Annotated in this window: 46 protein-coding genes and 1 pseudogene (2 of these 47 only partly in view); 37 read left to right on the top strand and 10 right to left on the bottom strand. The window is 45.0% G+C overall.

The features are described from left to right. The 6 genes from purL to purD form a co-directional block, all read left to right on the top strand. A protein-coding gene (gene purL / locus ACVC9U_RS15920; RefSeq protein WP_075755292.1) for a phosphoribosylformylglycinamidine synthase subunit PurL crosses the window boundary here: on the top strand, window positions 1–1,222 show its 3' portion. Its footprint begins 1,007 nt before the window's first position; 1,222 of the gene's 2,229 nt are visible here — the last part of the coding sequence; its start codon lies off the left edge, out of view; the stop codon is at window positions 1,220–1,222. Next, window positions 1,198–2,628 (top strand): amidophosphoribosyltransferase, encoded by a 1,431-nt coding sequence (gene purF / locus ACVC9U_RS15915; RefSeq protein ID WP_441391289.1) that lies wholly within the window; start codon window positions 1,198–1,200, stop codon window positions 2,626–2,628. The genes purL and purF overlap by 25 nt, the downstream gene beginning before the upstream one ends. Window positions 2,629–2,751: 123 nt before the next feature. Next, window positions 2,752–3,792 (top strand): phosphoribosylformylglycinamidine cyclo-ligase, encoded by a 1,041-nt coding sequence (gene purM, locus ACVC9U_RS15910; protein WP_075755294.1) that lies wholly within the window; start codon window positions 2,752–2,754, stop codon window positions 3,790–3,792. Next, window positions 3,789–4,376 (top strand): phosphoribosylglycinamide formyltransferase, encoded by a 588-nt coding sequence (gene purN / locus ACVC9U_RS15905; RefSeq protein WP_441391288.1) that lies wholly within the window; start codon window positions 3,789–3,791, stop codon window positions 4,374–4,376. Before purM ends, purN begins: the two co-directional genes overlap by 4 nt. Next, a complete protein-coding gene (gene purH / locus ACVC9U_RS15900; RefSeq protein ID WP_075755296.1) occupies window positions 4,373–5,911 on the top strand; it encodes a bifunctional phosphoribosylaminoimidazolecarboxamide formyltransferase/IMP cyclohydrolase in 1,539 nt (512 codons plus the stop codon). Before purN ends, purH begins: the two co-directional genes overlap by 4 nt. 13 nt (window positions 5,912–5,924) lie before the next feature. Then, complete coding sequence (gene purD, locus ACVC9U_RS15895; protein ID WP_075755298.1) at window positions 5,925–7,193, top strand: phosphoribosylamine--glycine ligase; 1,269 nt, start codon at window positions 5,925–5,927, stop codon at window positions 7,191–7,193. A 49-nt stretch (window positions 7,194–7,242) separates the two neighbouring features. Here the strand turns inward: purD and ACVC9U_RS15890 are convergent, their stop codons facing one another. Further along, window positions 7,243–7,821: a TetR/AcrR family transcriptional regulator gene (locus ACVC9U_RS15890; protein WP_075755300.1), complete on the bottom strand. Its 579-nt coding sequence runs from the start codon at window positions 7,819–7,821 to the stop codon at window positions 7,243–7,245. Between the two features lie 136 nt (window positions 7,822–7,957). On the opposite strand from ACVC9U_RS15890, the gene ACVC9U_RS15885 reads away from it, so the two are divergent. Next, the gene (locus ACVC9U_RS15885) at window positions 7,958–9,181 is read left to right on the top strand and encodes a cytochrome P450 (RefSeq protein ID WP_075755302.1); all 1,224 of its coding nucleotides are present in this window, start codon (window positions 7,958–7,960) and stop codon (window positions 9,179–9,181) included. A gap of 93 nt (window positions 9,182–9,274) precedes the next feature. Then, window positions 9,275–9,454: a hypothetical protein gene (locus ACVC9U_RS15880; protein ID WP_075755304.1), complete on the top strand. Its 180-nt coding sequence runs from the start codon at window positions 9,275–9,277 to the stop codon at window positions 9,452–9,454. A 20-nt stretch (window positions 9,455–9,474) separates the two neighbouring features. On the opposite strand, the gene ACVC9U_RS15875 is transcribed toward ACVC9U_RS15880, so the two are convergent. Continuing rightward, window positions 9,475–10,905, bottom strand: coding sequence for an IS1182 family transposase (locus ACVC9U_RS15875; RefSeq protein ID WP_016886315.1), 1,431 nt, complete (start codon window positions 10,903–10,905; stop codon window positions 9,475–9,477). A gap of 112 nt (window positions 10,906–11,017) precedes the next feature. Next, window positions 11,018–11,248 (bottom strand): YgaP family membrane protein, encoded by a 231-nt coding sequence (locus ACVC9U_RS15870; RefSeq protein ID WP_020450448.1) that lies wholly within the window; start codon window positions 11,246–11,248, stop codon window positions 11,018–11,020. Window positions 11,249–11,373: 125 nt separating this feature from the next. Here ACVC9U_RS15870 and ACVC9U_RS15865 point away from each other — a divergent pair, with 125 nt between their 5' ends. From ACVC9U_RS15865 to ACVC9U_RS15835, 7 genes are all read left to right on the top strand, one after another. After that, window positions 11,374–13,113 carry an adenine deaminase C-terminal domain-containing protein gene (locus tag ACVC9U_RS15865; protein WP_441391287.1) on the top strand — a complete coding sequence of 580 codons (1,740 nt, stop codon included), beginning with the start codon at window positions 11,374–11,376 and terminating at the stop codon, window positions 13,111–13,113. A 28-nt stretch (window positions 13,114–13,141) separates the two neighbouring features. Next, window positions 13,142–14,128 (top strand): DUF3048 domain-containing protein, encoded by a 987-nt coding sequence (locus ACVC9U_RS15860; RefSeq protein ID WP_441391286.1) that lies wholly within the window; start codon window positions 13,142–13,144, stop codon window positions 14,126–14,128. Between the two features lie 2 nt (window positions 14,129–14,130). Next, a complete protein-coding gene (locus ACVC9U_RS15855) occupies window positions 14,131–14,442 on the top strand; it encodes a YerC/YecD family TrpR-related protein (protein ID WP_075755310.1) in 312 nt (103 codons plus the stop codon). A gap of 149 nt (window positions 14,443–14,591) precedes the next feature. Continuing rightward, the gene (gene pcrB, locus ACVC9U_RS15850; RefSeq protein WP_075755312.1) at window positions 14,592–15,278 is read left to right on the top strand and encodes a heptaprenylglyceryl phosphate synthase; all 687 of its coding nucleotides are present in this window, start codon (window positions 14,592–14,594) and stop codon (window positions 15,276–15,278) included. Between the two features lie 59 nt (window positions 15,279–15,337). Then, on the top strand, window positions 15,338–17,557 hold the full coding sequence (gene pcrA, locus ACVC9U_RS15845) for a DNA helicase PcrA (RefSeq protein WP_145653749.1): 2,220 nt from the start codon (window positions 15,338–15,340) through the stop codon (window positions 17,555–17,557). 34 nt (window positions 17,558–17,591) lie between these two features. After that, window positions 17,592–19,595 (top strand): NAD-dependent DNA ligase LigA, encoded by a 2,004-nt coding sequence (ligA, locus tag ACVC9U_RS15840; protein ID WP_075755316.1) that lies wholly within the window; start codon window positions 17,592–17,594, stop codon window positions 19,593–19,595. Window positions 19,596–19,610: 15 nt separating this feature from the next. Continuing rightward, a complete protein-coding gene (locus tag ACVC9U_RS15835) occupies window positions 19,611–20,801 on the top strand; it encodes a CamS family sex pheromone protein (RefSeq protein WP_075755318.1) in 1,191 nt (396 codons plus the stop codon). A 30-nt stretch (window positions 20,802–20,831) separates the two neighbouring features. Here the strand turns inward: ACVC9U_RS15835 and ACVC9U_RS15830 are convergent, their stop codons facing one another. Continuing rightward, the gene (locus ACVC9U_RS15830; RefSeq protein WP_075755320.1) at window positions 20,832–21,524 is read right to left on the bottom strand and encodes an MgtC/SapB family protein; all 693 of its coding nucleotides are present in this window, start codon (window positions 21,522–21,524) and stop codon (window positions 20,832–20,834) included. A 218-nt stretch (window positions 21,525–21,742) separates the two neighbouring features. Then, window positions 21,743–23,224, bottom strand: coding sequence for a sodium/proline symporter PutP (putP, locus tag ACVC9U_RS15825; protein WP_075755322.1), 1,482 nt, complete (start codon window positions 23,222–23,224; stop codon window positions 21,743–21,745). Window positions 23,225–23,665: 441 nt separating this feature from the next. On the opposite strand from putP, the gene gatC reads away from it, so the two are divergent. The 5 genes from gatC to ACVC9U_RS15800 all read left to right on the top strand — a co-directional run bounded on the left by gatC (window position 23,666) and on the right by ACVC9U_RS15800 (window position 27,632). Beyond that, on the top strand, window positions 23,666–23,956 hold the full coding sequence (gene gatC, locus ACVC9U_RS15820) for an Asp-tRNA(Asn)/Glu-tRNA(Gln) amidotransferase subunit GatC (RefSeq protein ID WP_003179590.1): 291 nt from the start codon (window positions 23,666–23,668) through the stop codon (window positions 23,954–23,956). A gap of 22 nt (window positions 23,957–23,978) precedes the next feature. Beyond that, the gene (gene gatA, locus ACVC9U_RS15815; RefSeq protein ID WP_023855604.1) at window positions 23,979–25,436 is read left to right on the top strand and encodes an Asp-tRNA(Asn)/Glu-tRNA(Gln) amidotransferase subunit GatA; all 1,458 of its coding nucleotides are present in this window, start codon (window positions 23,979–23,981) and stop codon (window positions 25,434–25,436) included. 13 nt (window positions 25,437–25,449) lie between these two features. Beyond that, window positions 25,450–26,880, top strand: coding sequence for an Asp-tRNA(Asn)/Glu-tRNA(Gln) amidotransferase subunit GatB (gatB, locus tag ACVC9U_RS15810; protein WP_145653761.1), 1,431 nt, complete (start codon window positions 25,450–25,452; stop codon window positions 26,878–26,880). 171 nt (window positions 26,881–27,051) lie between these two features. Beyond that, window positions 27,052–27,354: a DUF2089 family protein gene (locus ACVC9U_RS15805; RefSeq protein ID WP_003179601.1), complete on the top strand. Its 303-nt coding sequence runs from the start codon at window positions 27,052–27,054 to the stop codon at window positions 27,352–27,354. Next, window positions 27,351–27,632, top strand: a complete 282-nt coding sequence (locus tag ACVC9U_RS15800; protein WP_075755326.1) for a hypothetical protein — start codon at window positions 27,351–27,353, stop codon at window positions 27,630–27,632. The genes ACVC9U_RS15805 and ACVC9U_RS15800 overlap by 4 nt, the downstream gene beginning before the upstream one ends. A 72-nt stretch (window positions 27,633–27,704) precedes the next feature. Here the strand turns inward: ACVC9U_RS15800 and ACVC9U_RS15795 are convergent, their stop codons facing one another. Both ACVC9U_RS15795 and ACVC9U_RS15790 read right to left on the bottom strand, forming a co-directional pair. Continuing rightward, a complete protein-coding gene (locus ACVC9U_RS15795) occupies window positions 27,705–28,787 on the bottom strand; it encodes a glycoside hydrolase family 26 protein (protein WP_075755328.1) in 1,083 nt (360 codons plus the stop codon). Window positions 28,788–28,910: 123 nt separating this feature from the next. Next, complete coding sequence (locus tag ACVC9U_RS15790) at window positions 28,911–29,759, bottom strand: TetR/AcrR family transcriptional regulator (RefSeq protein ID WP_075755330.1); 849 nt, start codon at window positions 29,757–29,759, stop codon at window positions 28,911–28,913. Between the two features lie 146 nt (window positions 29,760–29,905). Between ACVC9U_RS15790 and ACVC9U_RS15785 the strand changes: the two genes are divergently transcribed. Beyond that, window positions 29,906–33,064: an efflux RND transporter permease subunit gene (locus ACVC9U_RS15785; protein ID WP_441391285.1), complete on the top strand. Its 3,159-nt coding sequence runs from the start codon at window positions 29,906–29,908 to the stop codon at window positions 33,062–33,064. A 131-nt stretch (window positions 33,065–33,195) separates the two neighbouring features. Further along, entirely contained in the window at window positions 33,196–33,396 is a 201-nt protein-coding gene (locus ACVC9U_RS15780) for a hypothetical protein (RefSeq protein WP_441391284.1), read from the top strand. A 97-nt stretch (window positions 33,397–33,493) separates the two neighbouring features. On the opposite strand, the gene ACVC9U_RS15775 is transcribed toward ACVC9U_RS15780, so the two are convergent. Continuing rightward, window positions 33,494–34,036: a GNAT family N-acetyltransferase gene (locus tag ACVC9U_RS15775; protein WP_075755336.1), complete on the bottom strand. Its 543-nt coding sequence runs from the start codon at window positions 34,034–34,036 to the stop codon at window positions 33,494–33,496. Between the two features lie 16 nt (window positions 34,037–34,052). Next, window positions 34,053–35,003 (bottom strand): nucleoside hydrolase, encoded by a 951-nt coding sequence (locus tag ACVC9U_RS15770; RefSeq protein ID WP_075755338.1) that lies wholly within the window; start codon window positions 35,001–35,003, stop codon window positions 34,053–34,055. Window positions 35,004–35,202: 199 nt separating this feature from the next. Between ACVC9U_RS15770 and ACVC9U_RS15765 the strand changes: the two genes are divergently transcribed. The 7 genes from ACVC9U_RS15765 to ACVC9U_RS15735 all read left to right on the top strand — a co-directional run bounded on the left by ACVC9U_RS15765 (window position 35,203) and on the right by ACVC9U_RS15735 (window position 47,907). Next, a complete protein-coding gene (locus ACVC9U_RS15765) occupies window positions 35,203–36,117 on the top strand; it encodes a diacylglycerol kinase (RefSeq protein ID WP_075755340.1) in 915 nt (304 codons plus the stop codon). Between the two features lie 48 nt (window positions 36,118–36,165). After that, complete coding sequence (gene rlmD / locus ACVC9U_RS15760) at window positions 36,166–37,545, top strand: 23S rRNA (uracil(1939)-C(5))-methyltransferase RlmD (protein WP_441391283.1); 1,380 nt, start codon at window positions 36,166–36,168, stop codon at window positions 37,543–37,545. Window positions 37,546–38,330: 785 nt separating this feature from the next. Continuing rightward, window positions 38,331–40,730 carry a DISARM system-associated protein DrmE gene (gene drmE / locus ACVC9U_RS15755; RefSeq protein WP_256700788.1) on the top strand — a complete coding sequence of 800 codons (2,400 nt, stop codon included), beginning with the start codon at window positions 38,331–38,333 and terminating at the stop codon, window positions 40,728–40,730. A 4-nt stretch (window positions 40,731–40,734) separates the two neighbouring features. After that, entirely contained in the window at window positions 40,735–44,094 is a 3,360-nt protein-coding gene (gene drmA, locus ACVC9U_RS15750) for a DISARM system helicase DrmA (protein ID WP_020450479.1), read from the top strand. Continuing rightward, the gene (gene drmB / locus ACVC9U_RS15745) at window positions 44,066–45,835 is read left to right on the top strand and encodes a DISARM anti-phage system protein DrmB (RefSeq protein WP_073411831.1); all 1,770 of its coding nucleotides are present in this window, start codon (window positions 44,066–44,068) and stop codon (window positions 45,833–45,835) included. The genes drmA and drmB overlap by 29 nt, the downstream gene beginning before the upstream one ends. After that, entirely contained in the window at window positions 45,836–46,558 is a 723-nt protein-coding gene (gene drmC / locus ACVC9U_RS15740; protein ID WP_075755346.1) for a DISARM anti-phage system protein DrmC, read from the top strand. A gap of 11 nt (window positions 46,559–46,569) precedes the next feature. After that, window positions 46,570–47,907: a DNA cytosine methyltransferase gene (locus ACVC9U_RS15735; RefSeq protein ID WP_075755348.1), complete on the top strand. Its 1,338-nt coding sequence runs from the start codon at window positions 46,570–46,572 to the stop codon at window positions 47,905–47,907. A gap of 634 nt (window positions 47,908–48,541) precedes the next feature. Here the strand turns inward: ACVC9U_RS15735 and ACVC9U_RS15730 are convergent. Then, window positions 48,542–48,757 (bottom strand): hypothetical protein, encoded by a 216-nt coding sequence (locus ACVC9U_RS15730; protein WP_075755350.1) that lies wholly within the window; start codon window positions 48,755–48,757, stop codon window positions 48,542–48,544. A gap of 409 nt (window positions 48,758–49,166) precedes the next feature. Here ACVC9U_RS15730 and ACVC9U_RS15725 point away from each other — a divergent pair. The 8 genes and pseudogenes from ACVC9U_RS15725 to ACVC9U_RS15690 all read left to right on the top strand — a co-directional run. Then, window positions 49,167–49,793: pseudogene (locus ACVC9U_RS15725) on the top strand (class I SAM-dependent methyltransferase). Window positions 49,794–50,278: 485 nt separating this feature from the next. Beyond that, window positions 50,279–52,144 (top strand): beta-glucoside-specific PTS transporter subunit IIABC, encoded by a 1,866-nt coding sequence (locus tag ACVC9U_RS15720; RefSeq protein ID WP_075755352.1) that lies wholly within the window; start codon window positions 50,279–50,281, stop codon window positions 52,142–52,144. Between the two features lie 5 nt (window positions 52,145–52,149). After that, entirely contained in the window at window positions 52,150–53,616 is a 1,467-nt protein-coding gene (locus ACVC9U_RS15715) for a glycoside hydrolase family 1 protein (RefSeq protein ID WP_441391282.1), read from the top strand. A 29-nt stretch (window positions 53,617–53,645) separates the two neighbouring features. Continuing rightward, entirely contained in the window at window positions 53,646–54,494 is an 849-nt protein-coding gene (locus ACVC9U_RS15710) for a PRD domain-containing protein (protein WP_075755354.1), read from the top strand. 274 nt (window positions 54,495–54,768) lie between these two features. Then, complete coding sequence (locus ACVC9U_RS15705) at window positions 54,769–55,881, top strand: Rap family tetratricopeptide repeat protein (RefSeq protein WP_441391281.1); 1,113 nt, start codon at window positions 54,769–54,771, stop codon at window positions 55,879–55,881. Beyond that, window positions 55,878–56,000: a PhrK family phosphatase-inhibitory pheromone gene (locus tag ACVC9U_RS15700; RefSeq protein WP_011197633.1), complete on the top strand. Its 123-nt coding sequence runs from the start codon at window positions 55,878–55,880 to the stop codon at window positions 55,998–56,000. The genes ACVC9U_RS15705 and ACVC9U_RS15700 overlap by 4 nt, the downstream gene beginning before the upstream one ends. A gap of 164 nt (window positions 56,001–56,164) precedes the next feature. Then, window positions 56,165–56,923 carry a methyltransferase domain-containing protein gene (locus ACVC9U_RS15695; protein ID WP_075755358.1) on the top strand — a complete coding sequence of 253 codons (759 nt, stop codon included), beginning with the start codon at window positions 56,165–56,167 and terminating at the stop codon, window positions 56,921–56,923. Window positions 56,924–57,320: 397 nt separating this feature from the next. Continuing rightward, window positions 57,321–57,671 carry the 5' portion of a YebC/PmpR family DNA-binding transcriptional regulator gene (locus ACVC9U_RS15690; protein WP_075755362.1) on the top strand. Its footprint extends 369 nt past the window's final position, so 351 of the gene's 720 nt are visible here — the first part of the coding sequence; the start codon lies at window positions 57,321–57,323; its stop codon lies off the right edge, out of view.

Raw genomic sequence — 57,671 nt, 5'->3', positions numbered from 1 at the left:
TATTTTTGACAAGTATGATCTTGAAGCTGTGGCTGTCGGTCATGTGACAGACGACAAGATGCTGCGCCTTTTCCACAACGGGGAAATGGTTGCTGATCTTCCGGTTGATGCGCTTGCAGAGGAAGCGCCGGTTTACCATAAGCCGTCAAAAGTTCCGGCTTATTATAAAGAGTTCCTTGAAACAGACGTCCCTGCGCCAAAAGTCGAAGATGCGAAAGAAACGCTTCTCGAACTCCTAAAGCAGCCGACTATTGCGAGCAAAGAATGGGTGTATGACCAATATGACTACATGGTCAGGACGAACACGGTTGTCGCACCGGGCTCTGACGCAGCCGTTCTGCGGATTCGCGGCACGAAAAAGGCGCTCGCCATGACAACGGACTGCAATGCCCGCTACTTGTACCTCGATCCGGAAAAAGGCGGGAAAATCGCTGTCGCGGAAGCGGCCCGCAATATCGTCTGCTCCGGAGCGGAACCGCTTGCCGTTACGGATAACCTCAACTTTGGAAATCCGGAGAAGCCGGAGATTTTCTGGCAGATCGAAAAAGCGGCAGACGGGATCAGCGAGGCGTGCAACGTGCTCAGCACACCGGTCATCGGCGGAAACGTTTCTCTTTACAACGAATCAAACGGAAGCGCGATTTACCCGACGCCTGTCATCGGAATGGTCGGACTGATCGAAGATACGGACCATATTACGACCCAGCATTTTAAAGCAGCGGGCGATTTGATTTATGTCATCGGCGAAACATTCCCTGAGTTCGCCGGAAGCGAGCTGCAAAAACTGTCCGAAGGAAAGATTTACGGCAAAGCGCCTGCCATTGACTTGGAAGTCGAACAAGCGCGTCAAAAAGCGCTTCTGAAAGCGATCCGCACCGGGCTCGTTCAGTCCGCGCATGACGTCTCAGAAGGCGGCATCGGCGTGGCGCTGGCGGAAAGCGTCATATCTTCTCAAGGACTCGGCGCCAATGTGACGCTTGCAGGCGAACCTGCATTGTTATTCAGCGAAACACAATCACGGTTTATCGTCTCTGTGAAAAAAGAGCATCAAGAAGCGTTCGAAAAGCTTGTCAAAGACGCCGATCTCATCGGCGAAGTAACGTCAGACAGCGCGCTGGCTGTTCAAAGCCAGGAAGGACAACAATGGATTCATGCGCAGACAGAAGAGCTCGAAAGCGCATGGAAAGGAGCTATCCCATGCTTGCTGAAATCAAAGGCTTAAATGAAGAATGCGGCGTATTTGGGATTTGGGGGCATGAAGAAGCACCGCAAATTACGTACTACGGCCTTCACAGCCTTCAGCACAGAGGCCAGGAGGGCGCCGGCATCGTGGCGACAGACCGCGAAAAAATGTCCGCCCACAAAGGCCAGGGGCTGATTACCGAAGTTTTTCAAAACGGCGAGCTCAAAAAGGTGAAAGGAAAGGGAGCGATCGGCCATGTCCGCTATGCAACGGCGGGCGGCGGCGGCTTCGAAAACGTCCAGCCGTTCCTTTTCCATTCGCAAAACAACGGCAGCCTTGCGCTTGCGCACAACGGAAACTTAGTAAACGCCAGTCAGCTGAAACAGCAGCTTGAAAACCAGGGCAGCATTTTTCAAACGTCTTCTGATACGGAAGTGCTCGCCCACTTAATTAAAAGAAGCGGCCACTTCGAGTTGAAAGATCAGATTAAAAATGCTCTTTCCATGCTGAAAGGCGCTTATGCTTTCCTGATCATGACGGAAAAGGAAATGATCGTAGCGCTTGATCCGAACGGACTCAGACCGCTGTCTGTTGCAATGCTCGGGGACGCGTATGTCGTCGCTTCTGAAACGTGTGCGTTTGATGTGGTCGGCGCGACATATTTGCGAGATGTAGAACCGGGCGAGATGCTGATCATCAATGATGAAGGCATGAAGTCAGAGCGGTTCTCCATCAACATCAACCGCTCGATCTGCAGCATGGAGTACATTTATTTCTCAAGACCTGACAGCAATATTAACGGCATTAACGTTCACAGCGCGAGAAAGAATCTCGGCAAAAAGCTTGCTGAAGAATCAGGCATTGAAGCAGATGTGGTGACAGGGGTTCCGGATTCAAGCATTTCAGCGGCGATCGGCTATGCCGAAGCGACGGGAATTCCTTACGAACTCGGACTGATCAAAAACCGCTATGTCGGCAGAACGTTCATTCAGCCGTCACAGTCGCTCAGGGAGCAGGGCGTGAGAATGAAGCTGTCAGCCGTCCGCGGGGTCGTTGAAGGCAAGCGCGTCGTCATGGTGGACGATTCTATCGTAAGAGGGACGACGAGCCGCAGGATTGTGACGATGCTGCGCGAAGCCGGAGCGACGGAAGTGCACGTCAGAATCAGTTCCCCGCCCATTGCCCATCCGTGCTTTTACGGAATTGACACATCAACGCATGAAGAACTGATCGCGTCCTCCCATTCAGTGGAAGAAATCCGTCAGGAAATCGGCGCCGATACATTGTCATTCTTGAGCATTGAAGGACTCCTTTCCGGGATCGGAAGACAGTATGAAGACGAAAACTGCGGGCAGTGCATGGCCTGCTTTACAGGAAAATACCCGACCGAGATTTATCAGGATACTGTTCTTCCTCACGTGAAAGAAATCGTTTTGACAAAATAAACCGGCCGGCGCGATTGAAGCGCCTGGCCTGCTGAAATGAATAAAGGGCAGCAGAGGCAATGCGGCTGCTCTTTTGATTTTGAATATCACGAATGGACAAGCGCGGAATAAGGAGTGATTGTGTTGTCTGAAAGCTATAAAAACGCCGGGGTTGATATTGAAGCCGGATATGAAGCCGTAAAACGAATGAAAAAACATGTGGAAAGAACGAAGCGAATCGGCGCAATGGGCGGTCTTGGCGGATTTGGCGGCATGTTTGACCTGTCAGAACTGCCGTACAAACAGCCGGTTCTGATTTCGGGAACGGACGGTGTCGGCACAAAGCTGAAGCTCGCTTTTGCGATGGACAAGCATGACACGATCGGCATCGATGCCGTCGCTATGTGTGTCAACGATGTGCTCGCTCAAGGAGCGGAGCCGCTGTTCTTTCTCGATTACCTTGCGGTCGGAAAAGCCGATCCCGTCAAAATTGAAGAGATTGTAAAAGGCGTTGCAGAAGGCTGTGTACAGTCAGGATCAGCGCTTGTCGGCGGAGAAACGGCGGAAATGCCGGGTCTTTATACAGAGGATGAATACGATATTGCCGGGTTTTCAGTCGGAGCTGCTGAAAAAGATGGCATCGTCACGGGCGAAAACATCGGCGAAGGGCACCTTTTAATCGGACTTTCTTCAAGCGGACTTCACAGCAACGGCTTCTCTCTCGTTCGAAAAGTTCTTCTTGAAGATGCCGGTCTGAACCTTGATGAGACGTATACACCTTTTGAACGGCCTCTTGGCGAAGAGCTTTTAGTGCCGACGAAAATTTATGTCAAGCCTGTCCTTGAAGCGGTGAAATCAGGCAAAATCGCCGGCATGGCGCACGTGACCGGCGGCGGTTTTATCGAAAACCTGCCGCGCATGATGCCTGATGGCCTCGGTGTTGAAATCGACATCGGCTCCTGGCCCGTCCCTCCTGTCTTTTCGTTCATTCAGGAGAAAGGCGGCCTGAAGTCCGAGGAAATGTTCAATGTTTTCAATATGGGAATCGGGTTTGTCCTTGCGGTGAAAGAAGAGGATATGACAGACGTGATTCAAACGCTCGAAAACAACGGTGAAAAAGCTTATCTCATCGGCAGAGTGAAAGCCGGAAGCGGCGTTGAGTTTGGCGGTGCCGGCCTTTCATGAGAAAACTCGCGGTATTTGCATCAGGAAGCGGAACGAATTTTGAAGCGATCGCAAGAAGAATGAGAGAAGAGAACTGGGATGCCGAAATCGTCCTTGTCGTCTGTGACAAGCCCGATGCGAAAGTGCTTGAAAGAGTGGAAAAAGCCGGAATCCCGTCGTTCGCATTCCAGCCGAAATCGTTCGAAAATAAAGCGGCTTTTGAACAGGTGATCGTTGAACAGCTCCGCCTCCACGGAGCGGAATGGATTGTCCTGGCGGGGTATATGAGACTGATCGGCGATACGCTTCTTTCGGCTTACCGAAATAAAATCATCAACATCCATCCGTCGCTCCTGCCGGCGTTCCCCGGCATCGACGCGATCGGACAAGCGTACAGAGCAGGCGTGAAAGTCGCGGGCATCACAGTTCACTATGTAGACGAAGGCATGGACACCGGTCCGATTATCGCCCAGCGCGCCGTTGAGCTTGAAAAAAGCGAAACACTCGCGTCTCTTGAAGAAAAGATCCACAAATTGGAGCATGAGCTTTATCCCGAAGTAATCAAAGATCTTCTTGAACTAAATGGCAGAGGTGAAAAGGAATGACGATCAAACGCGCATTAATCAGCGTATCTGATAAAACGAACATTGTCCCTTTTGTAAAAGAATTGACAGAACTTGGTGTTGAAGTGATTTCAACGGGCGGCACAAGCAAACTTCTTCAGGAAAACGGCGTTGACGTTATCGGCATTTCTGAAGTGACAGGCTTTCCCGAAATCATGGACGGCCGTCTGAAAACCCTTCATCCGAATATTCACGGCGGGCTTCTTGCCGTCCGCGGCAACGAAAAACACATGGCGCAGCTCAATGAACAGGGAATCCAGCCGATCGACCTTGTCGTTGTTAATTTATATCCGTTTAAAGAAACGGTTTCTAAAGAAGACGTCACATTCGAAGAAGCGATTGAGAATATCGACATCGGCGGTCCAGGCATGCTTCGCGCAGCAGCGAAAAACCACCAGGACGTGGCGGTCATCGTCGATCCCCGCGACTACAGCCCTGTACTGAACGACTTGAAAGAAAACGGCAGCGTCTCTCTTGAGAAAAAACGCGAGCTGGCAGCGAAGGTGTTCCGCCACACGGCAGCATATGACGCGTTGATCGCTGACTATTTAACAAACGTAACCGGTGAAAAAGAGCCTGAACAGTTCACCGTCACTTTTGAGAAAAAGCAATCGCTTCGCTACGGCGAAAATCCGCATCAGGAAGCAGTCTTTTATCAAAGTGCGCTCCCTGTCAAAGGGTCAATCGCTTCAGCTGAACAGCTGCACGGAAAAGAGCTCTCCTACAACAACATCAAAGACGCGGATGCAGCACTTCAAATCGTCCGCGAGTTCACCGAGCCGGCTGCGGTTGCTGTCAAGCATATGAACCCTTGCGGCGTCGGGACGGGCAACACGATCGAAGAGGCGTTTAACAAAGCATACGCCGCTGACGAAACGTCGATTTTCGGCGGCATCATCGCCTTGAACCGCGAAGTGGATAAAGCGACGGCTGAAACGCTTCACAACATCTTTTTGGAAATCATTATCGCGCCAGCATTCAGCCAAGAAGCGCTTGATATTTTAACATCCAAGAAAAACCTTCGCCTCTTGACCCTTGATGTCAATCAGCCTGTGAAAAACGAAAAGCAGCTGACATCTGTTCAAGGCGGGCTCTTGATTCAGGATCTGGATATGCACGGCTTTGACGACGCCGACATCACAATTCCGACGAAAAGGGAGCCGACCGAACAAGAATGGGCTGACCTGAAGCTCGCTTGGAAAGTCGTGAAGCATGTCAAATCGAATGCGATTGTCCTGGCAAAAGACGATATGACGATCGGCGTCGGCGCCGGGCAAATGAACCGCGTCGGCTCCGCGAAAATCGCAATTGAGCAAGCCGGCGGGAAAGCGAAAGGAAGCGCGCTCGGATCAGATGCCTTCTTCCCGATGCCTGATACGGTCGAAGAAGCGGCTAAAGCCGGTGTGACGGCGATCATTCAGCCGGGCGGATCGGTTCGTGATGAAGATTCGATTCAAAAAGCGGATGAATACGGGATCGCGATGGTGTTCACCGGAATCCGCCATTTCAAACATTAAGGGAGTGACCAGCGTGAACGTATTGATTATCGGCAGAGGCGGCAGGGAGCACACGCTCGCCTGGAAAGCGGCGCAAAGCCCCCTTGTCGGCACTGTATATGCGGCGCCCGGCAATGACGGAATGGCCGGAACCGCCGTACTCGTTGATCTAGATGAAGGCAATCACGAAGGGCTTCTCGCTTTCGCAAAGGAAAACAATATCGGACTGACGATTGTCGGTCCCGAGGTCCCTTTAATCGAAGGGCTTGTTGATGCATTTGAAGAAGCGGGTCTTCCGGTGTTCGGTCCGTCGAAAAAAGCAGCGGTGATTGAAGGAAGCAAGCAGTTTGCCAAAGATCTGATGAAAAAATATCAGATTCCGACAGCAGAGTACGAAACGTTTACATCTTTTGAAAACGCAAAGGCGTATGTTGAGGAAAAAGGCGCTCCGATCGTCATCAAAGCCGACGGGCTTGCCGCCGGAAAAGGCGTCACAGTCGCGATGACAGAGGAAGATGCAGTTCAGTGTCTGCATGACTTTTTAGAAGATGAAAAGTTCGGCGATGCAAGCGCCTCTGTCGTAATCGAGGAATTTTTGAGCGGTGAAGAATTTTCGCTGATGGCTTTTGTCAAAGGGGAAAAAGTGTATCCGCTTGTGATCGCGCAAGATCACAAGCGGGCGTTTGACGGAGACAAAGGCCCGAATACAGGGGGAATGGGCGCATATTCCCCGGTGCCGCAGATTTCGGATGCGGTCGTCGAAGACGCCGTTAAAACGATTTTGGAGCCGGCGGCCGAAGCGATGATTAAAGAAGGCCGTTCGTTTACGGGAGTCTTGTATGCCGGCCTCATGCTGACCGAAAAAGGAACAAAAGTGATCGAATTCAACGCGAGATTCGGAGATCCGGAAACCCAAGTCGTCCTGCCGCGTCTTGAATCAGACCTTGTACAGGTCTTGCTTGACCTCCTCGCGGACAAAGAAGTGGAACTGAAGTGGAAGGATACGGCGGCAGTCACCGTTGTTCTTGCATCTGACGGCTATCCGGAAAGCTATGAAAAAGGCGCGCCGATCGGCATGCTTGAGCCTGATATGGAACAGACCGTCGTCTTTCACGCAGGCACGAAAAAAAGCGGTGATCAGTTTGTGACGAACGGCGGCCGCGTCGCCAATGTCACGGCGTTTGCCGAGACGTTTGAAGCGGCCAGGGAAGCAGCCTATCAAGCGGTGGAACGAGTAAGAAAACCGGGGCTGTTTTACCGGACGGATATCGGCGCGCGTGCGCTCAAGGCAGCGCAGAAATAACCGGTGAAGAGACAGAGCGGGAGCACCCGTTTTGTCTCTTTTTTTGCCGTCAATTTTTTTGGATCATCTTGATCAACGATTCAGCCATCAATTCGGGCGGATAAGGCATGTCGTTTTCAAGCCACCATGCGGCTGTGCCCGCAAAGGCGGAAATCACAAATCGCCGCTGGATATCAAGTGGCACTGAACGGTTAGTATCAGCAGCTGCCGTTTTTTTGATTCCCGTCAAAAAGCTGTCATTCCAAAAATCATTGAGCAGCTCCTTAATGTTCAGCTCATATCTTCTGTTTATGATAATCGCAAAATCATCGCAGTTCTGTTGTAAATGCTGATAAAAGCGCAGCACATACCAGTACGCTTCAGGCTTTTCCCCGCTGCAATCTAAATCAAGCGGCGAAAAAATATCCTCTTTCATCGCTTCAAACATGTCTCCCATATTTTGATGAAGCAAATCGTATTTATCTTGATAATGCTGATAAAATGTCGTTCGATTCAAGTTTGCCCGTTGCGTAATATCCTGTACAGAGATTTTTCCCCATTCTTTTTCAGCAAGCAGTTCAAACAAGGCTTTTTTTAAATTTGTTTTCGATTTTGTGATCCGCTTGTCCCCGCGGTAGCTGTCAGCCACTTCAGCCGCCTCCTCAAACACTTTTTCGACACTTCTCTTCCACTTGTTGGTTGAATGATCCGGTGGAATCTTTTAATTTTAAACTAACATATTGAACTTCATGAATCAGCTGACAAGAACCGAAGGAGTGAAGCGAATGAGTCAAACAAAACAGCAGAACCCCATTCAGAAAGCGCTGCTTAACGGAAAGAACAAACAAGATCCATACGATCCGTTTCCATGGTATGAAAAAATGCGTACCGAATCACCGATTCACTATGATGAAGACAGCAAAGTGTGGAGCGTGTTCCGCTATGACGATGTCAAAAGAGTGATCAGTGACAAAGACTTTTTTTCAAATCAATTCCATCAGCTTGGAGCTAGCAATACGTTTACGAAAACGTTGATCAGCATGGATCCGCCGAAACACACGAGAATCAGATCGATCGTCAACAAGGCTTTTACTCCGCGTGTCATGAAAGAGTGGGAGCCGCGCATTCGCGAACTGACGAATGAACTGCTCGCTCAAATCCGCGGCAAGGAAGAGATCGACCTTGTACAGGATTTTTCATATCCGTTGCCCGTCATCGTCATTTCGGAATTGCTCGGCGTTCCTTCAATGTACAAGCATCATTTCAAAGAATGGTCCGACGTGTTGGTCAGCCTGCCGAAGAGCGATCGGCAAAAAGATGTGAACAAGTGGAAAAACATCAGAGATCAAGGCGAAGAAGAGCTGACCGCGTTTTTTGAAAAGATGATCGAAGAGAAAAGACAAAACCTCGGCAATGACTTGATTTCGCTCTTGATCAAAGCTGAACAAGAAGGGGACAAGCTTTCCCCTGATGAATTGGTTCCGTTTTGCAACCTGCTCTTGATGGCGGGGAATGAAACGACGACGAATTTGATTTCAAATGCGGTCTACAGCATTCTCGAAACACCGGGTGCGTATGACGAGCTTGCCAGGCATCCTGAACTGATTCCGCAGGCTGTCGAGGAAGCTGTCCGTTTCCGGGCGCCCGCGCCGATGATCGTGCGCTTCGTTAAACAGGATACCGAGATCAGAGGAGTGAGTTTGAAAAAAGGAGAAGGTGTCGTCGCTTTCCTTGCTTCTGCCAACCGTGATGAAGCGAAATTTGAGAGGGCGCACGAATTTGATATTCACCGCCATCCGAACCCGCATATCGGATTTGGCCACGGCATCCATTTCTGCTTAGGCGCTCCGCTCGCGAGGCTGGAAGCGGCGATAGCCCTTGAGGCGCTTCTGAAGCAGTATTCCTCGATGGAAAAGCTTGCGATCGCGCCGATGGCCGACAGCAGCATGTACGGCTTGAAACAATTCCATCTGCGGGTGAAGTCAGCAGGGGAAACAGCGCCTAACTAATTAAAGGAGCACCCGAAAAGGTGCTTTTTTGTTATCAATAGAAAAATCGTACAACCGATTTTATTTAGACAGTGATAGGAAAGGAGATAGCATATGAGTCATGTAACCTGCAAAAGGTGCAAAAAACAAATATCAAAAGACGAGACGTTTTATTACGTGGACAAGCCCGTCGGACTATCAGGATTCGCCCATGTCAAAAGGTTTTTGGAAAGCAATGGTTTGATTTTATGTGAAGGCTGTATAAGAGAGCATTTGCAAAAACATTCAATATAAAAAGCACCTAAAAGGTGCTTTCAGACCGTTGACAAAACAGGTCGGATTTTAAAAATCCGACCTGTTTTTGTCCATTTTATTCTATTATTTCGATCAGAAGGCTGGCGGTTAGGACCTTTCCAGGTCCAATTCGCCAGCTTTTTCAGATTCATGGCAGCGAAAACAAGCATCGCCTGCATGGACAATTTTTTCTTTCCCCGTAAGGTTGTCCAGCGCAAGCCATGCTTATGTTTTAAATCGGCAAAAACTCGTTCGATCGTCTCTTTACGTTTGGCATAGATTTGTTTATTCTCTTCCGTATGCCGAAGATGATCAGCTTCGTCTAAATGATCCTGCCAGATATGTCTGTGAATCATCTTTCGATGATCTCTACTTTCTGTACACGTATGTAGTAATGGACATTGTTTACATCGATTTGGATCTGAAGCATACTCTCGATAACCTTGCCGATTGGTTGTGCGATAGGAGAGAATATGGTCTTGCGGGCAGATATAGACATCATAAAATTCATCGTAAACATACTCGTGTTTTCTCATGAATCCTTTTTTGGTTTGCGGACGCGTGTAAGGCATAACAGGGCGAACGTTTTCTTCATGAAGAAATTTTGCGATAACCGGTGTTTTGTATCCGGCATCAACTGCGACCGTATGAGGCTTGGCGACGCGCTCTTTCACTTGTTGAAACAGGGTCGTGAACACTTGGCTGTCATGAATATTGGCAGGCTCAACAACCGTCCCCAGCACAAATCCGTTCCGGTCACAAGCTGTATGAAAACCATAAGCAAAAAGGCGTTCCCGTTCACCCTTTACAAAATAGCCGCTCTCAGGATCTGTTGTACTTTCTTTTATTTCTCGTTCTTCTGAGCATTGCCTGGGCTTTAAGGGCTTTTTGCCGTTGGCTTCGCGATCGGCATTAATTTCTTGATCTAACTGTTCCTGATAAGCTCTTGTTTCTTTTCTTACGATCTTTTTCACAAACTTTTTCTTATTGGCATTCGCTTTGACATGTGTGCTGTCGATGAAGGCAACCGAAGGATCGACGAGGCCGAGATCCATGGCCTGACGTAAAATCCTATAGAAGATTGTTTCAAATAGGTCTGTGTCATGAAAGCGACGTTCATAGTTTTTACTGAAGGTTGAAAAGTGAGGGATTTTTTCAGAGAATCCATATCCAATAAACCAGCGATAGGCTACATCAGTTTCGATTCGCTTAATGGTTTCGCGCATGGAGCGATGACCAAACACGTATTGAATGAGCACCATTTTAATCAGTACAACAGGATCAATACTTGGACGCCCTTTTGAAGAATAAAGAGGGGCAACTTTTTGATAAATAAATGAAAAATCAATGGCTTCTTCCATCTTCCTGACCAAATGGTCTTCAGGTACAAGCTCACTTAAGGCAACGACTTCAAGCTGTTCACGCTGATCTTTAGAGTGTTTGGTCAACATGGTAAAACCTCCAAAAATTAGATTCCACACACATTTTAACAAAAAAAGCTTGTCGATCAAGCCACTTTTTTGTGACTTTGTCGACAAGCTGAAAGCACCTAAAAGGTGCTTTTTACGATTGTTCGCCAGCCTCTCCCTGCTGCTTCATATAAGTTTGGCAAACATACGTCATGGGACAAAATCGCAAGATGCCGGAAGCGGCCTTCATCGCCCCCATAAACATGCAGAACAGAGTCATTCTGCACCACGGTTTTCTCGTAAATTTTGCCGCTGCCGCCGACAGGATCGTCAGTCCGCAGGCAATGCGAAAAACGGCGTCAAACAGTCCGATGTTTTGCTTCATGCTTCATTCCTCCTATTTAAATAATTAAATAAAGTGTTTTTTCGAAAAATTGTAACGGATTGGTAATGCGTGACGATAGTAAATGTGTTAACATAGGATCATTACATGTAAAGGAGAGTATGTGAATGTCCGAACGCACCTTAATTTGGAAAAACAAACACATCAGATCGCAAGTTGATGTTGTAAGTTCAAGGCTGCAGCCAACGCTCCTTTTACGAAATGCATCTGTACTGAACCCGTATGTAAAGCAATGGATTCTGGCAAACGTATGGATTCATCATGACAGAATCGTTTACGTCGGCCGTGACTTGCCGAAGACGGCTGTTAAAACTACAATAGATTGTGAAGGAAAATACATTGTACCCGGGTATATTGAGCCGCATGTCCATCCTTTTCAAATTTATAATCCCCAAACTTTGGCTGAATATGTGTCACAGTTTGGAACGACGACATTCGTAAATGACAACTTGTTTCTGCTTTTGCATTGCGGAAAAAAGAAAGCGTTTTCTATATTGGAAGAACTGAAAAAACAGCCTGTCCACTACTATTGGTGGTCAAGGTATGACTTGCAGACTGAAGTGTTGAATGAAGATCAAATTTTATCGATCGATTACCGAAAACGTTGGGGAGAACACCCGGACGTCATCCAGGGAGGAGAAATGACAGGCTGGCCGCGCCTCTTGGACGGCGATGATCTGCTCCTTCATTGCATGCAGTGCACGAAAAGAAGGAGAAAGCGGATCGAGGGCCATTTTCCGGGTGCATCGGAAAAAACGCTGACGAAGATGAAGCTTTTCGGCGCTGACGCAGATCATGAAGCCATGACTGGAAAGGAAGTGCTGAAGCGGCTTGAACTTGGATACCACGTCGGCTTGAGGCAGTCTTCCATCCGCCCTGATTTGCGAAAGATTTTGCGCGAGCTGCACGAAGGCGGCTTTCACCATTATGACCATATGTTTTATACAACGGACGGTGCAACGCCGAACTTTTATAAAGAAGGCATGACAAACAAGCTGATTGAAATTGCCATCGAAGAGGGCGTGCCGCTGATCGACGCCTATAATATGGCTTCGTTTAATATCGCTAAGTATTACCATATGGAGGACATCCTCGGCGTGGTGGCACCGGGCAGATACGCGACGCTCAACATTTTGAAGAGCCCTGCTGAACCGAATCCGGAGACAGTTTTGGCAAAAGGGCGGCTGATCAAATCAGGCGGCGCAAATATGAATGCGTTTTCAGTTCCGGATTGGCAAAAAGGGGGTCTTGTCCCTCTGAACCTTTCATATGATCTAACGATGGATGACTTGCAGTTTTCCATGCCGCTCGGCTTAAAAATGAGGAATTCCGTCATTATGGAGCCTTATACGATTGAAATTGACAACTCTGTCAACCAGCTTTCTTTTGACCATGATGAAAGCTATCTCTCGCTGTTCGACAAATATGGAAAATGGCGTGTCAATACGATGCTGAAAGGCTTTGCAACCCGCGTCCAAGGGTTCGTCAGCTCCTATTCGACAACGGGAGATATGATCGTGGTCGGCAAAAACAAGGAAGACATGCTTTTGGCCTTTAAGCGGATGAAAGAAATCGGGGGAGGTATCGTATTAGCGGAAAACGGAAAAATTCTTCACGAAATTCCTCTCCATTTAAGCGGCGGCGCATCAAATGAGACGTATGAAAAGGTGCTTGAAAGGGAAAAGACGTTAAAAGAGCTTCTGTTTGAAAGAGGCTATACGTTTGACGACCCGATCTACACCCTGCTCTTTTTGCAAAGCACTCATCTGCCTTATATCAGGGTGACGCCGAAAGGGATCTTTGATGTGATGAAAAAAACTGTACTCTTTCCATCGATAATGCGTTAAAATATAAAAGAGCGGGAGCTAATCTATGGTGAATCGATATGTAAGAGTACTGCTATGTTTTGCTTCTCTTTTACTGCTTGCATCGTGCCAGTCGCAGGAACAGCAGGAAAAGGAAAAGAACATTAATCCGCTGACAGGATTGAAGGCGGACGGAGATATTCGGCAGCGGCCCATTGCCGTTGTGGTGAACAATCATTCAAAAGCACGGCCGCAGTCGGGATTAAGCAAGGCTGACATTGTCATTGAAGCTCTCAGTGAAGGACCGATCACACGATTGTTGGCGATCTATCAAAGCGACATGCCTGAAGCGGTTGGCCCAGTCCGCAGCGCCCGGGAGTATTTCATTGATTTGGCTCTCGGTTTTGACAGCCTTTTGGTGCATCACGGCTGGAGTCCGGGTGCAAAAAGCCGCCTGTTGAACGGCGACGCCGATCATATCAATGGAATGGATTACGACGGCAGCCTGTTTTGGAGGGCCGATTTTCGGGAAGCGCCGCATAATTCGTACACGTCATATAAAAACGTAAAGCAAGCAGCAGATAACAAAGGATATGCCATCGAAACCCGCACAGAACCGCTCACTTTTAAAGCAAGCCCTGACAAACCTTCGGATGCGCTTTATTCTATACGGTTAGATTACGGAACAAAATCCGTTACAAACCGTGTCGAATATGGTTATGATAAAAAGGTTGAAGGCTATGTGAGAAAGTCAGACGGTGTTTTGACAACAGACCTTGAAACAGAAGAACCGGTTGTTCTTCAAAACATTCTAATAGCGGAAGCCGAACATCATATGAAAGATGCGTACGGGAGAAGGGATATTGACCTTCGTTCAGGCGGAAAAGGACTCCTTCTGCAAAACGGGGAAGTCCATCGGATCAGCTGGAAGAACGAAAACGGCCGGATCATACCGAAGACGGACGGCAAGACCGTTCCGTTCGTGCCGGGAAAAACGTGGATCAATATCGTTCCCGATCTCAGCAAGGTTTCTATTAGCAAAGGAGAAGGTGTGTAAAGATGCAGATCGATAAATTGCGCGGGAGAGAGCTGGACCAGCTTTTTCAATCCATACTATCACTAAAAGATCTCGAAGAATGCTATCGTTTTTTCGATGATTTATGCACAATAAATGAAATTCAATCATTGGCTCAGCGGCTCGAAGTAGCCAGAATGCTGCGCGACGGCAACACGTATCACAAAATTGAGACGGAAACCGGAGCGAGCACCGCGACCATTTCCAGGGTGAAGCGCTGCCTGAACTACGGAAATGACGCTTACATCATGACGCTGGACCGCGTCAAAGCAAATCAATCTGAATCATCTTCATGATGTCATGAAACCGCCTGGCTCAGGGCACTGAGCACCGGCGGTTTTTTTGTGCCTTCTGCCCGTTTATCGTGATTCGTTATCCGTTTTTCGAATGGGGCTGAATTTGTTATAATATTTAAATGGTAAGAACGAATGGAGGAGCTTTTTTCATGTACGATATTACCGAGTGGAAGCATGTCTTTAAACTCGATCCGAATAAAGATATTACGGATGATCAGCTTGAACAGCTGTGCGAATCCGGAACAGACGCGGTTTTGATCGGCGGAAGCGACCATGTCACAGAAGATGACGTCCTTCGGCTGATGTCAAAGGTGCGCCGCTTTTTAGTGCCGTGCGTCCTGGAAGTGTCGACGATTGACGCGATCGTCCCGGGGTTTGACCTCTATTTTATTCCGACTGTGCTCAACAGCAGGGATACCGACTGGATTGCCGGCTTACATAAAAAGGCGATGAAAGAATACGGTGAACTGATGTCGCCTGATGAGATTGTTGTTGAAGGATACTGTATTTTGAATCAGGACTGCAAGGCAGCCGCTTTGACAAACGCAGATACCGAGCAGGACATTGAGGATATTAAAGCATACGCCCGCGTGGCTGAACATCTTTTCCGCCTTCCGGTCTTTTATCTTGAATACAGCGGTATGCTGGGTGATTCGGAAACCGTTAAGGAAACAAAAGCGGTGCTTCAGGAAACGACGCTGTTTTACGGCGGCGGAATCAAAGATGCGGAGACGGCGGTTAAAATGGCTGAACACGCCGATGTGATCGTCGTCGGAAATGCGATTTATGAGAACTTCGAAGAAGCGCTAAAAACGGTACAGGCCGTAAAAGGATGAGCACAACGAACCGGATTGGTTTATAATAGAACATATGTTTGAATAGGCGGTGAACGGAATTGAATTACATTAGCGACCAATTATTAAGCGGATTAAACAAGATGCAGCAGGAAGCGGTCAAAACGACGGACGGCCCGCTTTTGATCATGGCCGGAGCAGGAAGCGGAAAGACGCGGGTATTGACGCACCGCATTGCGTATTTAATGGCGGAGAAGCGCGTTGCCCCGTGGAACATTTTGGCGATTACATTTACGAACAAAGCGGCCAGAGAAATGAAAGAACGTGTGGAAAAAATTCTCGGACCGGGAGCGGACGACATCTGGATTTCGACGTTCCACAGCATGTGTGTGAGAATTTTGCGGAGAGACATCGACAGAATCGGCATCAACCGGAATTTCTCGATTCTTGATACGTCAGATCAGCTTTCCGTCATTAAAGGAATCTTGAAGGAAAGAAACATCGATCCGAAAAAATTCGACCCCAGAAGCATACTCGGATCGATCAGCAGTGCGAAAAACGAATTGATCGACCCGGAAGAGTACGAGAAAACCGCCGGCGGTTTTTTTGAACAAGTCGTCAGCGATGTCTACAAAGATTATCAGAAAAAACTTCGGAAAAACCAGTCACTCGATTTTGACGATCTGATCATGACGACGATCATCCTGTTTGACCGGGTGCCGGAAGTGCTAGAATACTACCAGCGGAAATTCCAATACATTCATGTCGATGAGTATCAGGATACGAACAGGGCGCAGTATTTGCTCGTCAAAAAAATGGCGCAGCGCTTCGAAAACATCTGCGTCGTCGGGGACTCCGACCAGTCGATCTACAGATGGCGCGGAGCGGACATTGCCAACATTCTGTCGTTTGAAAAAGACTATCCGAATGCAAGCGTCATTCTGCTCGAACAAAACTACAGGTCGACAAAGCGGATATTGAACGCGGCCAATGAAGTGATTCAGAACAACTCCAACAGAAAGCCGAAAAACCTCTGGACCGAAAATGACGAAGGAGCGAAAATCTCCTACTTCAGAGGCGACAACGAATTTGGCGAAGGCCAATTTGTCGCGGGCAAAATCAGGGAGCTTGTCGGCTCGGGAAAACGATCCTTCTCTGATATTGCGATTTTGTACCGGACGAACGCTCAATCGCGGGTCATTGAGGAAACGCTGATGAAAGCGAACATCAACTACAACATCGTCGGCGGCACGAAGTTCTATGACAGAAAAGAGATCAAGGATATCCTTGCGTATTTGCGCCTCGTCGCAAACCCTGACGACGATATCAGCTTTGCGCGGATCGTAAACGTGCCGAAGCGCGGCGTCGGTGCGACTTCAGTCGATAAAATCGCGGCTTATGCCGATATGAACGGAATGTCTTTATTTGAAGCGCTCGGACAGGTTGACTTTATCGGCCTCAGCGCAAGAGCGGCGAACGCGCTTGACGAGTTCAGACAGACGATCGAAAACCTGACGAATATGCAGGAATACTTATCCGTCACAGAGCTTACGGAAGAAATCCTTGAAAAAACCGAATACCGCGAAATGCTGAAAGCGGAAAAATCCTTGGAAGCGCAGAGCCGTCTTGAAAATATCGACGAGTTTCTCTCCGTAACGAAAAACTTTGAACAGCAAAGCGAAGATAAATCGCTCGTCGCCTTTTTGACGGATTTGGCGCTTATCGCCGATATCGATCAGCTTGATCAGAAGGAAGAAGAGACCGGAAGTCAAGACGCGGTCATCTTAATGACGCTTCATGCCGCAAAAGGACTCGAATTCCCGGTTGTGTTCCTAATGGGGCTTGAAGAAGGGGTATTCCCGCACAGCCGCTCTCTGATGGAGGAAGCGGAGATGGAAGAAGAGCGGAGGCTCGCATATGTCGGCATCACGAGGGCTGAGGAAGAACTTTATTTAACTAACGCGCGGATGCGGACATTGTTCGGGAGAACGAATATGAACCCGGAATCAAGGTTCATTGCGGAAATACCGGAAGAATTATTGGACAATCTAAACGAGAAGAAAAAAGATCTGAAAACGCCGTTTGGAAGAAAGCCGGAGCGGAGAGGCCCGGTTACCCGGCCGGCTGCATCGTACAGCAAAACCGGCGGCGACGGTGTCAATTGGGCAGTCGGCGACAAAGCCTCCCATAAAAAGTGGGGCGTCGGAACTGTTGTCAGCGTCAAAGGATCCGGCGAATCGACTGAGCTTGACATCGCCTTCCCGAGCCCGACCGGAGTGAAGCGTCTTCTCGCGGCCTTTGCGCCTATTGAAAAGCAATAAATGGCAAAAGACCTGAAATGAAAGGACGAAACCAATGGAAAAAGAAGCAGCTAAACGCCGTGTGGAACAACTGCATGCATTGATTAACAAATACAACTACGAATATCACACCCTTGACGACCCAAGCGTGCCTGATTCCGAATATGACAAGCTGATGAAGGAGCTCATTGCTCTTGAAGAAGAGCACCCCGACCTGAAAACGCCGGACTCTCCTTCTCAGCGCGTCGGCGGAGCCGTTTTGGACGCCTTTCAAAAAGTGCAGCATAAAACGCCGATGCTGAGCCTCGGCAACGCGTTTAATGAAGAAGATCTGCGCGACTTTGACCGCCGCGTACGCCAGGCGGTCGGAGATGTTGAGTACAACGTCGAATTTAAAATAGACGGTCTTGCTGTTTCACTGCGCTATGAAAACGGCGTATTTGTCAGAGGTGCGACGAGAGGCGACGGTACGACGGGCGAGGATATTACGGAAAATTTGAAAACCATCAGAAACATTCCCCTCCGAATGAAGCGCGATCTTTCAATTGAAGTGCGCGGCGAGGCATTTATGCCGAAGCGCTCCTTTGAACTGCTGAACAAAGCGCGGCTCGAACGTGATGAAGAGCCGTTCGCCAACCCGCGGAACGCCGCTGCCGGCTCATTAAGGCAGCTCGATCCGAAAATCGCCGCGAAACGAAATCTCGACATCTTCGTCTACAGTATAGCGGAGCTTGACGAAATGGGCGTTGAAACGCAAAGCCAGGGACTCGATTTCCTCGACGAACTCGGCTTTAAAACCAATCATGAAAGAAAAAAATGCAGCACGATCGAAGAAGTCATTGAGATCGTCGAAGAGCTCAAGACAAAACGCGCCGACCTCCCGTATGAAATCGACGGGATCGTCATTAAAGTCAACTCCCTTGATCAGCAGGAAGAGCTCGGCTTTACGGCAAAAAGCCCGCGCTGGGCGATCGCCTACAAGTTTCCTGCCGAAGAGGTGGTCACAACGCTTTTGGACATTGAATTAAGCGTCGGCCGGACGGGCGCAGTAACCCCGACTGCGATTCTCGAACCTGTAAAAGTGGCGGGAACGACCGTCCAAAGAGCCTCTCTCCACAACGAAGATTTGATTAAAGAGAAGGATATCAGACTGCTGGACAAAGTCGTCATTAAAAAAGCGGGAGATATCATTCCTGAGGTCGTCAACGTCCTCGTCGAACAACGGACGGGCGAAGAAAAAGAATTCAACATGCCAAAGGAATGCCCGGAATGCGGAAGCGAGCTTGTCAGAATTGAAGGAGAAGTCGCGCTTCGCTGCATCAATCCGGAGTGCCCGGCTCAGATCAGGGAAGGCCTGATCCATTTCGTTTCCCGGAACGCGATGAATATAGACGGTCTTGGCGAGCGCGTCATCACCCAGCTGTTCCGTGAAGACCTCGTCCACAATGTCGCCGATCTGTATAAGCTGACGCGCGAGCAGCTGATCAATCTCGAGCGGATGGGGGAAAAATCGACCGACAATTTATTGAAGTCGATTGAAAAATCGAAGGAGAATTCATTGGAACGGCTTCTTTTCGGACTCGGCATCCGCTTCATCGGCGCCAAAGCGGCCAAGACACTGGCGCTGCATTTTGAAACGCTCGACAGGCTCAAAAAAGCGACAAAAGAAGAATTGGTCGAAGTCGATGAAATCGGCGAGAAAATGGCGGACGCCCTCGTCACTTATTTTGAAAAAGAAGAGATTCTGAAGCTGTTGGACGAGCTCGAAGAACTCGGGGTGAACACAGTTTATAAAGGCCCGAAAAAAGCGGCCGCTGAAGCGAGCGACTCGTATTTTGCGGGGAAAACGATCGTCCTGACCGGGAAGCTCAACGAATTGTCGCGGAACGACGCGAAAGCGGAAATCGAAGCGCTCGGCGGAAAAATCACAGGCAGTGTAAGCAAAAAAACCGATCTCGTCATTGCCGGCGAAGCGGCAGGCAGCAAACTGGCGAAAGCTGAAGAGCTGAACATCGAAGTATGGGATGAAGCAAGACTGATCAGTGAGCTAAAGAAATAAGAGGAGTGTTTTCTATTGAAAAAGATATTATGTTTGGCGGCTGCTGCGGGTATGCTCATGCTCTCAGCCTGTGCGCCGAATTTTGGGGGAGAAGAAGAGCAGGAGATGGTGCAGAAAACGGATAAGTCGAAAGAAAAAGCCATCATTCCGAAATATAACATCTCCGATTCTTATTATAAAATGGTTCTTCCTTTCAAGGCGGGGAAGGCCCGAGGCTTGACGACCGAACGTCTGAATACGCGGCTGGATATCGATGAATTTGAGACAGGCATGATGCGCCTTGCGCAAGATTCATTTTCTACTGACGATTACCTTTTTCAAGAAGGACAATACTTGGATGAGGATACAGTTACGAGCTGGCTCGCCCGCAAAAAAACGGGGGAAGACCTGAAAAAAGCCGAGAAAGACGATAAAAACTTCAAAAACCTCGGACTGAACCCCGCCCTTTCCGGAAGCGGATCAACAGAGAAGCAAAACGAAGAAAGCCCGGTATACCTCGCCCATATGCTTGAGCACGACTACCTCGTCCGCAAAGACAAGGATACGATTGAGCTCGGCGGCGTCGTGATCGGCCTTGCGCTGAACTCTGTCTACTACTACCGCGAAAATGTCGGCGACCCGCAAAAAGAAGTGACCATCAGCGACAAAAAGCTGAGGCAGGAAGGCGAAAAAATCGCCGAGGAAGTGGCGAAACGGATCAGAAACATGGATGATTTGAAAAACATTCCGCTGACCATCATGCTCTACAAGCAGGCGCCTAAGTCATCGATCGTCCCTGGAAACTTTATCGCCAAAACCGAGGTGAAAGCAGGGACAAGCGAGCTCGGCGGCTGGGATAAAATCAATGAAGAGTACACGTTCTTCCCTTCAACAGAAGGTTCGGAGAAACATCCGGATGACGCGGAGCTCTTCAAACGCTTTAAAAACAAAGTCGACACGTATTTTCCAAACTACACAGGGGTTGTCGGCACGGCTCTCTATAAAGACGACCAAATGCAGGACATGAAAATCAACATCCCGATGCAGTTTTACGGCAAAAGCGAAGTCATCGCCTTTACCCAGTTCTTGACCGGTGAAGTGATGGATTACTACGGCAAAAGCGGACTGAACGTTGAGATCAACATTACTTCGTCAGCCGGGCAGGAAGCCGTTATCCTGAAAAAGCCGGGAGACAAGGAACCGACCGTCCATATTTATGATTCATAAAAAGAAGCAGCCAAAGGGCTGCTTCTTTTTTTAAAGCGTGTCGCATTTTACGCCGACGACGCCGTCGATCGCTTTGATATCGTAATAGACATCGGTGACATACCGTTTCTTATGAACCATGATTTTCGTTTCCATGATCGGAAATTCATTATCGCGCATATCATCGATCCGGACGGAATGAATCCGGATTTTTTTCGCTTTCATTTCTTTGATGATATCCGTCAGTTTATCCTTGTCATTCAGGGACATGCGGACGCGGATTTCTTTTTCCTGCAAGCGGTTCGGACCGATTTTGCCGACGATCCACGGCAAAAACTCGACGCTGATTAAAATGAAAATGAGACTGACAAATGCTTCTTTATAAAAGCCCGCTCCGATGGCGACGCCGAGGCCGGCTGCTCCCCAGATCATCGCTGAAGTGGTCAGGCCGGAAATGACGTCGTTGCTTTTGCGTAAAATCACGCCCGCTCCGATGAAGCCGATCCCTGATATGATTTGTGCGGGAAGCCGCAAAGGGTCCATCATGATTCTGTTCGACCTTGGAAAATGGTATGCCGCATCAATGCTGATCATTGTCAGAACACAGGAACTGATCGCAATCACAATGCACGTTTTTAAGCCGAGCGGCTTGTTTTTCAGCTCCCTTTCGAGACCGATGACCATTCCGATTAATGTTGCGATGCCTAGCTTCAACAGCGTTTCTGTTTCAATATGCCAATCCATGCCCATGATCTCCTTTCCGACAATATCTTATATGATTGATATGATTTTCTCACAGACGCTATGGATCGACAACTGTTTTTGAAGGGTGTGTCCAGGAACCATTCATCTGCAAGAAGCCCTATACTCTTACCATTATATTGCCGGCGTGGCATCAAAAGAATTCAGTCTGAGCAAAAAAGCCGCCGGATGTCACCCGGCGGCTTTCATTGCCTGATCATTTAAGAATGTTCTTCCTCATGCGTCTGTTCCATTTCTTCAAACATATCTCTTGCTTCTTTTGCCGGCTTGTTCGTGATCATGCTGACAGCGTAAACGACAATCAAGCTCAGGAAGAAACCAGGGATCATTTCATAGATTCCCGTCTTCTCCTGCAGACCGGTCAGAATGCAAATCAGCACGGTCACGGCTCCTGTGATCATACCGGCCAATGCGCCCCACTGGTTCATCCGCTTCCAGTACAAGCTGAGAAGGATGGCGGGTCCGAATGCGGAACCAAACCCGGCCCACGCATAGCCGACCAAATCAAGGATCGTGTTGTTCGGTGTCAGAGACAGAAGGATCGCGATGACGGCGACAAGCAGAACGCTCAGACGTCCGACAAGAACGAGCTCTTTATCCGAAGCATCGCGGCGGAAAAAAGTCCGGTAAAAGTCTTCCGTCATGGCGCTTGATGTGACAAGCAGCTGGGAAGACACCGTACTCATAATCGCCGCGAGCAAAGCGGAAAGCAAAAATCCGGTAATCAGCGGATGGAATAATACCTTTGAGAACACGATAAAAATCGTTTCCGGATCTTTAAGCGCTGTACCCGTCTCATGGACATACGCCACACCGATCAGTCCGACAAGCAGTGCGCCGATTACGGAGATGATCATCCAGCCCATTGCGATGCGGCGCGCAGGCTTCAGCTCTTTTACGGATGAAATCGCCATAAAGCGGACGATAATATGCGGCTGACCGAAATAGCCCAGTCCCCAGGCGAGAAATGAAATAATGCTAATGACGGTCGTTCCTTTGAAGAAATCGAGCAAGCTTGGATTGATTTCTTCGATCACATTGAAAGTCGGCGTAATTCCGCCTAATTGAGTAAAGGCAACGATCGGCACGAGCACTAAAGCGATAAACATAATCAAACCTTGCACAAAGTCAGTGAGACTGACGGCCAAAAACCCTCCGAACAGCGTATAAGCAATCACGACTGCTGCCGTTAAGAAAAGACCGATTTTATAATCGAGGCCGAACGCCGTTTCAAACAGTCTTCCTCCGGACACCATACCCGCCGACGTGTACAGTGTGAAAAACACCATGATGACGATGGCTGATGCAAGGCGCAAGATTCTCGTCGTATCATTAAACCGATTTTCGAAAAAATCCGGAATTGTAATCGCATCGTTTGCTACTTCTGTATATGTGCGCAGCCGGGGAGCGACAACCAAGTAGTTCACATAAGCTCCGATTGTTAAACCGACGGCAAGCCAGGCGCTCGAAAGTCCTGTCACATACATGGCTCCGGGCAGTCCCATCAGCATCCAGCCGCTCATGTCCGACGCGCCGGCCGATAAAGCCGTAACAGCAGGCCCAAGACCTCTGCCGCCGAGCATGTAGTCGTTCAAATTGGATGTCTTTCTGTAGGAATACCAGCCGATTAAGAGCATCGCGGCAAAATAAATCCCTAACGAAATAAATATTTCAACACTCACGTTTCATATCTCTCCTCTTTAAAAATAATGTGGCATCACCTCTTTAAAATTTTCGACAATACTGACTTGCGGTACGAAGAAAATTGCAGGGCCCCCTCTTTAAAAAATCAAGTATTGGAATTAAGGCGCTGCCGATTAGATCGTACTTAGTTACCTAACCTATCAAACTATTCCCCATCAATCAACCGTGAAAAACATCCGATTTTATTGAAAAAGGGCGTGATGGTTCTGATAAGCGTCGTAATGAAAACGCTTACAAATATTATAAAAAGTAAAAATATTCTGAATATTAGTACGTGCTATTTTACTGAATTTTTCATGTGCGATAAAATAAAAGCCGCCAAATGGGGCGAAGATCGCGGTTTTGTTGATTTAGAAGGCTAAAATTTGATATGATCAGTATTATGACTAAGCGAGAATAACCTTGGAGGTGTTTTTAGTATGTCGCGTATTTCTATAGAAGAAGTAAAGCATGTCGCCCATCTTGCCAGACTGGCGATTACGGACGAGGAAGCGGCGATGTTTACCGAACAGCTTGACAGCATTATTTCATTTGCAGAAGAGCTGAACGAAGTCGATACAGAGAATGTTAAACCAACAACGCACGTATTGCAAATGAAGAATATCATGAGGGAAGATGTCCCTGATAAAGGACTTCCGGTTGAAGACGTCGTCAAAAACGCGCCTGATCATAAAGACGGCTACATCCGCGTGCCGTCAATCTTGGACTGAATAAAGGAGGGAGCGAGAGAACATGTCACTGTTTGACCATAAAATATCTGAATTAAAACGTCTCATACATAATAAAGAGATCAGCATATCAGATTTAGTCGATGAATCTTACAAACGGATTCACGAAGTTGACGGAAAGGTACAAGCCTTTTTGCAGCTTGATGAAGAAAAAGCCCGCGCATACGCTAAAGAATTGGACGAAGCGCTTGATACCCGTGATGAGCACGGCCTTCTTTTCGGGATGCCGATCGGCATTAAGGACAATATCGTAACAAAGGATCTGCGGACAACGTGCGCAAGCAAAATTCTCGAAAACTTTGATCCGATCTATGATGCAACCGTTGTTGAGCGTCTTCACGAAGCTGAAGCGGTCACCATCGGAAAGCTGAACATGGATGAATTCGCGATGGGCTCTTCCACGGAGAACTCAGGCTTTAAAAAGACAAAAAACCCGTGGAACCTCGAAACTGTTCCGGGCGGATCAAGCGGAGGCTCAGCGGCTGCGGTTGCGGCCGGGGAAGTGCCGTTTTCACTTGGATCTGACACGGGCGGATCGATTCGCCAGCCGGCATCTTTCTGCGGCGTCGTCGGCTTAAAGCCTACATACGGACGCGTTTCCAGATACGGCCTTGTCGCATTTGCTTCTTCATTGGATCAAATCGGCCCGATCACAAGATCTGTCGAAGACAACGCTTACCTTCTGCAGGCGATTTCAGGCGTCGACAAAATGGATTCGACGAGCGCCAATGTGGACGTTCCCGACTATTTGTCAGCGTTAACCGGCGACATTAAAGGACTTAAAATTGCCGTGCCGAAAGAATACCTCGGCGAAGGAGTGGGAGAAGAAGCGAGAAATTCCGTCCTTGAAGCGCTGAAAGTGCTTGAAAGCCTTGGCGCGACATGGGAAGAGGTATCGCTTCCGCACAGCAAATACGCGCTGGCGACTTACTACCTGCTTTCTTCATCTGAAGCGTCGGCAAACCTGGCGCGCTTCGATGGCATCCGCTACGGCTACCGCACGGACAATGCCGACAACCTGATCGACCTGTACAAACAGACGCGTTCCGAAGGATTCGGAAACGAAGTGAAGCGCCGCATCATGCTCGGTACGTTCGCGCTCAGCTCAGGCTATTACGACGCATACTATAAAAAAGCGCAAAAAGTCAGAACGCTGATCAAAAAGGACTTTGAAGACGTATTTGCAAACTATGACGTCATCATCGGACCGACAACGCCGACGCCGGCATTTAAAATCGGCGAAAAAACGAGCGATCCGCTGACCATGTACGCCAATGACATTCTGACGATTCCTGTCAACCTTGCGGGCGTACCGGGAATCAGCGTACCGTGCGGATTGGCGAACGGCTTGCCGCTCGGCCTGCAAATCATCGGCAAACACTTTGACGAAAGCACAGTATACCGCGTCGCTCATGCATTCGAACAGGCGACAGACCACCATAAAGCAAAACCTGAACTGTAAGGGGTGAAAAAACATGAACTTTGAAACGGTAATCGGACTTGAAGTCCACGTGGAGCTCAAAACAAAATCGAAAATTTTCTCCAGTTCTCCAACGCCATTCGGCGCGGCGGCCAACACGCAGACAAGCGTTATCGATTTAGGCTATCCGGGTGTACTGCCTGTGTTGAACAAAGAAGCCGTCAATTTCGCGATGAAAGCCGCGATGGCGCTCAACTGTGAAATTGCGACAGAAACGAAATTCGACCGGAAAAACTATTTCTACCCCGACAACCCGAAAGCTTATCAAATTTCACAATTTGATAAACCGATCGGCGAAAACGGCTGGATCGAAATCGAAGTCGGCGGAAAAACGAAGCGCATCGGCATCACCCGCCTTCATTTGGAAGAGGATGCGGGAAAACTGACGCATACAGGCGACGGCTACTCCCTTGTCGACTATAACCGCCAGGGAACACCGCTCGTTGAAATCGTCTCCGAGCCCGATATCAGAACGCCTGAAGAAGCTTACGCCTACCTTGAAAAACTGAAATCGATCATTCAGTATACAGGCGTTTCCGACTGTAAGATGGAAGAGGGCTCGCTCCGCTGCGACGCCAACATCTCGCTCCGTCCGATCGGACAAGAGGAGTTCGGCACAAAGACAGAGCTGAAAAACCTGAACTCATTCGCCTTTGTTCAAAAAGGCCTTGAGCACGAAGAAAAACGCCAGGCGCAAGTTCTTTTGTCAGGCGGTGTCATTCAGCAGGAGACGCGCCGCTATGATGAAGCATCCAAAACGACGATTTTGATGAGGGTCAAAGAGGGATCTGACGACTACCGCTACTTCCCTGAGCCTGATCTTGTCGAGCTTTACATTGACGATGAGTGGAAACAGCGCGTGAAAGACAGCATTCCTGAGCTTCCGGACGAGCGCCGCAAGCGCTACATCGAAGAGCTTGGCCTTCCTGCCTATGACGCGAAAGTGCTCACTTTGACAAAAGAAATGTCCGACTTCTTCGAAGCGGCCGTCGAAAAAGGCGCAGACGCGAAGCTGGCGTCGAACTGGCTGATGGGTGAAGTGTCGGCTTACTTGAACGCCCAGCAAAAAGAGCTTGCGGATGTCGCGCTAACGCCTGAAGGCCTTGCCGGATTGGTCAAGCTGATCGAAAAAGGCACGATTTCATCGAAAATCGCGAAAAAGGTCTTCAAAGAATTGATCGAAAAAGGCGGAGACGCAGAAAAAATCGTCAAAGAAAAAGGCCTTGTGCAAATCTCTGACGAAGCGACGCTCAGAAAGCTTGTCACAGAAGCGCTCGACAACAATCCGCAATCGATCGAAGACTTCAAAAACGGAAAAGACCGTGCGATCGGCTTCCTTGTCGGCCAAATCATGAAAGCCTCAAAAGGACAAGCGAACCCGCCGATGGTCAACAAGCTTCTTCTTGAAGAGATTAATAAACGATAAAAACAGATTTATGCTACTTAAATGGAGGTCCTCATATTGGGGACCTTTTTTATTTGTGCAAAGATACAAATGAATAATAAATAAAATTAAATTTTATTTGAATTTTATTTATAAATATATTATCATTAATTTGAATTTTGTTTTTAAATTTGTTGATAAGAGGGGCTGTCTATGGAAAGAAAAGATGTACCCGAGTGGATATTAGCTTTAGAAGAAGAGGACGTAGAATTTATTAAAAACTTTATGCTGAAATCTGGTTCGTTAAAAGAAATTGCAAAGAGTTATCAAGTATCTTATCCAACAGTCAGGGTTAGATTGGATCGATTAATACAAAAAATTCAACTCATTGATGAGTTGGAAAATGAGACTTTTGTTAACTTTATTAAACAGTTAGCTATTGATGATCAGATAAGTCTGGAAAATGCAAAGTTAATCATTGAGAAATATAAAAAAGAACGGGGCGTTCATAAATGAATACTATATATATACTACTGATCGGATTTACAATACTAGGAATTCAATATTTTTTATCTACCAGGAATCGTACTTTTTGGGGAGCTATACTGCCAACAGCTTATATCATTTTTCTCGTTGCATTATCCATTCATGAAGGAAAATCTTTCGCATCATTCTATCTTCCTCTTATTGGCGGACTAGCTTTATTGCTAGGGGAATGGATTAAAGGCAGAGAAGCTTTGAAAAAAAAGCAGGAAAGAGAAATGAGAGTAATGAAAGCCATGGATATTAAATAACAGGATCAGCCTCAAAAGGACAGAACAAGCTGCTTAAAAAACCTTGGAGAATAACTCTCCAAGGTTTTTTCATTATTCCACGACAGGCGTCAAAGAACCGCCGTCCCATATGTCTCCCTTATTCAGCGTCCATGGATGAAGATAGAGGGTGTCCGCTCCCTTATTCACAGCAGGGCTCCACTCATCGTTCCACGCTAGGAAGTACGTCGTTTTCGGGTATTTTTCTTTGATTGCATGGATAAACCGCGCGTAATCCAGGCCGCCGTTTGTCGTTTGCGGTCCGACCTCTGTAAAGGCAAACGGCTTGTTCAGCGATGTGAGCTGATCGTAGCCATCAATGGCGTACGGGTCATCAAAATAAGCGTCAAGCCCGACAATGTCCACATATGATGCCCCCGGATAAAAGTCTGTTTTAAAGTCTCTGTTGGCGTCAGGCGCATACACCCACAACAGATGATCCAAGCCTCTTGTCTTTGTCATATAGTCATAGATTTTCATATAGAGCTGTTTGTACAAGGAGATTCTCGCGCTGTCTTTTTGATTATATTGCGTCAGCCCCCACCAGAACCATTCGCCGTTCATTTCGTGAAGGGGTCTGAATAGAACGGGCACACCTTCATTTTCAAGCTCCTGGAGGCCATCTGCGATTTTGCTCAGCATCGCCTCAAGCCGTTTTCCTTCGGGCGTGGAAGAATCTAAAATTCTCTCATACTGGCTGTTTGAAATCTGAGTTTTATAATGACCCGAAGTAAACGCGGGGTTTGCGAGGTGCAGACTGATTTGCGGAATGCCTCCGCTTTTCCAGTATGCGATCAAATCACGGTTGCAGCTGTAGTTAATCGTATCGGCGATCTCTTCCGGCTCCAGCCATCCTCTTGCATAATCGCAGCCGTATATGGCTGGCAGCTGTCCTGTTGCCTGATTGATCCGGTCGGCTTCAGCCGTTGAAAATGTGTCGAGGCTGTATCCTCCGAATGCCCCGGACATTACTCGGTTTTCTGTCCGATTGGGCAGGTGGGCAAGCCAGTTCATCACCGCTTTCGTCGTCGGTTGGGCATTCGGGTTCACCGGAGAAACGGTGTGTGCGTAGCTCGGCTGCGAAACGGCAAAAGCAAGGAGCAGCGCGAAGATAAAGCAAACGATGTTTTTTTTCACTAAGGTAAAACCCCCTAAAAATCTAGATTGTCTTAAGCGATCTTATTATACATGCTGCTTCCAAAATATTCATGGTCAGATCGTCGTATTGTAAGGAAATAAAAAAACAGCCATAAGGCTGTTTTATGAATGAAGGAAACGGGTGACCATTCCATATAGATGCTGAACATTGTCCTGATGCTCCAAGTTTGTCAGCATGCCCTGGAGCACGGGTGTGCGGGGCGAATCTTTTCTCAGCTCTTCCTCGATCACATCCAGTGTAATGAGAATGTCTTCCGGCAGGGCCGGCTGACGTTTGGCATCTTCAAGCTCCCGCAAAATCGTATGTTTATCGGCCGTATTGCCGGCGTTCCGGTAATAGCTGTACGTGCGGCCGGCCAGGATCGGCCGCTCCCCGTTTTGAACCATGCCATCAATCATGTCATCGATTCTTCTCATAATAAAATCCGCAAGTTCGTAAAAATCGATGTCCAGTTCATTAAAGATAAACAAATTTTGATAAGACTGCACGATGCCTTGAACGATCACGGACAAGTCTGACAGATAAGGCTTCACAATGTCACCGTAGGCGGCTGACAGCGCGTTTTGATACGTCTCGTGGAATTTTTGGCTGACATTTTTAAAATATTCTTCAATCTTGCTGTTTTCCGGGATGCTGTGTTCGCTGATCATCACGAGAATAAAGTCGCGGTGCTCCTTGCTCTCACTGAATTGATAAGCAATCTGTTCCTTGAATGTTTCCTTCGGAGGAAAATTCTTTTGCTGAATGATCTTCATATTTTCCATGGTTCGATCGATATAATACTTAATGATCGCAAGCAAAAGCGCTTCTTTCGACTTGAAATGCAGGTAGAAAGCTCCTTTTGAAATGTTGCATTCATTGGCGATGTCCTGAATCGTTGTGGAAGCAAACCCGTTTTTCGCGAACAGGTGCAGGCCTGCTTTAATGATTTTTTCTTCTTTTTCTGTCATGAATGTACCCCTTTAACACTTCTTTAAAATTGAATAAATTTTAACATATATAAGTTGACGCTGTTTACTTTTGAAGTTTATTATTGTATAGAATGACCAGTCAGTCAATCTGTATTCTGAAAATGATATACACAATGGAGGTCGTAATGAATTCTATCATTAATTTTGTACTAAAGAACAAGTTCGCTGTGTGGCTGATGACGATTATTGTTACGGTTGCCGGCATTTATGCGGGTTTAAATATGAAGCAGGAATCGATTCCTGATGTGAACATGCCTTATTTGACCATCAGCACGACATACCCCGGAGCCACTCCGAGCCAGGTAGCTGATGAAGTCACAAAGCCTGTTGAACAAGCCGTGCAAAACCTGGACGGCGTCAGCGTTGTGACATCCACATCGTATGAAAATGCATCATCGGTGATGATTGAATACGATTATGAAAAGGATATGGACAAAGCGAAGACGGAAGCCGCTGAAGCATTGGCGAATCTCGTTCTGCCGGACAATGCGAAAGAGCCGAGCATTTCGCGCTACAGCATGAATTCTTTCCCGATCCTCGCGCTCAGCGTGTCCAGTGATAAAGATGATCTTCAAAACTTGACGAAAAAAGTGGAAGACAGCCTCCTGACGAAGCTTGAAGGCCTTGAAGGCGTAGCCTCCGTTCAGCTTTCCGGACAGCAGGTTGAAGAAGTCGAATTTTCATTTAAAAAAGACAAGTTGAAGCAATACGGGCTTGACGAGGATACAGTCAAGCAAGTGATTCAAGGTTCTGATGTGACGACTCCGCTTGGGTTGTACACATTCGGCAAAGAAGAAAAATCGGTCGTCGTCAGCGGCGATATCGAAACAATTAAAGACTTGAAAAATATGAGAATTCCAGCGGCGTCTGCCGGAGGCGCAAGCGCGCAAGCCGGAGCGCAAAGTGCGCAAGCGGCCCAGGGAGCGCAGGCTCAAGCCGGAGCACAGAGCGCCGGACAAGCTCAGCAAAGCGCGGGAATCCCGACGGTTAAGCTATCTGACATCGCAACGATTAAAGATGTCAAAAAAGCCGAATCCATTTCACGCACCAATGGTAAAGACAGCATCGGCATCAGCGTCATTAAAGCAAACGACGCCAATACCGTCGAGGTAGCCGACAATGTAAAAGCTGAACTCGAACAATTCAAAAAAGACCACAAAGGCTTCAAATACAGCTCGACATACGATCAAGCCGAACCGATCACCGAGTCGGTCGAGACGATGCTGAGCAAAGCGATTTTCGGAGCGATCTTTGCGGTTGTGATCATTCTCTTATTCCTTAGGGATATTAAATCAACATTAATCTCGGTCATTTCGATTCCATTGTCATTGTTAATCGCACTGCTCGTCCTAAACCAGCTTGATATCACGCTGAATATCATGACGCTCGGCGCCATGACGGTCGCCATCGGACGGGTTGTCGACGACTCGATCGTCGTCATCGAAAACATTTACCGCCGCATGAGGCTGAAAGATGAGCCGCTGCGCGGAAAAGCGCTCGTGCGCGAAGCGACAAAGGAAATGTTCATGCCGATCATGTCATCAACGATCGTGACGATCGCGGTATTCCTGCCGCTCGCACTCGTCGGCGATCAAATCGGCGAATTGTTCCTGCCGTTTGCCTTAACAATTGTATTCGCGCTTGCCGCATCCCTGCTGATCGCAATCACGCTTGTCCCGATGCTTGCGCACACCCTCTTTAAAAAGTCGTTGACAGGTGCGCCGGTGAAGGCGAAAGAACACAAGCCTGGGGTACTGGCCAACTTCTACAAAAAAGTGTTGAATTGGTCGCTCAGCCATAAATGGATCACTTCGATCATCGCGGTTCTGATGCTGGTCGGAAGCTTGTTCCTCGTGCCGTTAATCGGAGCGAGCTACTTGCCTGCTACAAAAGATAAAATGGTGCAGATCACGTATACCCCTGAACCGGGAGAAACGAAAAAAGAAGCGGAAAAGGAAGCGCAAAAAGCTGAAAAAGTCCTATTGGACCGCAAACACGTCGATACGGTTCAATATACGTTAGGAGCGGGAAATCCGCTGATGGGCGGAAGCTCAAACGGCGCGTTGTTCTATATCAAATATGAGGAAGACACGCCTGACTTTGATAAAGAAAAGGACAACGTCCTAAAAGACATTCAGAAGCAATCCAAACGCGGAGAATGGAAAACCCAGGATTTCAGCTCGTCAGGCAATAACAATGAGTTAACGTATTATGTGTACGGAGATTCAGAAAAAGAGATTAAAGGCACTGTAAAAGAGATCGAAAAGATTATGAAAGACCAAAAAGACCTGAAGAACGTAAGCTCAGGCCTGTCCAGCACATATGACGAATTTACTTTTGTCGCTGACCAGGAGAAATTGAGCAAACTCGGGTTAACGGCATCACAGATTTCTCAGGCGCTCATGAAAGAAACATCGCAGGCGCCGCTTACAACCGTGAAAAAAGACGGAAAAGATCTTGATGTCACGATTAAAACAGAAGAAGAAACTTATAAGAGTGTCAAAGATTTAGAAAACAAGAAAATCACAACTCCGACCGGCCAGGAAGTAAAAATCGGCGATGTCGCGAAAGTGAAAGAAGGCACGACATCTGACACGATTTCAAAACGCGACGGCAAAATCTATGCCGATGTCACGGCGGAAGTCACATCTGACAACGTCACGGCCGTATCAGTCGACGTACAGAAAAACATCGACAAGATCGAACTGCCTGACAACGTCACAATCGATACCGGCGGCGTATCCGCTGATATCGAAGATTCCTTTACAAAACTCGGACTCGCAATGCTTGCGGCGGTTGCGATCGTCTACCTCGTGCTTGTGATTACATTCGGCGGAGCACTGGCGCCATTTGCGATCCTGTTCTCGCTGCCGTTTACGATTATCGGCGCCTTGGTCGGACTATACGTATCAGGAGAAACGATCAGCCTGAACGCAATGATCGGAATGCTGATGCTGATCGGAATCGTCGTCACAAACGCGATTGTCTTAATCGACCGCGTCATCCATAAGGAAGCGGAAGGGCTCTCAACGAGAGAAGCGCTCCTTGAAGCCGGCTCTACAAGGCTCCGTCCGATCCTGATGACGGCCATCGCCACAATCGGCGCCCTGATTCCATTGGCGCTCGGATTTGAAGGCGGCAGCCAGGTCATTTCAAAAGGACTCGGCGTCACTGTTATCGGCGGTTTGATCAGTTCAACGCTCCTTACCCTTCTGATCGTACCGATCGTATACGAAGTACTGGCGAAATTCCGCCGGAAAAAACCGGGTATGGAAGAAGAGTAAGTCGATAAAACATAAACCCCTTGGAATGGTCCTTCCCAAGGGGTTTTTTCTTTGATGAGACGATCGGCGGTGTTTAACAAAAATATCCTGTGTTATGCTTTGTCAAAGGTAACGTGATGAGGAGGCAGTGAATGGAATCGAAAGGAAACAGCGAACCAAGCACCAAAATTGTAAAGTGGCTCACCTGGATCATACCGATCGTGTTGATCGGAGTCATATTTCTCTTAAAAAATATGAGAAACCCTGTGACTGATGTTTTATTTTATATTGTATGCGCAGGTGTTATCATCTTAGTGATTTTCAGCATCATAAAAGAGACAAAAAGCAGATGAAGGCTTATTTTGTACTTGTCGATGAAGGTTGAATGATCTTCATCGACAAGCTTTTTTAATGCTGCTGATTTCGTTCTCCAGCCCCGCAAAAAAGCGGTTAATCATGCGGATTGATCACAGCCAGCAGCTGATGATCTTCCCATTTTCCGTTGATCTTGACGTTTTTCCGGGCGATACCTTCTTTGTGAAAACCCGCCTTCTCCAGCACCCGGATCGAGGCAAGATTACGGGGCATGACGCCGGCTTCGATGCGATGGAGCTTGAGATCGTGAAAGGCGAACTCGACCATTAGCTTGACGGCTTCTGTCGTGTAGCCTTTGCCGTTGTGCTTCTGATCCAAAAAATAGCCGATGAAGGCGCTTTGCAGGGAACCGCGCAGCACCTGGAAAAGGTTAATCGTTCCGATCAGCGCATCGTTTGCAGAATCAAAGATGCCAAAATAGTAATCTTCATCGTTCTGCATATTTTCATATAATCTTTGAAGCCTCTTCTTTTGTCCTTCGATTGTATAAAACGCTTCGTTCCGCTCCATTGAAAACTGTTCAAAAAACGGGCGGTTTGCGTTCTGCAATTCAAGGCATGCCTCGGCGTCTTCAGCCGTGAGCGGCCTGATGTAAATGTTTGTCCCTTTTTTGATCATGGAAAGTCTCCTTTTATCAAGATGGAATGCGGTCGGCTTTTTTCATCAACTCTTCAAAATACGCAAAAAACTGCTCCCTGTCGACTTGATCGACGACTTTGACCATTCTGCCGCGAGGATGCTCTTCTGTCGTTCCTTGGCGCGGGCTTTCCGTATGGACAACAGCCTTGACGGTGCGCGAGCGTGTCATATCGACGGCGCCGAGCGTTAGCGTCGTCAGCACATCCCAAAGGTAGTATGTCGAATTTGTCTCGTTATGGATAAGCGGCGGACACATCGCATAGCACTGGCCGATAAAATCGATCCCGACATGCTTTCTGAGGCTCGCCCAATGGGAGCGGATATCGTTTGTCAATGGCACCTGGTTCGTGCTTTCAAGCGCGACCATTTCGATCTGAATATCGCGTTCAAACACCGTCTTGACGCTGTAAGGGTCCCAAAAGGCGTTCCATTCCGCCGTCCCGTCGTGCTCAGGCTCTTCCACATTCCCTTTCTCAAGGAAGGTGCCGCCCATCCAGACAAGCTTTGCAATGTGCTTGATGATCGCCGGTTCTTCCTCAAGCGCCCTTGCCAAGTCTGTCAGCGGGCCAGTGAACAGCAGTGTCACCGGTTCCGGGCTCTGTTTGACGCATTCAATCAGATGAAGGTGGGCGGGCAGGTCTGACACAGGGGTCCGGACTTCGCCTTTTTCATTTAAAAGCGGCAGAGCGTCGACATAAAAAGCGTGCATGCGCCACTCCTTCGGGAACGGATGCACCCCTCTTGAATCGGATGCCGCCATCTCGACCTGGTACGAACCGAAGCGGTCAATGATTTTTCGACTGGCACTGAGAGCCGGCTCCAAATAGCAATCCGCCGGTATGACGGATGTTCCGATCAATTTGATGTCTTCCATCTGCAACAGCAGAAACAAAGAGACGAGATCATCGACGCCTCCGTCATGGTTAAAATAAACGGGCTTTTTCACAGCAACATCTCCTTTTTTCTTAATATTGATTATTTTACATCAATTAGATCCCGAAGTCTTTTTTACCATGAATTAGGGTATTTTATCTAAAATTAAACAAATAATAAAACCCATTTTGTTGCGATTTTTTCAACAACTAGTATAATTAAAGGTTGTTGGTAAAGAAATGATACGGATACTCTAATAGGATGATGAAAACATGAAACGTGCACGAATCATATACAATCCGACTTCCGGACGCGAAATCTTCAAAAAAAACCTTGCCCAAGTTCTGCAGAAATTCGAGCAGGCAGGCTATGAAACGTCATGCCATGCGACAACAGGGGAAGGGGATGCCGTACAGGCCGCCAGACACGCCGCTGAGCGGGAATTTGACTTAATTGTTGCGGCCGGAGGAGACGGCACATTAAATGAAATCATCAACGGACTGGCGCCGTTGGAACACCGCCCCAAGCTCGGAGTCATTCCGGTCGGAACGACGAATGACTTTGCGAGAGCGCTCGGCATTCCGCGCGAGGATATTTTAAAGGCGGCTGACACAATAATAGAGGGAGAAGCCCGTCCGATTGACATCGGCCGCGTCAACGGCCAATATTTCATTAATATTGCCGGCGGCGGACGCCTCACCGAACTGACATATGACGTACCAAGCAAATTGAAGACGATGCTCGGCCACCTTGCCTATTATTTAAAAGGAATGGAAATGCTCCTTCCTTCGCTGAGGCCGACCGAGGTTGAAATCGAATACGACGGCAAGCTGTTTGAAGGAGAAGTGATGCTGTTTCTCGTCATGCTGACGAACTCCGTCGGCGGCTTTGAGAAGCTCGCCCCCGACTCAAGCTTGAATGACGGCATGTTTGACCTCGTCATTTTAAAACGGGCAAACCTCGCCGAATTCATCAGACTTGTCGGACTTGCCCTCCGCGGCGAACATATCAATGACGAGCATATCATCTACACGAAAGCGAACCGTGTCAAAGTGACGGTCAAAGACAAAATGCTCCTGAACCTTGACGGCGAATACGGCGGCGAACTGCCGGGCGAATTCGAAAACCTCTACCGCCATATCGATGTCGTCATGTCAAAAGAAAAAGCGAGAAAATTGGATGATTGAACTTGGTCTAAAGAGCTGGCCAAGTTTTTCTTATAGCAGGTGAAAAAGATGAAACAAAAAGCCCCCGTTCAAAAAAATGAATATTACAATGTCGTATTTGAAGATTTAACACACGAAGGAGCCGGCGTCGCCAAAGTCGACGGCTTCCCGATTTTCGTGCCGAACGCGCTGCCTGACGAAAAGGCGCAGATCAAAGTGACCCGGGTCAAAAAAGGCTTCGCCTTCGGCCGCCTCATCGATTTGAAAGAAGAAAGCCGCTTTCGTACGGACGCGCCGTGCCCGATCTACAAGCAGTGCGGCGGCTGCCAGCTGCAGCACATCAATTACGAAGGCCAGCTTCTTTATAAGCAGAAGCAAGTCAAAGGCGTGCTCGAGCGAATCGGCAAGCTCGATTTAAGCCGGATCACTGTCCACCAGACCCTCGGCATGGAAAACCCGTGGAACTACCGAAACAAAGCGCAGGTCCCTGTCGGCGAAAGAGAAGGCGGTCTGATCGCAGGCTTCTACCAGCAGCGCAGCCATGAAATCATCGATATGAACGAATGCCTGATCCAGCAGTCGGAAAACGACCGCGTCGTTCAAGCGATTAAAGAGATTTGCGGCAAATACGGCATTAAAGCGTACAACGAAGAACGCCACAAAGGCTGGCTCAGACACATCATGGTCAGATACGGCGCCGTCACAGGCGAAATGATGGTCGTCTTCATCACAAGGACAAACGACTTCCCGCACAAAGCGAAAATCGTCGAGGAGATCACAGCGGCATTCCCGCACGTCAAATCGATCGTCCAAAACATCAACCCGAAAAAAACAAACGTCATCTTCGGCGACGAAACGCACGTCATCTGGGGAGAAGAATACATTTACGACACCATCGGCGGCATCAAATTCGCTATCTCAGCCAGATCCTTTTACCAAGTCAACCCCGAGCAAACGAAAGTGCTTTACGACAAAGCGCTTGAATACGCGGAATTGAATGGCGAAGAAACCGTCATCGACGCCTACTGCGGCATCGGCACGATCTCGCTATTTCTGGCGAAGCAGGCGAAAAAAGTATACGGCGTCGAAATTGTGCCGGAAGCGATTGACGACGCGAAACGGAATGCTGAGTTGAACGGCATTGAGAACGCTGAGTTTGAAGTTGGCGAAGCTGAGGTCGTGATTCCGAAGTGGTATGAGGAAGGCATTAAGGCTGATACGCTTGTGGTTGACCCGCCGCGCAAAGGCTGTGACGAGGCGTTGCTGCGGACAATTATTGAAATGAAGCCGAAGCGTGTAGTGTATGTGTCATGCAACCCGGGAACCCTGGCGCGCGATTTGCGGGTGCTGGAGGATGGCGGGTATGCGACGCTTGAAGTGCAGCCTGTTGATATGTTTCCGCATACGAGCCATGTGGAGTGTTGTGCGTTGATAAAATTAATTAAATAATTAGCAGAAGAGTCCGGGAATCGATAAAAAATTCTCGGACTTCCGTTTGTTTTTATTTCAATTCTTTCTATGTAAGTAAGCGGTGTAAAATATCAGGTGTTAGTTCTTAGAAATTAACGTATTCGTCAAGCTGTTGTTTTAGTTCAAGTAATGCTAATTGATCTTATTTAGTTTCAAGAGCTGTTTTCATTAAAAAAACGCTCAACTTTCATATGAATATCCTCCAAATTCATAAAGAGGTCTAGACCTAATTTTGAATAATTTCCTGTAATCTCAGTTGATTTTTAGTAGTAATTATAAAAATAATCTGAAAATCCGACTATATTTTACTTGGTTGTGAAGAGTATTCACATTAAACGGTGTGACGATACCAACTTTATAGTTCACAAAAGTAAATCCTCCAATTTTCTCTATTATTCTTAAAAATCCCTTATATAGATAAAAATTTTTCTGGGGTACTAGGTTTTTATAGTGCCTTTGGCTAATGGCCTTTTGTGCCCCCCCAAGAAAATAACAGGTGGTAGCCGGTGACCAGCAGTTGCGTGAGGAAAACCAGAGTACCTCAGCGAGGCGGACTGAAATTGTTATAGATAGCTAAAATAACTTTATAGTGGGGAGAAATCTCAGTTAAAAAACGCTACAAGGAAATTGGCACAATTGGTCTGTTCTTCTAATATACATATAGAAGTACTCTAATTCTGTTGGTATAATAGTATTATGAAATTTAAGTTTTTTGTAATTTGTATGGTGAATCCAACGATTTTACAAATGAGAGAAGGAGATAGATGTTGTATAGCACATCAGACAAGTCTTTAGTACATTGTAGTGTACCTCAGCAGATATTTTATCGAGCCGAAGAGTGTATGGGTGATGAAATTGTTGGGTCCCTGTTGTGCAAGGAAAACATATTGCTCTGTACACCGAGAAAGTACATATTTCCACATCTAGTATTGAGAGCGCTTAATATGGATGAAACAATGGGGTTTCAGAAAAGAGAGAATCCATCTAAAAGGGCGGAAATCTTGGTGGTAACCAATCGCTTAGAGATGCTGGCCTTCTTGGAGACTTGCCGTGTGAATGCGGAGAGGCTCTTTCAAATATGCAGTAATATTCATCAATATATTGGGTATTGCAATATGGGGGATACCTACTTTGCTCGAGTGTATTGGAGGCATATTCTTTACCATTACTACGAAGGCAAGTTACCCCAAGATGTTCCCTTGCACTACATATATCCTGTTGCATCAGGCTACCGCAAGTTTAATGCGCTTTCAAGGGGGAACAGAAATATATTGGGGAGGAAGGATAGTCAAAATCCCACAATTTATGTTACGGAGAATTTGGACATGCTCAATGAGCAGGAACATAGTTTTGATTATATTTTTGTGGATTGTTCTTACATTAAAAAGGGCTTATCGAACTTACCTAAGAGCACTTTGTTGTTCTTTGACAACCTTTTAGATGACCGCATCCCATATCTACAGAAAAGTGCTGTTAAGAATTATATAGTTGATGGGGATTGTATCCAGAATATTGATGAAAACGAAATACAGCAACCTATGATTAATATAGAAGAATTGCTACATAAAGTGAGCATTCATTCGCTGGATGTAGAGTATGTTAAAAGTAGTTTTGAGCAGGAAATTGAGCGACTAATCCACCTATTGGATAAATTAAGAAAGGGGAAATTTTCAAGATATGATACGAATGTTGCGGCAAAGCTGGTGTATATTTTAATCCGACTTCCTATCGGTGCTGGACTTTACGATTTAATTGCATCAATGCAGCCATATTGGGACACTGTTCTCGGATTACTCCAAGAATTAAAGGATAGCGAAAGTCGTTATGAAAATGATTCTTTTGAGGAAATGGTGTCATTATTTGAGGATATTTTGTACAAACATTCTCTTGACCGTTCTAACCCTAAGGGGGATGAATTGAAGGCATTCATTCTAAACGAAGTAAAGCAAGGCAAGAGTGTTTGTGTGGTCTCCAATAGTCGAAAGAACCAACTTGCTCTAAAAGAGTTCATCTCGTTGGCAATGGGAATGACAATAGAGGAATTGGCTGAATACGATTTGCAATTCTTTGTGTCTAAAGATATTTGGGCCCAAGATATTACTGTACATTGTGATTCTCTTGTCATGTACTCTGCAATAAATTTTAGAGATTTACAGTCATTGTTGAAAATTTCTTATAAGAGAGCCAAATTATATTTGTACAGTTCAGAAATTAACTTAATTACTCAAAAATTGAAAACGATATTGGAAGCGAAAAATTATGCATTAAGGCATTTTGTTCAGAACTCAACTCAACAGGATAGCACTAACTTTTATAGGTATCTCTATAATCGATTCAACAAGTTTGCTCGTCAGAAAGTCATTGGTTTAAATAGTGCTGCTGCTGATTTGTTAGAGAAGAGTACAACAGTGTCCCCTGCTGTTTACCGTGGGGAGAAGGATTATAAAGGTACAGATGCTGTTAAAGCAACTTTGGTTCATTTTACAGATGGAAGTGTATCCTTCTTTACAAAGAACAGTGCAGTTTATGTGCTAGATAACAAGAATAAACGAGTTACACATAAACATTTTCACGAAATAGGATTAAAAGACACTATTCTTTTTGTCGATAACGATGCTAGGAAAGATTTGTATAGGATATTCATTCAATCTGTTGACGCGAAGGACACTAGTAAACAAGCATATCTGTCTATTAAAAAGTGGAGAGAATTATATGAAGAAAAGTTTATGGAAAAACGGATGGACGATGATAGGCTTTTCCGATTGATGCGAACTGCAGGTTGGAATAAAACCACAAAATCCGTTCTGCGAAACTGGAGGACGGGATATAGCTATGGCCCTCGGGACAGGGAGGACATTATGGTATTGGGTGAGGTACTTGGAATAAATACTTTTGTGGAAGATGTCCAAACCTACTATAATGCAATGTCGAAAATTAGGGTGGAGCGACGCAAAGCTTCTAGAATTTTAAATAAATTGATTTATTCCTCAAAACAAGTTCTTGGTAATGAGGACTCAGCTATATTGGCCAGATACAATCTTACTTTAGAGCAGTTAAATGAATCGTTAGTTACCAAAAGCATTAAGGAAATTGTTTCAGACAGGATGTATTACATAAAACCTGCGGAAGTTGGCCTTTTATACAATGTAGATGCCAAGGAGTGACAGTATGAGTAAAGCAGAACGTGAAATGTACAAGAAAGTTCGCCGTATTATGGTTAGTGATTTAAAAAGGGATTTAATTGGACCAGCACATGACGAGTCTGATGTGATTTATGAAGCACCATCCCAGGCATATATTACGGGAATTTTATATCCTCTCGAATCCGAGGTAGAAACAGAAAAATCTTTAGAAGATGTTCAATTTGCTGACGTGTACGATGAACCTGAGTCGGGAATGGAAGAAGATGTGGAACAACAAAGAAATTCTGAACTTGAACAAGAAGCTGAAGAAGAGAAGATTACACCGAATAAGAAATTCAAGCATCAAAACTCTCTGGGAATAAGGTGCTATGTGCGAGAAACAACTGATCATATACGTGCATCAATCGCATGGGGGCGATACACATCATCTAAGAAATTTGATTCCGAAAGGAAAAGAGAAGTTATTTTATGGACACGTCAAATTGAGTGTTTTGAGGAGTATATTTCCTTGTCCTCATTCGATCAGAATATTGATATCCCTATTACACAGGAAGTATCACTTGTTGTTAGCAAAAAAAAGCTTTCAGGTACAGATGTATTCCTTGTTTCAGTTTTCCTTGTAAATAAACGAGTTGATAAAAATAGCAATAATGCCATGTTCCAGTGTGAGCTTACTCTAACTCATGAAGAAGGTAAAGGTATTTTCCTATGTGAAAACGAAGCAAGGAAGGATAAAAATGACTTTAGTGAGTTCCTATATCGGAATAAGCCTGTGTTTGCAAAAGGGTTTGGCTGTGCTGTTACCTGGAAAGCAGAGAGCAGCAACTACGCAAGTGAATTAAAGTCAGCCTTTATCCCAGAACATGAAGTCGAGAGTATGAGCACAGACTTACCGTACGATGAAAATTATGGTGAACTCCCTAAAGGTTATTTTTCCATTAAGCAATTTGCAGAGGCTGATGACCAACGTGAGACTATAGACAAGCTGAATAACCTAGCGAATAGGTATGAGAGCTGGATCAACAAGTTGCCTGTTGATAAGGTAGCAAATAAAGAAGCAACTGAGCGAGTTATTAAAGATTGTCAAGCAACTCTAACACGTATCAGAAGAGGCATTCAGCTGTTAGCGAACGAAGAGAATAATAAGGCATTTGTTGCTTTCAAATTTATGAATACAGTCATGCATACACAGGATGCCATGAAAAGATATTCTAGGAATAATAAGACCACCACACTCGAGACAGAGATACGCAAGGAAAATCTTGAATGGCGGCCTTTTCAGTTGGCGTTTATTTTGCTCAACTTAGAAGGGTTAGTAGATTTAAAATCAAAAGATCGTAAAATTGTAGACCTTCTTTGGTTCCCAACAGGTGGAGGAAAGACAGAGGCATACCTAGGCATTTGTGCTTTCCTATTGGGATATAGACGACTATTTGCTTCTACTAGCAGCGCCTATGAGCGTGATGGCGGTGTGACGATTCTTCTAAGATACACTCTCCGCCTTTTAACTACTCAGCAACGTGATAGATTAATGCGTATGATAAGCGCATGTGAGTATACACGTCAAAAAACCAATGCCTTTGGACAGTCAGAGTTTTCGGTTGGCTTCTGGGTAGGGGCACAAGTGACGGTAAATAAGCTAGATGACCTTACTGAGAACGAGTACTACCTTGACAGGGACAAGGTGCTGAAGGAATATGAAAAGATTGAAAAGCAAGTAATTGAATGCCCTTGCTGTGGGACAAAGGGCTTAGAGTATAAGTTTTTGCCAAGTAGAGACACCAAGACAAAAAAGACCGGAATTAAAATCTTTTGCACAAATGAGTCATGCTTCTTTTCAAAAACACATATCCCAGTCTACTTGGTGGACGAAGAGATTTATCGTAAATTGCCTACTGTGGTTATATCTACAGTTGATAAGTTTGCGCGGCTACCTTGGGATGAAAAGACCGCAGCTTTATTCGGAAAAGTAAATAGGTTTTGTGAACGGTGTGGCTATATTGCTGAGGGGGAAAAGCATGAAAAATCTCATCGAAACCCTAAGGCTAGTGTTCACGATGTTAAACCATTTTATCCACCAGAACTTATAATTCAGGATGAGTTACATCTCATAACTGGGCCACTAGGAACTGTGTACGGCGGGTACGAAACGGTTATTGAAGAGCTAAGTACAGCTCATGAGGGCGAAGATTATCTCAAGCCTAAGTACATTGCTGCGACTGCTACAATTAAGAATGCTGAGGTGCAAGTCGAAAAGGTGTTCGGAAGGAAACTCACACAGCAATTCCCGCCTCCTGGATTGAAGGTAGAGGATTCTTTTTTTGCGCGAGAAAGAAACTTAGATGAGTTTCCCTTCAGGCTTTATGCAGGTGTTTGTGTATCTGGTCACTCAATGAAGACAGTCCTATTACGGATATATGCGGTGCTACTTCAAACAACAGAGCACCTTTTGGAAGATGAAGAACTTTCAAAATATATTGATCCGTATAGAACCCTTGTTGGTTATTTCAACAGTATCAGGGAACTAGGTGGTGCAGTGCGTTTGTTAGAGGATGACATAAAAAAGAGAATTCAAACCCTGCAGAAGAAGTATAAGTACAGTAAGCAGAGATACATCAGCCGTAAGCCAGAACTCACCTCCCGTGTGCCATCAAGTAGAATTCCTAAGGTATTGGAGCAGTTGGAAAAGGAGATAGGCAACGAGGAACTAGATGTGGTTTTGGCTACTAATATGATTTCTGTTGGGATGGACGTTGACCGTTTAGGACTTATGGTAATTACAGGTCAACCAAAGCAAACTTCTGAGTATATACAATCATCTAGCCGTGTGGGTCGTAGTAAGCCAGGACTCGTAATTACTGTGTACAACCCTTACCGGCCTCGTGATATGTCACATTATCAGAATTTCAAGGGTTATCACCAGCGATTATACCATTTTGTAGAGGGAACTACAGCAACTCCATATGCTTCTAGGGCTAGGGACCGCTTTTTGCACGCTATTGCAGTTGCTTTGCTGAGGTTGAGCTATCCAGAGTTGGCAAAGAACTTGGATGCAAAGAATATAAAGGATATGGACTTGAACTATCTCAAGGATGTAGTTAAAAAGCGTGTATCCACTGTGGAATATCGAAATGTCTCGGATACTATGGAGCATTTGCAACATTTCCTAGACGAGTGGATCAGTCGGGCCGTATCGGAAGACAATTTGCAGTATTACTTCAATCCTAAGACAAGAAGCGCAAGAATAGGAAACCAAAGTCGTTTACTAGCACGTTTTTCTGAGGAGAAAAAACATGGCGGAAAGCCAACTCTCGATTCAATGAGGCAAGTAGAGGGTACATCTTCGTTGTATATCTATGAAGGGTGGAATAGCAGTGAAGAATGAAGTAGGGGAAGTCCGACCAGGGCAATTAATTACAACATACGGTCCAGGAGCAATTATGGATTCTGTAAATGACTCACTTGTGATTTTGGACATAAAGTATTGGACTAATCATAATAATAAGAAGATATTTGATAAAAATTTGATGAAGTTCCTAAAAAAGGACTATTTCAGGAAAATCCCATCTACGAAACACAAGGATTTGCCAGCAATTCCATTTCCAAACTACCATGTGTGTAGCAATGTAAAATGCTCACGTCTCTTTGACCTTAGAGATAATTTTGTAATGAGCGACTATCTTAAAGGTGGTCCCAAGTGTCCTGATTGCTCACGAAAGTCGTATCCTGCCCGTTTCGTGGTCTCGTGTCAAGAGAATCATTTAGATGATTTTCCTTGGAGATGGTGGGCGCATGGTAAGCAGGATACGGAATGTAAAGGAAAACTGCGTTTATGGAGTACAGGTAATACATCTAGTTTGGATTCTCTGTATGTAGAGTGTGAATGTAAAAAGAAGAAGAGCCTTCGAGGTGCGATGCAAGATAGTTCCTTTGAGAACTACAAGTGTACAGGTAATCATCCCCATAAATTAAATGAGAAGTCAAATTGTAACGAACCTGTAATTCCTTTGCAGCGGGGAGCTTCAAATGTTTACTTTCCAGCTTTAAGAAGTGCTATTGTTATTCCTAGCAACGCCAGTGAGGATAACAATCTTGATGATTTTTTTACTTCAGTTAAGGAAGTTATCAATACTTATGCTGACCTTATAGGTGAAAACTGGCATTATAAATTCTACAGTGATCGTTTAACCGGTCACAGTGAGTTCTCAGATGCTGAGGATTTCATCGCGAAGTGGACTGCATATCTTAATAGTAACGATTCAGAAGAAGAAATTGAGTATAATCAGATTAAGGAAGCTGAGTATAGGGCTTTTACTGCTTTTGATAGGAAGGTAAAGATGGGAGACTTCGAGGCGGAAGTTGAAACAGTTCCAGATGATTTTCAACCTTACTTCAATAGAATTGTAAAGGCTCACAGATTAAAGGAAATTCTTGTGCTTCTAGGGTTTATGAGGAATGACAGTCCTGAACCGGATGTCAATGAACCGAAGAAGATTGTATGGTTAGAGTCAGATGGGTATGAAAACTGGTTACCAGCAATTGAAGTGCACGGAGAAGGGATTTTTATTGAATTTAACCATACGACTATAAGCAAGTGGCTCGAAGAAAACAGTGAGCTTCCTAAGCGATCAGAGAAGTTTTCATCCTTGTACGCAAGTTGGATAGAGAGTAAAGGATGGGAAGTACGTGATGAAAAAGATATTGTGTACGTTATGCTGCATACATTTGCACACCTATTGATTAAACAGTTATCTTTGCAATCGGGGTACTCGTCAGTGGCGATTAAAGAAAGAATATATTGTGGAAAGAACATGGCTGGTGTTCTCTTGTACACTGGAAGTACTGATCAAGAAGGTTCCTTAGGTGGTCTTGTCGAAATGGGTAGTATAGATAAACTTCGGCCACTAATTGTAGATGCACTTGAAGAGGCCATATTCTGTTCTAATGACCCATCTTGTGCGAGCTTAGAGCCGAGTGAGGATAACCAGTTAAACGGCTGTGCCTGCTTTGCTTGTTCCATGGTTGCTGAAACTTCTTGCGAAACAGGAAACCGATTATTAGACCGTTCACTGTTGGTAAAAACAATAGACAGCAAGTACTCACCATTCTTTAAGGGGTTATTGTAGATGAGGAATCTGACTCGTTCGCATATGGTACTTTACCAAATTCAAAGCGTACTGAAGAAGTATGAGGAAGTTAGTGCACAAGATTTCTATGAGTCCTTAGATAAAGGGACTGTACAAAGAGAATTTGGAGTACGACCAGTCGATTTATCACGCTTAAGTATTTCCGAAGAGCAGTTTTCAGAACTGCTCTTGCTTTTTAAGCTCTACAGTGAGCAGCAACAACAGAGTAGTATTGAGTTTGTTGCAACAGTTCCAAGTGAAGTAGACGTTAGGCTTAGAAAAACTATTGCTGTCATTAGAGAAATGATTCACGGTGCACAAAATACTATCCTTGTTACAGGATATGCAGTGTCAGAGTATGTAGATGAAATTATGGAAAGGGTTTTAGAAAAGGCACTTGCTGGAGTTAATGTTGATATTTTTCTTGACCGGAATTCCCAGACTGATCGCTATATAGAAAACATAAGAGGGAGAAATCTTCCGAGTAACTTTAATGTGTATGTATATAAAGGTTCTCAAGGATATTCATCTCTGCATGCAAAAGTAATTATGGTTGACGAAGAAAAAGCCTTTGTCTCATCCGCAAATCTTTCCTATAATGGGATAGTAAATAATATAGAGATAGGTACATTGGTTGGCGGAGAAAAAATTTTGGTAATAAAAAATGTTCTCCTAGAATTGGTTAAGAATAATTATTTCGAAAAAATTATATGGTATGCATAGGGAGATTGAAAATGATTGTAATTGATTTATTTTCTGGAGCGGGAGGGCTGAGTGAGGGATTTCATAAGCACGATTTTAAAATTGCGGCGCATGTTGAAAAAGAATACTGGGCGTGTGAAACAATTAAAACGCGTTTGTTTTACCATTTTCTAAAGGCACAGAACGATTTAGAATTGTATCACGAATACTTAAGGGTGTCAGACAATTACCGCAATATTGAACAATCGAGAGCTTTTGTCTTTCAACGTTATCCTGAGTTAAGAGAGAAGCTTGAGATGGAAGTACTAAATCGGAAGTTTGGCAATCCCCATAATGACCCAACAGCGACTTCTTCAACACAGATGATACAACTTATTCAGAATTCGTTACAGTATAGCCGTGCTACAAGTGTAGATTTAATTATTGGTGGACCGCCATGTCAAGCATACTCTTTGGTTGGGCGAAGCAGGATGAAAGATAGTGTAGGTAAGGACTCAAGAAACTATCTATTCCAGTATTATAAAAGAATTGTCGATGAGTTTAAACCCAAAGCGTTTGTGTTTGAAAATGTTCCGGGGATACTTACTGCTAAGCAGGGGAAGGTGTACCAAGAGATTAAAGAGTCGTTTGATCAAATTGGTTACACAGTGTTATCAGGAACAAGCCAAGAAGACAGGAGTAATGTAATCGATTTTGCTGATTTTGGTGTACCTCAAAGAAGAAAAAGGGTTATCTTGTTTGGCTTTCAAAAGAAATTAAATTATGAGTACCCTAACTTTGAAAGACATAAATTATCTTGGAATAGTCCTTTAACCACCCGAGATGTTATTTCAGACCTACCAGTCTTGAAGCCAAAACAAGGTCATGATCTTCGACTTTTCGAGTATGATACGACACAGGGTGTTGATCAATTGTCGCCTTATGAACTGATGATGAGAGAGGACAGTATTGGATTTACTAATCACTTTGCAAGACCTATTAAAGAGCGTGATGCAGAAATATATCAAATTGCTATAGAACATGCCACCCAAGGAAGACAAATCAAGTACAATGAGTTGCCCGAGAGATTGAAGACACATAAGAATGAGAAGGCATTTCTAGACCGATTTAAGGTACATTGGTGGGATATTATTCCACACACTGTAGTTGCTCATATATCAAAAGATGGTCATTATAACATTCACCCTGACATTGAACAGTGCAGGTCTCTAACGGTAAGAGAAGCTGCCCGGATACAGGGTTTCCCTGATAACTATAAGTTTGAAGGTCCGCGTACCGCTCAGTATACGCAGGTCGGAAATGCTGTGCCACCTCTCATGTCTGGAGTAATTGCGAGAGCAGTGAAAGATGTTATTAATGGTCACCATTAAAAGACTGACTAGTAATTCTTGTATCTGCAAAAGTAGATGTTTCATGAAATTGGAATAGACCTAGTAACGTGACTTAAACTTGTTAAAAGAGTTTTCTTATTGAAAAGATGAAGTGGTACTGGAAGACACTTAGCCTTTTGGCGAGTGTTTTTTACTATGTAAGAGTAAAATAATCCCCACCAGAATTTTAGAAAATGAGAGAGGAGACGACAGGATCTTATGAATGAGATGTAAGTAAGGAACGGACACAAGAATATTTTTGGATTGTGACTGATTCTTGGTCTATCTTTTAGTGGTTTTAATAATTCATCTCTAGTATGAAATGTTTGTAATTGAAATCAAAACAAGGAGCTCTAAAAATGAGTTCCTTGTTTTCAGGTAATTAATTGTACAATGCCCCTGTGCAATAGGAAGTATTAAATTGAGTATTCATTTGAAATAACGAAGCCCGCCTTGATTCCTTATGAACTCCTCTGCATTGTCATTCCATTTAACAACAGGTTTTTTGAGTTTGCTTTGAAAAAGTACGGCAGAGTCCTTGGAAACAACATTGTTTGAAAGTTATTATAATAAATAGAAGAAAATATTTTTAAGAATTCCTCTCGTGTGTATACGTCAATAAATACTTGGTTTTTCACATTTTTTTAAAATACTCACCTTCCTCCTCATCTGAAAGATCTCCATCTAAAGCCATTGTTAACTTACCAATTTCAATATCCGTGATAAGGTTTAAATTAATATTGGAAGCACTCTTTTTACTAGGGAGATCTAATACGGCTAAGTATTTGACATCAGATTGTCCACTAGCTTTTTGAATCTGGTAAATAAAATGCCTTAATCTGTTTTGCACATCTTCAGATTCTTATAAGTGTATTTTTAGATTAAATGCTACCAATAATCTTTCATCAACAAAATTAATTAAAATTAGCCTTTGCAAATCAGTAATATGTCCATTAATAGGATCCTGTTCAAATCCTAATCGTATACAAATATTGTTGATCCGCATTTAACCAATTTAGTTTGTTTTGTCATTACTGAATCTTCCTTCAATCCAATGAAGTAATACATTTTTTGATACTTTGATCCGCTTTCAGATATTGATCACATGAAATCTGCCGGAATGAACAAGTTCATATGCTTATTTTCTTCCAATTCCAAGTATTGTTTGGATATCAGAAACATTAACGATTTCTGGATAATCATCAAATTACTTGTGCATATTTAATTAGCTCCTTGGGTTATTAATATAATATGGAAGCATGGCTATTTCTCTTTTTCACCATTCCAAATCATACTCGATATGGGGACAGGAGGCGGAGAATTTTTATCCAAATTGGGACCGCTTCCTTCGTCAGCATATGCTACTGAATGTTATTTCCCTAATGTGCCAGTGGCAAAGGAACGATTGACGCCTTTAGAGGTTCAGGTCGTTCAAATTGATAATGATGAAGATTCTTCCTTTTGAATCTGGCCAATTTGACTTGATCATCAATAAACACAAGTCATATTCAATTCAAGAGGTTAGGAGAATCCTTTCAAAAGGAGGACTCACTCAGCAAGTCGGCGGGCTTGATTGCCAAAAAATAAATGAAAAACTTGGCGCGCCGCTAAATGAAGAATTTAAGGATTAGAACTTGAAAACAGCGTTAAAAAAAATAGAAAAGCATGATTTTAAGATTTTAAAAAGTTGAGAAGAGTTTCCGACTCAAAGGTTTTATGATATTAGGGCTCTGGTCTATTATTTAAAAGCCATTCCCTAGCAAGTACCGGTTTTTGAAGTGAGTCAATACGAGGAAGAATTATATACGATTCACCAAATGATTACAGAAAAGGGTTATTGTGATGCAACACAGCACCGTTTTATCATTTTAGCGAGAGGGATGTAAGCTGTTCTTGTGCGAATTGTCAACACATTTATATATGAGTCTTTTCTAGGCAATGGATTGCGGTCAGCGGCATTGTATCCATTGCCTTTTTATATTTTTGAAGATGAATCTATTACAGTTCCGAACTGGACCGCTTGTTCTTTAAAAGGTGCGTGTCAACTGTGGTGTCATGGATGCTATGTAACATGATGGTGACCTGATCCAACACTTAAAGCAAACATATGAGGATGTATATGATCGCCATTAGGAAATAATTGTAGGCCATTAGACTTAGGAAAAATTCCTTCTTTCAAAAAAACCAAAATAAATGTTGACGCTTTCATAAAACCGATATATACTTTAATCAAATCCAATATTGATAAATTAGACATGTGACTGGTCATGCAGGCAGGATCTAAAACCGATAAATTTTTTAATTTGTCGGTTTGGGTCCTTTTTTTATTGCCTAAATATAGGTCTCATGTTTCAGAAAAGGGGGAGAAACAGTGAATTACACACAAACAGCAAGAGACGTATTGCAGCATGTAGGCGGTAAAGAGAATATTGCCCACTTGGAGCATTGTTCGACACGACTCCGTTTTACACTGATTGATCAAAACAAGGCGGATGTACCGGCACTTGAGAAAACACCAGGTGTCATCGCTGTCCGTATGTCGGGCCAATGCCAGGTTGTGATTGGAAACGATGTCATCGAAGTCTATGAGAAATTGACCGGCCTTCTCGGCGGATCATCTTCTGGACATAATGGGTCTTCCAATCAGCCAAAGGAAAAGCGAAAGATGGGGACTGTACTTTTAGACTTTATTGTTGGCGTTTTTCAACCGCTTGTTCCAGCCATTGCGGGTGGAGGGATTTTAAAATCGTTTCTCCTCCTCTTCTCGTTATTCGGATTAATTGATGCCAAAGGGCAAACGTATCAAATATTAAATATGGTTGGCGATGCGCCGCTTTACTTCCTGCCATTGCTGGTAGCGGTGACAACAGCCAATAAGCTAAAAGTGAATCCGCTTGTTGCATTATCGGCAGTCGGCGCTCTTATTCTGCCAAACATGACGTCTATGCTGACAGAAGGCGCTCAATTATTTTCATTTGATTTGAAAAATATTGCGTATGCCTATCAGGTGTTTCCGGCGATATTATCTGTCCTCTTGTATGCACAGATGGAAAAATGGTTTACTCGTATTTCGCCAAAACCGATTCGAATTTTCTTCGTACCGATGATGTCATTGGTTATTACAGTTCCGATCACTCTCCTGTTGCTGGGACCAATCGGTTTTACAGCTGGGCAAGGCTTAACAGCAATCATCCTTGCTATGTTTGACAAAGTGGGCTGGGTTGCGGTTGCGATCCTGGCAGCAGTCCTTCCATTTATGGTCGCATCAGGGATGCACAAAGCGATGGTGCCTTACGCTGTAACAACAATGGGCAATCTCGGAAAAGAAGCACTTTACTTGCCTGCATCACTTGCACACAATCTCGCCGAAAGCGGGGCGTGTTTCGCAATTGCCCTTCGTACAAAAGATAAAGTGCTTCGTTCAACTGCCATTTCTGCAGGGATTTCCGCATTCTTTGGCATTACCGAACCGGCATTATACGGGGTGACACTGCAAAATAAACGTGTGCTTAGCAGTGTCATGATCGGTTCTTTCATCGGCGGTATCTTCATTGGACTTGTCGGACTTCAAGCGTTTGTTCTTGTTGGACCTGGTCTTGCAAGTATGTCGATGTTCATATCTGACGAGCTTCCACGCAACTTTATGTTTGCAGTTATCGGTTTTGGCATCTCATTTGTTGTTGCTTTTGCTGCTGCCTTTATTTTAGGAAGAGATCGAAAGACAGAAGAAACGGAAAAAGCAGCAGAGCAAGGTGTTTTCGCTGAAAAACTTGGCGCAGATGAGACATTCAAAAGTCCAGTCATCGGTCAAATGATTTCACTATCTGATGTAGAAGATGACATATTTTCTTCAAAGGTAATGGGAGAGGGAATTGCCATTATTCCTTCAAAGGGTGAACTATATGCACCGGTAGATGGCGAGATTTCCCTTCTCTTTGAAACAAACCATGCGCTCGGCATGAAAACAGCAAACGGAGTTGAGGTTCTTTTCCATATTGGGATTGACACCGTTCAGCTAGAGGGCAAGTTCTTTAAACCATTGGTGCAAGCAGGGGATCAAGTCAAAGCAGGTGATCTGCTCATTCAATTTGACGTGGAAAAAATTAAAGAAGCAGGTTATGATCCAGTTACACTAGCAGTTATTACGAATACGGATCAATATGATATAAAAGTAACGCAATTAAAAGAGGTCAATCGTCAAGATACGTTGATGGTTGTTACACAATTAGGAGGGTAATCATGATGACAAAGACAAAAGGATTTCCGAAAGGTTTTTTATGGGGCGGTGCGATTGCCGCAAACCAGGCAGAAGGCGCTTGGAATGTTGATGGAAAAGGACCGTCTGTTGCAGATATTGCCATGTACCGTTCGAATTTGAGTGTAGAAGATTACGAAGGACATCTTGCTGTTACTTCTGAAAACATTGAACGCGCAATGAAAGACCCGGACGTAAAAAAATATCCGAAGCGCAGAGGCATTGACTTTTATCATCACTATAAAGAAGATTTGGCTCTCTTTGCAGAAATGGGCTTTAAAACATTGCGTATATCGATTGCATGGAGCCGAATTTTCCCGACAGGGGAAGAAGCTGAGCCGAACGAGAAAGGCCTTCAGTTTTATGACCGTCTGTTTCAAGAAATGAAAAAACATAACATTGAACCGATCGTGACTCTATCACATTATGAAATGCCATTAGCACTTAGTGTGAAATACAACGGATGGGTTGAAAGAAAAGTGATCGACCTCTTTGTGAAATTCGCCAATGTGTGTTTTGAACGCTATAAAGATGTTGTGAAATATTGGCTTACCTTTAATGAAATAGACAGTATACATCGCCATTCTTTCATTACAGCGGGAATCATTCCTGACCGCTGTCCTGAAGGAAAAATAGAGGAAACGGTTTATCAAGCATTGCACCATCAATTTGTGGCATCCGCTCTTGTGACTGCAGATTGTCATCGCATCATTCCCGGCAGTCAGGTGGGATGTATGCTAACGAAACTCACGACATACCCGCACACTTGTCATCCGAATGATGTTGAACGCGCACTGAAGCAAAACCTTGATAACTATTTCTATGCAGATGTTCAAGTGTTTGGCGAATATCCGCCATTGATCAAACGCATGCTGGAACGAAAAAATATCAATATTAAGATGGAAGCGGACGATCTTGCCATTTTGAAAGAACATACGGTAGACTTCATTTCATTTAGTTACTATATGTCCCTGACAGAATCTGCACAGGAAGGGCTGGAAAAAACAGATGGCAATACAATTCGCGGTGTGAAAAATCCATATTTGCCTGCAACAGATTGGGGTTGGCAAATCGATCCGGTCGGTTTAAAAATTTCGCTCATTGAATTGTATGATCGCTATCAAAAACCTCTTATTATTGTGGAGAACGGCATGGGTGCGAAAGATGTTGTTGAAAGCGATGGATCGATCCATGACGATTATCGCATTAACTATTTCAGAGAACATTTCCGTCAGATGAAAGAAGCCATTGAAGAAGGTGTTGATCTCTTTGGATATACGAGCTGGGGATCCATTGACATTATTAGTGCGGGAACATCTCAAATGTCCAAACGATATGGGTTTATCTATGTTGATCAAGATGACGATGGCAACGGCACATTGAAGCGCTCACGTAAAGATTCATTCTACTGGTATAAGAAAGTGATTGAGACAAACGGAGAAGTATTAGACTAAAAAACCGCATTCATGAAAAGGTGATGGCGATGTTTAAAATAAAAAAAGTTTTAAACTCGAGTGTGGTACTGGCTGAAGATCAGAACCGACAGGAGATGGTTTTATGCGGCAGGGGCATCGGTTACGGACGAAAACCTGGGAATATGATTGAAGAAAAACAGGCTGATCAAGTGTTTATGCCAGTAGACAATATGAAGGCAAAGGAATTTCTCCAACTGTTGGATTCAATACCGCAAGAATTTATTGAATTAACACAGCAAATTGTTCATTATGCAGAAGAAAAATTAAAAACAAAGCTAAATTCCGGTGTATACTTCACATTAATGGATCACTTGAATTTTGCAGTAGAGCGTTATAAAAAGAACATCAATATTACGAATCGCGTCTACTGGGAAATTAAAAACTACTATACAGAAGAGTTTGAGGCAGGGAATTATGCGCTGCAGCTCATCAATGAAACACTCGGGATCCAATTGCCGAAAGAGGAAGCGGCAAATATTGCGTTCCACTTAATTAATGCATTAGGAGAAGAAACAGAATCAAAAAATGGAATGAAGTATGCAAAAATGATCGGGAGCATTGTCAATCTTGTCCGTTACACATTAAATATGAAATGGGATCAAGAAAATATTCATTACAGCCGATTTATCACACACGTTAAATTTTTCGTTGAAAGATTTTACGCTGATAAATTGCTGGCAGATCAGGAGAATGAATTGTTTGAGCAAATTGCTAATTTATATCCGCAAGCAATGGATGTAGCTTTCAAAATCAAGGATTATATCAAACAGGTACACGGAATCGTCATTCCGAACGATGAACTAACTTACTTGGCTGTTCATATTCATCGATTGATTTCTTATCAACAATTAAAATAAACTAGAACCACTTGCCTCTTTGGAAGGCGAGTGGTTTCTTGTTTTTGGAAAAAGAAGGAGCGCTTCTGTTTATAGGCCAGATGTGTTGATTGATCTATACCAACAGTTAAAATTGATAGCAAAAGGCTTTTTCCTCAATCGAGAAAGGTCTCATATCGAATTGTTGACAAAAACATAACACTAATTGACAAAAGGTCATTACAAAAATTTACACATGTGATAAGATCATTTTACAGATAGAGAACAATCTTAAAGAGAAAGAGGGGGGTTCGGCATGAGCAAGGTCGCTTCAGAGGTGGTTGCGGGGGTGTTGAACGAATTCCATTTGGCCATTAAAAAGCATGATATTGAGCAGGCAAAGCATCTTTTTGATGAGGCGAAGTCGATGTTTTCCGAGATGGAAGAGGATCAGAATGTGCTGGCTTATTTTTCGCTTCTTGAGGAGCGGTACCGGATGATGCTTTATGATGCGAGGGGAGAGCGGCTGCCGCGGGAGTCTTACTTTAATGATTCGCAGATCGAGTGCATGGAGCAGACGGATCATATGATCGATTATTATTTCTACTTTTTTGAGGCGATGCATGAAGCGTACAACAAGAATGTTGAGCGAGCGATCAGCCTGTACAAGGTTGCCGAGAAAAAACTAGCAAAGGTGCCCGATCAGATCGAAGCGGCCGAGTTTTATTTTAAAGTGTCCTGGCTGTATATGTCTCTCCGGCAAAATGCGGTTTCTCTCAATTATGCGAGAGACGCGATGAATATTTACAAAATGCATGGCGGGTACGAAAAAAAGCTGGCGATTTCCCAGGTTGTGATGGGGACAAATTACATGCAGATGCAGCGCTTTCAAGATGCGGAGAAGTACTTTGAAGAATCGATTGAAATTTCCAAAAAGATTGACGATTCGTTTTTAGAAGCGATGCTTCACCACAATATCAGCATTCTGTATTCCAATTCCGGCCGGTCTCAGGAATGCATTCTCGCCGTCCAGCATGCTTTGAGCAACCCCGCATGGTGCGAGTCAAGCTACTATATCAACTCGCTTTACATGCTGATCAGAGAGTTTTTCAAAATCGGCGAAACAGAAGCGGCCCTGTTCTATTATAAAAAAGGACAGGAGGAATTAAAGAAAAACGGGAATAAGCATTATGAAAAGAAAATAAATATTATTTATGAGCTGTATTGCCATGAAAACGTCAAAAGCATCAAAGACGACATCGATTCCTTGGACGAGATGAATGATTTAGACGGTGTCTGTGACCTTTCATTGCTCATCTCAAGCTATTTCGAGAAAAAAGGAGATTTCAAGGAAGTGCTGGAATTTGTTAAAATATTCATGAAAGCCGAAAACAAAATGAGATCATTAGGGAGTGAGGTATTGTCATGAAAAAATTGATTCTTTGCTTGTCGTTAACTGCTATGGTCTTAGGCGGAGCAGCTTTATCCCAAAGCCACAATCAGGCGTCAGGCGGCGTTCAAACAGCTGAGCTGCCGGTTGGGGGTTAATGTTCGCTGAAGTCCTTTTTACAGGGCTTCTTTTTTAAAGCCATGAAATGGGGTGCGATGACAGTGAATCTGCAAGAGCATGATATATAAAAACCTTCCATATTCGCGAGAGGCCCTCCAATCGTTTAAAACATATTTAAACTTCAAAATTGGAGGGGAATATCATGAATGACAAAACATTTCTTTCATATTTAAAACACGCAGATAAGCCTTTCAGCGGCTGGGATTTTTCTTTCATTGATGAAACGGGAAGAATGAAAAGCGACCTGCTTTCATGGTCATACGGAAGCATGGCTCTGTCTCTTATACAAGATTCCAAATCCATGCTCGATATGGGGACAGGCGGCGGAGAGTTTTTATCGAAATTGGGGCCGTTTCCTTCGTCAGCATACGCTACGGAATGTTATTTGCCAAATGTGCCAATCGCAACGGAACGATTGACGCCTTTAGGGGTTCAGGTCGTTCAAATTGATGATGATGAAGCTCTTCCATTTGAATCTGGCCAATTTGACCTGATCATCAATAAACACGAATCATATTCAGCACAAGAGGTGAGGAGAATCCTTTCAAAAGGAGGACTGTTCTTCACTCAGCAAGTTGGCGGGCATGATTGCGAAGAAATAAATGAAAAACTTGGTGTGCCGCTAAATGAAGAATTTAAGGATTGGAACTTGGAAAAAGCGTTAAAAGAAATAGAAATGCATGATTTTAAGATTTTAAAAAGCAGGGAAGAGTGTCCGGTTCAAAGGTTTTATGATATTGGGGCTCTGGTCTATTATTTGAAAGCCATTCCCTGGCAGGCGCCCGGTTTTGAAGTGAATCAATACAAGGATGAATTGTATGCGATTCATAAAATGATTAAAGAAAAGGGTTATTTTGACGTTACACAGTACCGGTTTATGATTTTAGCGGAAGCGATTTAGATTTTGATCAAAGATTGTGCCTAAGAAGGGTGTCTCATATTATATGGTGGCATCCTTTTTTTCGTAAAGCCAGTTATTTATCCATACATCAGGAGGAAAAGCGATGTCATCCCAAACTGTTACCAATTATTTTCTCGATAGTGCGGCTGAGTCTATTATGCGTTGATTGTTATGGTGCTTGCTTTTTATTGCATTCGTTCATTTGTCCGGAATCGTGTTTGTGATTGCCGGAATCTTTGTCACGGTTGTAAAGAAAGGCAGCGGAACTCGCGTCTTAGGGCGGATTTCCAAAAAAATGTCGTAAATTCGATGCATCAATTTGATGAAATCGCCCGGCCCTGCGGTATAATAGATTTTGTGAATGAAAGATTCAATGTTGAAAGAGAGTGGTTACATCATGGGCCGTAAATGGAACAATATAAAAGAGAAGAAAGCGTCCAAGGATGCGAATACAAGCCGAATCTACGCCAAGTTCGGCCGCGAAATCTATGTGGCGGCAAAGCAGGGAGAGCCCGATCCCGAACTGAACCAGTCGCTGAAATTCGTGCTTGAGCGCGCCAAAACATACAATGTCCCGAAAGCGATTATTGAGAGGGCGATCGAAAAAGCGAAGGGCGGCTCTGAGGAAAATTACGACGAGCTGCGTTATGAAGGTTTCGGTCCGAACGGAGCGATGGTGATCGTCGATGCGTTGACAAACAACGTCAACCGCACGGCTGCCGATGTGCGCTCCACATTTGGCAAAAAC

Source organism: Bacillus sp. GM2, assembly GCF_056155945.1.
The sequence above is the reverse complement of the archived record's forward strand: the minus strand, read 5'-3'. Positions and strand labels throughout refer to the sequence as shown.

Excerpts from the sequence above, each read along its gene's own strand:
- purF (WP_441391289.1), top strand. The coding sequence starts at position 1,198 with ATGCTTGCTGAAATCAAAGGCTTAAATGAAGAATGCGGCGTATTTGGG.
- purN (WP_441391288.1), top strand. The coding sequence starts at position 3,789 with ATGAGAAAACTCGCGGTATTTGCATCAGGAAGCGGAACGAATTTTGAA.
- purH (WP_075755296.1), top strand. The coding sequence starts at position 4,373 with ATGACGATCAAACGCGCATTAATCAGCGTATCTGATAAAACGAACATT.
- ACVC9U_RS15885 (WP_075755302.1), top strand. The coding sequence starts at position 7,958 with ATGAGTCAAACAAAACAGCAGAACCCCATTCAGAAAGCGCTGCTTAAC.
- ACVC9U_RS15880 (WP_075755304.1), top strand. The coding sequence starts at position 9,275 with ATGAGTCATGTAACCTGCAAAAGGTGCAAAAAACAAATATCAAAAGAC.
- ACVC9U_RS15875 (WP_016886315.1), bottom strand. The coding sequence starts at position 10,905 with ATGTTGACCAAACACTCTAAAGATCAGCGTGAACAGCTTGAAGTCGTT.
- ACVC9U_RS15870 (WP_020450448.1), bottom strand. The coding sequence starts at position 11,248 with ATGAAGCAAAACATCGGACTGTTTGACGCCGTTTTTCGCATTGCCTGC.
- ACVC9U_RS15865 (WP_441391287.1), top strand. The coding sequence starts at position 11,374 with ATGTCCGAACGCACCTTAATTTGGAAAAACAAACACATCAGATCGCAA.
- ACVC9U_RS15855 (WP_075755310.1), top strand. The coding sequence starts at position 14,131 with ATGCAGATCGATAAATTGCGCGGGAGAGAGCTGGACCAGCTTTTTCAA.
- pcrB (WP_075755312.1), top strand. The coding sequence starts at position 14,592 with ATGTACGATATTACCGAGTGGAAGCATGTCTTTAAACTCGATCCGAAT.
- ligA (WP_075755316.1), top strand. The coding sequence starts at position 17,592 with ATGGAAAAAGAAGCAGCTAAACGCCGTGTGGAACAACTGCATGCATTG.
- ACVC9U_RS15830 (WP_075755320.1), bottom strand. The coding sequence starts at position 21,524 with ATGGATTGGCATATTGAAACAGAAACGCTGTTGAAGCTAGGCATCGCA.
- gatC (WP_003179590.1), top strand. The coding sequence starts at position 23,666 with ATGTCGCGTATTTCTATAGAAGAAGTAAAGCATGTCGCCCATCTTGCC.
- gatA (WP_023855604.1), top strand. The coding sequence starts at position 23,979 with ATGTCACTGTTTGACCATAAAATATCTGAATTAAAACGTCTCATACAT.
- gatB (WP_145653761.1), top strand. The coding sequence starts at position 25,450 with ATGAACTTTGAAACGGTAATCGGACTTGAAGTCCACGTGGAGCTCAAA.
- ACVC9U_RS15805 (WP_003179601.1), top strand. The coding sequence starts at position 27,052 with ATGGAAAGAAAAGATGTACCCGAGTGGATATTAGCTTTAGAAGAAGAG.
- ACVC9U_RS15800 (WP_075755326.1), top strand. The coding sequence starts at position 27,351 with ATGAATACTATATATATACTACTGATCGGATTTACAATACTAGGAATT.
- ACVC9U_RS15790 (WP_075755330.1), bottom strand. The coding sequence starts at position 29,759 with ATGACAGAAAAAGAAGAAAAAATCATTAAAGCAGGCCTGCACCTGTTC.
- ACVC9U_RS15785 (WP_441391285.1), top strand. The coding sequence starts at position 29,906 with ATGAATTCTATCATTAATTTTGTACTAAAGAACAAGTTCGCTGTGTGG.
- ACVC9U_RS15780 (WP_441391284.1), top strand. The coding sequence starts at position 33,196 with ATGGAATCGAAAGGAAACAGCGAACCAAGCACCAAAATTGTAAAGTGG.
- ACVC9U_RS15775 (WP_075755336.1), bottom strand. The coding sequence starts at position 34,036 with ATGATCAAAAAAGGGACAAACATTTACATCAGGCCGCTCACGGCTGAA.
- ACVC9U_RS15765 (WP_075755340.1), top strand. The coding sequence starts at position 35,203 with ATGAAACGTGCACGAATCATATACAATCCGACTTCCGGACGCGAAATC.
- rlmD (WP_441391283.1), top strand. The coding sequence starts at position 36,166 with ATGAAACAAAAAGCCCCCGTTCAAAAAAATGAATATTACAATGTCGTA.
- drmE (WP_256700788.1), top strand. The coding sequence starts at position 38,331 with ATGTTGTATAGCACATCAGACAAGTCTTTAGTACATTGTAGTGTACCT.
- drmA (WP_020450479.1), top strand. The coding sequence starts at position 40,735 with ATGAGTAAAGCAGAACGTGAAATGTACAAGAAAGTTCGCCGTATTATG.
- drmB (WP_073411831.1), top strand. The coding sequence starts at position 44,066 with ATGAAGGGTGGAATAGCAGTGAAGAATGAAGTAGGGGAAGTCCGACCA.
- drmC (WP_075755346.1), top strand. The coding sequence starts at position 45,836 with ATGAGGAATCTGACTCGTTCGCATATGGTACTTTACCAAATTCAAAGC.
- ACVC9U_RS15735 (WP_075755348.1), top strand. The coding sequence starts at position 46,570 with ATGATTGTAATTGATTTATTTTCTGGAGCGGGAGGGCTGAGTGAGGGA.
- ACVC9U_RS15715 (WP_441391282.1), top strand. The coding sequence starts at position 52,150 with ATGACAAAGACAAAAGGATTTCCGAAAGGTTTTTTATGGGGCGGTGCG.
- ACVC9U_RS15710 (WP_075755354.1), top strand. The coding sequence starts at position 53,646 with ATGTTTAAAATAAAAAAAGTTTTAAACTCGAGTGTGGTACTGGCTGAA.
- ACVC9U_RS15705 (WP_441391281.1), top strand. The coding sequence starts at position 54,769 with ATGAGCAAGGTCGCTTCAGAGGTGGTTGCGGGGGTGTTGAACGAATTC.
- ACVC9U_RS15700 (WP_011197633.1), top strand. The coding sequence starts at position 55,878 with ATGAAAAAATTGATTCTTTGCTTGTCGTTAACTGCTATGGTCTTAGGC.
- ACVC9U_RS15695 (WP_075755358.1), top strand. The coding sequence starts at position 56,165 with ATGAATGACAAAACATTTCTTTCATATTTAAAACACGCAGATAAGCCT.